This window comes from Bradyrhizobium sp. BWA-3-5 (genome assembly GCF_032917985.1).
Taxonomy (GTDB): Bacteria; Pseudomonadota; Alphaproteobacteria; order Rhizobiales; family Xanthobacteraceae; genus Bradyrhizobium.
Genome location: NZ_CP136626.1, coordinates 7525006 through 7582676, shown reverse-complemented (window position 1 = coordinate 7582676; position 57671 = coordinate 7525006). Strand labels below are relative to the sequence as shown.

General features: G+C 64.4%; 50 protein-coding genes, 1 other RNA gene and 1 pseudogene (2 of these 52 only partly in view). 23 read left to right on the top strand and 29 right to left on the bottom strand.

Annotated elements, in window-relative coordinates; all coding sequences use genetic code 11:
• Together RX331_RS36395 and RX331_RS36390 are read left to right on the top strand one after the other, a co-directional pair.
• Positions 1-126: the 3' end of an FAD-dependent monooxygenase gene (locus RX331_RS36395; RefSeq protein WP_317254375.1), read on the top strand. It extends 1086 nt beyond the left edge of the window; 126 of the gene's 1212 nt are visible here — the last part of the coding sequence; its start codon lies beyond the left edge, outside the window; it ends in the stop codon at positions 124-126.
• 296 nt (positions 127-422) lie between these two features.
• Entirely contained in the window at positions 423-2255 is a 1833-nt protein-coding gene (locus RX331_RS36390) for a putative bifunctional diguanylate cyclase/phosphodiesterase (RefSeq protein WP_317254374.1), read from the top strand.
• Positions 2256-2463: 208 nt separating this feature from the next.
• Here the strand turns inward: RX331_RS36390 and RX331_RS36385 are convergent, their stop codons facing one another.
• The 4 genes from RX331_RS36385 to RX331_RS36370 all read right to left on the bottom strand — a co-directional run bounded on the left by RX331_RS36385 (position 2464) and on the right by RX331_RS36370 (position 7496).
• Positions 2464-2859: a hypothetical protein gene (locus RX331_RS36385; protein ID WP_317254373.1), complete on the bottom strand. Its 396-nt coding sequence runs from the start codon at positions 2857-2859 to the stop codon at positions 2464-2466.
• A 68-nt stretch (positions 2860-2927) separates the two neighbouring features.
• Positions 2928-4895, bottom strand: a complete 1968-nt coding sequence (locus RX331_RS36380; protein ID WP_317254372.1) for a methyl-accepting chemotaxis protein — start codon at positions 4893-4895, stop codon at positions 2928-2930.
• 101 nt (positions 4896-4996) lie between these two features.
• Positions 4997-6169 (bottom strand): acyl-CoA dehydrogenase family protein, encoded by a 1173-nt coding sequence (locus RX331_RS36375; protein ID WP_317254371.1) that lies wholly within the window; start codon positions 6167-6169, stop codon positions 4997-4999.
• A gap of 91 nt (positions 6170-6260) precedes the next feature.
• On the bottom strand, positions 6261-7496 hold the full coding sequence (locus RX331_RS36370; RefSeq protein WP_317254370.1) for an MFS transporter: 1236 nt from the start codon (positions 7494-7496) through the stop codon (positions 6261-6263).
• Between the two features lie 210 nt (positions 7497-7706).
• Between RX331_RS36370 and RX331_RS36365 the strand changes: the two genes are divergently transcribed.
• Entirely contained in the window at positions 7707-8198 is a 492-nt protein-coding gene (locus RX331_RS36365; protein ID WP_317254369.1) for a GNAT family N-acetyltransferase, read from the top strand.
• Positions 8199-8337: 139 nt separating this feature from the next.
• Here RX331_RS36365 and lepA read toward each other — a convergent pair whose 3' ends face one another.
• Entirely contained in the window at positions 8338-10149 is a 1812-nt protein-coding gene (gene lepA / locus RX331_RS36360) for a translation elongation factor 4 (protein WP_317254368.1), read from the bottom strand.
• A 115-nt stretch (positions 10150-10264) separates the two neighbouring features.
• On the opposite strand from lepA, the gene RX331_RS36355 reads away from it, so the two are divergent.
• Together RX331_RS36355 and RX331_RS36350 are read left to right on the top strand one after the other, a co-directional pair.
• Positions 10265-11875: a glycosyltransferase family 39 protein gene (locus tag RX331_RS36355; protein ID WP_317254367.1), complete on the top strand. Its 1611-nt coding sequence runs from the start codon at positions 10265-10267 to the stop codon at positions 11873-11875.
• 33 nt (positions 11876-11908) lie between these two features.
• A complete protein-coding gene (locus tag RX331_RS36350; RefSeq protein ID WP_317254366.1) occupies positions 11909-12706 on the top strand; it encodes an SDR family oxidoreductase in 798 nt (265 codons plus the stop codon).
• A 70-nt stretch (positions 12707-12776) separates the two neighbouring features.
• Here the strand turns inward: RX331_RS36350 and RX331_RS36345 are convergent, their stop codons facing one another.
• The 5 genes from RX331_RS36345 to RX331_RS36325 all read right to left on the bottom strand — a co-directional run bounded on the left by RX331_RS36345 (position 12777) and on the right by RX331_RS36325 (position 16770).
• Positions 12777-13103 (bottom strand): HPr family phosphocarrier protein, encoded by a 327-nt coding sequence (locus RX331_RS36345; RefSeq protein ID WP_317254365.1) that lies wholly within the window; start codon positions 13101-13103, stop codon positions 12777-12779.
• Positions 13100-13501 carry a PTS sugar transporter subunit IIA gene (locus RX331_RS36340; protein ID WP_317258330.1) on the bottom strand — a complete coding sequence of 134 codons (402 nt, stop codon included), beginning with the start codon at positions 13499-13501 and terminating at the stop codon, positions 13100-13102. Before RX331_RS36340 ends, RX331_RS36345 begins: the two co-directional genes overlap by 4 nt.
• A gap of 132 nt (positions 13502-13633) precedes the next feature.
• On the bottom strand, positions 13634-14158 hold the full coding sequence (locus RX331_RS36335) for an HPr kinase/phosphatase C-terminal domain-containing protein (protein ID WP_317254364.1): 525 nt from the start codon (positions 14156-14158) through the stop codon (positions 13634-13636).
• Positions 14155-15972 (bottom strand): sensor histidine kinase, encoded by a 1818-nt coding sequence (locus tag RX331_RS36330; protein WP_317254363.1) that lies wholly within the window; start codon positions 15970-15972, stop codon positions 14155-14157. Before RX331_RS36330 ends, RX331_RS36335 begins: the two co-directional genes overlap by 4 nt.
• 96 nt (positions 15973-16068) lie before the next feature.
• The gene (locus tag RX331_RS36325; RefSeq protein ID WP_027541437.1) at positions 16069-16770 is read right to left on the bottom strand and encodes a response regulator transcription factor; all 702 of its coding nucleotides are present in this window, start codon (positions 16768-16770) and stop codon (positions 16069-16071) included.
• Positions 16771-16986: 216 nt separating this feature from the next.
• On the opposite strand from RX331_RS36325, the gene RX331_RS36320 reads away from it, so the two are divergent.
• Together RX331_RS36320 and RX331_RS36315 are read left to right on the top strand one after the other, a co-directional pair.
• On the top strand, positions 16987-17733 hold the full coding sequence (locus RX331_RS36320; protein ID WP_317254362.1) for a HugZ family protein: 747 nt from the start codon (positions 16987-16989) through the stop codon (positions 17731-17733).
• A 485-nt stretch (positions 17734-18218) separates the two neighbouring features.
• A complete protein-coding gene (locus RX331_RS36315) occupies positions 18219-19835 on the top strand; it encodes a phosphoenolpyruvate carboxykinase (protein WP_317254361.1) in 1617 nt (538 codons plus the stop codon).
• An 88-nt stretch (positions 19836-19923) separates the two neighbouring features.
• Here the strand turns inward: RX331_RS36315 and rocF are convergent, their stop codons facing one another.
• The 3 genes from rocF to RX331_RS36300 form a co-directional block, all read right to left on the bottom strand.
• Complete coding sequence (rocF, locus tag RX331_RS36310; RefSeq protein WP_317254360.1) at positions 19924-20895, bottom strand: arginase; 972 nt, start codon at positions 20893-20895, stop codon at positions 19924-19926.
• 116 nt (positions 20896-21011) lie between these two features.
• Complete coding sequence (locus RX331_RS36305) at positions 21012-21830, bottom strand: thioesterase family protein (RefSeq protein ID WP_317254359.1); 819 nt, start codon at positions 21828-21830, stop codon at positions 21012-21014.
• Positions 21831-22051: 221 nt separating this feature from the next.
• Entirely contained in the window at positions 22052-24577 is a 2526-nt protein-coding gene (locus RX331_RS36300; RefSeq protein ID WP_410708347.1) for a glycogen/starch/alpha-glucan phosphorylase, read from the bottom strand.
• A gap of 227 nt (positions 24578-24804) precedes the next feature.
• Between RX331_RS36300 and RX331_RS36295 the strand changes: the two genes are divergently transcribed.
• Both RX331_RS36295 and RX331_RS36290 read left to right on the top strand, forming a co-directional pair.
• On the top strand, positions 24805-25035 hold the full coding sequence (locus RX331_RS36295) for a hypothetical protein (protein WP_317254357.1): 231 nt from the start codon (positions 24805-24807) through the stop codon (positions 25033-25035).
• Positions 25036-25216: 181 nt separating this feature from the next.
• The gene (locus RX331_RS36290; protein WP_317254356.1) at positions 25217-25648 is read left to right on the top strand and encodes a hypothetical protein; all 432 of its coding nucleotides are present in this window, start codon (positions 25217-25219) and stop codon (positions 25646-25648) included.
• 93 nt (positions 25649-25741) lie between these two features.
• Here RX331_RS36290 and RX331_RS36285 read toward each other — a convergent pair whose 3' ends face one another.
• Together RX331_RS36285 and pyrE are read right to left on the bottom strand one after the other, a co-directional pair.
• Positions 25742-26548, bottom strand: a complete 807-nt coding sequence (locus tag RX331_RS36285; RefSeq protein ID WP_410708047.1) for a DUF2865 domain-containing protein — start codon at positions 26546-26548, stop codon at positions 25742-25744.
• Between the two features lie 233 nt (positions 26549-26781).
• A complete protein-coding gene (pyrE, locus tag RX331_RS36280) occupies positions 26782-27345 on the bottom strand; it encodes an orotate phosphoribosyltransferase (RefSeq protein ID WP_317254355.1) in 564 nt (187 codons plus the stop codon).
• Between the two features lie 201 nt (positions 27346-27546).
• Between pyrE and RX331_RS36275 the strand changes: the two genes are divergently transcribed.
• On the top strand, positions 27547-28173 hold the full coding sequence (locus RX331_RS36275) for a glutathione S-transferase family protein (protein WP_317254354.1): 627 nt from the start codon (positions 27547-27549) through the stop codon (positions 28171-28173).
• A gap of 147 nt (positions 28174-28320) precedes the next feature.
• Here RX331_RS36275 and RX331_RS36270 read toward each other — a convergent pair whose 3' ends face one another.
• Complete coding sequence (locus RX331_RS36270; protein ID WP_317254353.1) at positions 28321-28956, bottom strand: LysE family translocator; 636 nt, start codon at positions 28954-28956, stop codon at positions 28321-28323.
• Between the two features lie 228 nt (positions 28957-29184).
• Between RX331_RS36270 and RX331_RS36265 the strand changes: the two genes are divergently transcribed.
• Positions 29185-30186 (top strand): D-cysteine desulfhydrase family protein, encoded by a 1002-nt coding sequence (locus RX331_RS36265; protein ID WP_317254352.1) that lies wholly within the window; start codon positions 29185-29187, stop codon positions 30184-30186.
• A 15-nt stretch (positions 30187-30201) separates the two neighbouring features.
• On the opposite strand, the gene polA is transcribed toward RX331_RS36265, so the two are convergent.
• Together polA and RX331_RS36255 are read right to left on the bottom strand one after the other, a co-directional pair.
• On the bottom strand, positions 30202-33282 hold the full coding sequence (gene polA / locus RX331_RS36260; RefSeq protein ID WP_317254351.1) for a DNA polymerase I: 3081 nt from the start codon (positions 33280-33282) through the stop codon (positions 30202-30204).
• Between the two features lie 229 nt (positions 33283-33511).
• Positions 33512-34564: an acyltransferase family protein gene (locus RX331_RS36255; protein ID WP_317254350.1), complete on the bottom strand. Its 1053-nt coding sequence runs from the start codon at positions 34562-34564 to the stop codon at positions 33512-33514.
• Positions 34565-34744: 180 nt separating this feature from the next.
• Here RX331_RS36255 and RX331_RS36250 point away from each other — a divergent pair, with 180 nt between their 5' ends.
• The 4 genes from RX331_RS36250 to RX331_RS36235 all read left to right on the top strand — a co-directional run bounded on the left by RX331_RS36250 (position 34745) and on the right by RX331_RS36235 (position 41095).
• The gene (locus RX331_RS36250) at positions 34745-36061 is read left to right on the top strand and encodes a UDP-glucose/GDP-mannose dehydrogenase family protein (protein ID WP_317254349.1); all 1317 of its coding nucleotides are present in this window, start codon (positions 34745-34747) and stop codon (positions 36059-36061) included.
• Positions 36062-36200: 139 nt separating this feature from the next.
• A complete protein-coding gene (gene hrpB / locus RX331_RS36245) occupies positions 36201-38678 on the top strand; it encodes an ATP-dependent helicase HrpB (RefSeq protein ID WP_317254348.1) in 2478 nt (825 codons plus the stop codon).
• Positions 38679-38968: 290 nt separating this feature from the next.
• Positions 38969-39472 carry a TIGR02281 family clan AA aspartic protease gene (locus RX331_RS36240; protein ID WP_317258328.1) on the top strand — a complete coding sequence of 168 codons (504 nt, stop codon included), beginning with the start codon at positions 38969-38971 and terminating at the stop codon, positions 39470-39472.
• A gap of 123 nt (positions 39473-39595) precedes the next feature.
• Positions 39596-41095, top strand: coding sequence for a phosphomannomutase/phosphoglucomutase (locus tag RX331_RS36235; RefSeq protein WP_317254347.1), 1500 nt, complete (start codon positions 39596-39598; stop codon positions 41093-41095).
• Positions 41096-41248: 153 nt separating this feature from the next.
• On the opposite strand, the gene RX331_RS36230 is transcribed toward RX331_RS36235, so the two are convergent.
• The 4 genes from RX331_RS36230 to RX331_RS36215 form a co-directional block, all read right to left on the bottom strand.
• Positions 41249-41749, bottom strand: a complete 501-nt coding sequence (locus tag RX331_RS36230; RefSeq protein ID WP_317254346.1) for an Lrp/AsnC family transcriptional regulator — start codon at positions 41747-41749, stop codon at positions 41249-41251.
• 68 nt (positions 41750-41817) lie between these two features.
• The gene (locus RX331_RS36225; RefSeq protein WP_317254345.1) at positions 41818-42780 is read right to left on the bottom strand and encodes a sugar kinase; all 963 of its coding nucleotides are present in this window, start codon (positions 42778-42780) and stop codon (positions 41818-41820) included.
• A gap of 90 nt (positions 42781-42870) precedes the next feature.
• Positions 42871-43821, bottom strand: coding sequence for an NAD(+) diphosphatase (gene nudC, locus RX331_RS36220; protein ID WP_317254344.1), 951 nt, complete (start codon positions 43819-43821; stop codon positions 42871-42873).
• A gap of 4 nt (positions 43822-43825) precedes the next feature.
• Positions 43826-44245 carry an HIT family protein gene (locus tag RX331_RS36215; protein ID WP_317254343.1) on the bottom strand — a complete coding sequence of 140 codons (420 nt, stop codon included), beginning with the start codon at positions 44243-44245 and terminating at the stop codon, positions 43826-43828.
• Positions 44246-44516: 271 nt separating this feature from the next.
• Here RX331_RS36215 and ffs point away from each other — a divergent pair.
• The 5 genes from ffs to RX331_RS36190 all read left to right on the top strand — a co-directional run bounded on the left by ffs (position 44517) and on the right by RX331_RS36190 (position 47947).
• An RNA gene (gene ffs / locus RX331_RS36210) (signal recognition particle sRNA small type) lies at positions 44517-44613 on the top strand.
• Between the two features lie 109 nt (positions 44614-44722).
• Positions 44723-46543 (top strand): DNA polymerase III subunit gamma/tau, encoded by a 1821-nt coding sequence (locus tag RX331_RS36205; protein WP_317254342.1) that lies wholly within the window; start codon positions 44723-44725, stop codon positions 46541-46543.
• 24 nt (positions 46544-46567) lie between these two features.
• Entirely contained in the window at positions 46568-46891 is a 324-nt protein-coding gene (locus RX331_RS36200; protein WP_283030646.1) for a YbaB/EbfC family nucleoid-associated protein, read from the top strand.
• A gap of 1 nt (position 46892) precedes the next feature.
• Positions 46893-47498 (top strand): recombination mediator RecR, encoded by a 606-nt coding sequence (gene recR / locus RX331_RS36195; RefSeq protein WP_317254341.1) that lies wholly within the window; start codon positions 46893-46895, stop codon positions 47496-47498.
• 26 nt (positions 47499-47524) lie between these two features.
• Positions 47525-47947, top strand: a complete 423-nt coding sequence (locus RX331_RS36190; RefSeq protein ID WP_317254340.1) for a hypothetical protein — start codon at positions 47525-47527, stop codon at positions 47945-47947.
• A gap of 176 nt (positions 47948-48123) precedes the next feature.
• Here RX331_RS36190 and RX331_RS36185 read toward each other — a convergent pair whose 3' ends face one another.
• From RX331_RS36185 to RX331_RS36175, 3 genes and pseudogenes are all read right to left on the bottom strand, one after another.
• Positions 48124-49488 (bottom strand): AmpG family muropeptide MFS transporter, encoded by a 1365-nt coding sequence (locus RX331_RS36185; protein WP_317254339.1) that lies wholly within the window; start codon positions 49486-49488, stop codon positions 48124-48126.
• 189 nt (positions 49489-49677) lie between these two features.
• A pseudogene (locus RX331_RS36180) lies at positions 49678-49976 on the bottom strand (GIY-YIG nuclease family protein).
• Between the two features lie 101 nt (positions 49977-50077).
• Positions 50078-51286: a DNA recombination protein RmuC gene (locus tag RX331_RS36175; protein ID WP_317254338.1), complete on the bottom strand. Its 1209-nt coding sequence runs from the start codon at positions 51284-51286 to the stop codon at positions 50078-50080.
• Between the two features lie 183 nt (positions 51287-51469).
• Here RX331_RS36175 and def point away from each other — a divergent pair, with 183 nt between their 5' ends.
• From def to truA, 3 genes are all read left to right on the top strand, one after another.
• Positions 51470-51997, top strand: a complete 528-nt coding sequence (gene def / locus RX331_RS36170) for a peptide deformylase (RefSeq protein WP_317254337.1) — start codon at positions 51470-51472, stop codon at positions 51995-51997.
• Positions 51998-52173: 176 nt separating this feature from the next.
• The gene (gene fmt / locus RX331_RS36165) at positions 52174-53106 is read left to right on the top strand and encodes a methionyl-tRNA formyltransferase (RefSeq protein WP_317254336.1); all 933 of its coding nucleotides are present in this window, start codon (positions 52174-52176) and stop codon (positions 53104-53106) included.
• A 151-nt stretch (positions 53107-53257) separates the two neighbouring features.
• A complete protein-coding gene (truA, locus tag RX331_RS36160) occupies positions 53258-53995 on the top strand; it encodes a tRNA pseudouridine(38-40) synthase TruA (RefSeq protein WP_317254335.1) in 738 nt (245 codons plus the stop codon).
• A 127-nt stretch (positions 53996-54122) separates the two neighbouring features.
• Here truA and dapE read toward each other — a convergent pair whose 3' ends face one another.
• The 4 genes from dapE to RX331_RS36140 form a co-directional block, all read right to left on the bottom strand.
• Entirely contained in the window at positions 54123-55283 is a 1161-nt protein-coding gene (gene dapE, locus RX331_RS36155) for a succinyl-diaminopimelate desuccinylase (RefSeq protein ID WP_317254334.1), read from the bottom strand.
• A gap of 123 nt (positions 55284-55406) precedes the next feature.
• Positions 55407-56252 (bottom strand): 2,3,4,5-tetrahydropyridine-2,6-dicarboxylate N-succinyltransferase, encoded by an 846-nt coding sequence (dapD, locus tag RX331_RS36150; protein ID WP_317254333.1) that lies wholly within the window; start codon positions 56250-56252, stop codon positions 55407-55409.
• A 218-nt stretch (positions 56253-56470) separates the two neighbouring features.
• Complete coding sequence (locus RX331_RS36145; protein ID WP_317254332.1) at positions 56471-57166, bottom strand: pyrimidine 5'-nucleotidase; 696 nt, start codon at positions 57164-57166, stop codon at positions 56471-56473.
• Between the two features lie 70 nt (positions 57167-57236).
• Positions 57237-57671: the 3' end of a DUF1036 domain-containing protein gene (locus tag RX331_RS36140; protein ID WP_317258327.1), read on the bottom strand. 552 nt of this gene lie beyond the right edge of the window; the window shows 435 of its 987 coding nt (coding positions 553-987); its start codon lies off the right edge, out of view; the stop codon is at positions 57237-57239.

The following is a 57671-nucleotide window of genomic DNA, read 5'->3' as shown; positions in this document are numbered from 1 at the left end:
CGCGATGCCGAGATATCGGCCCATGCGTCATTCCGCCGGCGACTATATGATTACGATGTCGTGCCGGAAGCAGAGGCCGCGGCGGCTTCCTTGCGCCAAGGGGCGGTGAGTCCGCGATTGCGTTAACGAGGTAATAACCCTGTTGATTATCGATAGACATTTACACGAACACGCGACGTTTCGCGCATTCCTTGTGCAGCCAACGTGCGTGTCGTTTGCTCCGCTATATTGAAGCGGCGATTTCGTTCGCGAATTTGCGATTTGCACCGCAGCTTCGAATGGCGATACACGCAAAACGGGTGGTTGTATTTTTGGCAGACACGCGTGGTCGCGCCGATACGCCAGTTTCATCGACAAGAGAAAGCATTTTTTCAGAGACTTATTCGAAAACTTTGCACGCAGAGTGCGAGTAGAGCGGAGCGATGCCGAAGAAGCCTAGAACGAGCCGAAAGCCGAAGCAGGCGGCGATTACCCGCTTCCCCGGCCGGCCAGCAAAGCCCGCACCGAAACTGTCGATCAACCGACGACAAACGACCGAAGAGGTTACGAGCAAGCGAGCCGACATCGCCGAATTGAAGCAGCGCGAGGCGTCGTTTCGCCTGCTGTTCGATACCAATCCGGTGCCGATGATTGTCTGCGCGCTGGGTGACGAACGCATTCTCGCCGTCAACGACGCCGCGGTCGAGCATTACGGTTACAGCCGCGGCGAATTCGAGAAGCTCACGATCCGCAACCTGCAGGCCTTCGACATCGAGCCGCCATGGGCGACTGAGCATGCCGGCGAGGAACACGCGGCGCGGGCGTGGAAGCATGTCAGGGCCGACGGTGCGCTGATTGATCTGGCGATCTACTCCCGCCAGCTCGTTTACAGCGACCGGCCGGCGGTCCTGCTGGCGCTGATGGACACCACCGAACGCAAGCGCGCCGAGGCGCGGCTGACCTTCATGGCCCAGCACGACGCCCTCACCGGGCTGCCGAACCGCAACCTGTTGCGCCAGCAGATGGACGATATCCTGCTGCGCTCCCGCCGCAGCGCGGAGAAGGCGGCCGTGCTGGTGCTCGGCCTCGACCATTTCAAGGCGGTCAACGATACGCTCGGCCATGGCGTCGGCGACAAGCTGCTGCGCGGCGTAGGCAAGCGATTGCAGTCGATGCTGCGCGAGGACGATGCGCTGGCCCGCCTCAACTCGGATGAGTTCGCCATTGTCCAGAGCGGGGTGACACGGCCCGAGGATGCGGCGTTCCTGGCGCGGCGTCTCCTCGACGCGATCGGCGATCCCCATCTCATCGACGGGCATTCGGTCGTGGTCGGGGCCAGCATCGGCATTGCGATCTCGCCCGGCGACGGCGATGAATCCGAAAAGCTCCTCAAGCACGCCGACCTCGCACTGTCGCGCGCGAAAAACGATTCCCGCGGCACGTTCTCGTTCTTCGAAGCGGGAATGGATGCGCGGGCCCAGACCCGCCGCAAGATCGAAACCGAGCTGCGCGAGGCGGTCCGCGGCGACGCGCTGCGGCCCTACTACCAGCCGCTGGTCGACCTTTCGAGCGGCCGCATCACCGGCTTCGAGGCGCTGGTGCGCTGGCCTCATCCCGAACGCGGCATGATTTCGCCGGCCGAATTCATCCCCGTTGCCGAGGAGACCGGACTGATCAACGCAGTCGGCGGGTTGATGCTGCGGCGCGCCTGCACCGACGCCGCGCAATGGCCGGACGACGTCCGCGTCGCGGTCAATCTGTCACCGCTGCAGTTCCGCGTCGGCAATTTATTGTCGCTGGTAATGGAGACGCTGAAGCAATCCGGCCTGCCGGCTAAGCGACTGGAACTGGAAATCACCGAGACGCTGCTGTTGGAAAAGAGCAGCGAGGTGCTGGCGACGCTGCATGCGCTGCGCGCGCTCGGCGTTCGCATCTCGATGGACGATTTCGGCACCGGCTATTCCAGCCTGAGCTATCTGCGCAGCTTCCCGTTCGATAAGATCAAGATCGACCAGTCCTTTGTGCGCGATCTCGCGGCCAACCCTGACGCGCAGGCGATCGTGCGTTCGATCATCAGCCTCGGCAAGGGGCTCGGCGTCACCATCACGGCGGAAGGCGTCGAGACGGAAGCCGAGGTCGACTGCCTGCGCAACGAGGGCTGCCACGAGGGACAGGGATTCCTGTTCAGCCGGGCGCGGCCCAATGCGGAGATCATGGGCCTGTTGAAGACCCAGGGCAATTGGAGCACGCCATCGGGTGCGGCGTTGGTGGCGTGAGGCTGGCGCCACCTTCGCAGCCGTCATTGCGAGCCAACGGGTCGCCCCCGACCGCGCCCGGTGGCTCGCAGTGAAGGCGGCTAGCCGCTTCGCGGCGATGCGCCTTACCGCCTTTTTCGCCGATATTGCCATTGAAGGTCCGCCCATCCCGCCAGGATTGTCACAGACAACCGAAGGCAGGATGCAATCCGGCGGAAGCAAAAACCAGCTACCTTCGACGCGCGGTCTTGCGTGCGCCCGTGCGAGAGGTCTTCGTGCTGGATCGCGTGGTCTTGCGGGCGCTGGACCTTGCTGCTGCCTTGCGCTTGCGCGTCGCCGCCGCCTTCTTCGCGGAGCGGGATCGCGCCGCTGCCGGCCGGCGTGCCGCGGCCTTGCCGCCGCGCGGGCCGCCGATACGGCCGCCCTTTTTCGCCGCGACATTGGTGTCCTTCACGCCGCGGCCGGAGCCGCTCTTGTTGCCGCCGCCGGTTTCCTTGTTGACGGTCGCCCAGGCGCGCCGTTCGGCTTCCTTCTTGCCGATACCACGCTCCTCATAACCTTCCTCGATATGCTCGGCCTTGCGCTTCTGCTTGTCAGTGTAGCTCGATTTGTCACCGCGGGGCATGTTGAATCTCCCTCGTTGCTGCGGTTACCGAAAAAGCAACGCATGCTCGGCGAGGGGGTTCCGTTCGATTAGGCGGCGTCGCGAAGCCCCGCGAGGAACGTATCGACGCTTCTGTACAGCGCATCGGCCTGCCGGCTGAGCTGGCCGGTGGCCGCTGCGACGTTCTCGGCCAGCGCACGCGACTGGTCGGCGGACTGGCTAGCGCCGCTCACGTTCGTTGAGACCTCGCCGGTGCCGGTGGCCGCCTGCTGGACGCTGCGGGCGATTTCCCGCGTCGCCGAATCCTGCTCTTCCACTGCCGCCGCGATGGTGGTGGCGATGCCGCTGATCTCGCGGATGGTGTCGCTGATGCCGCCGATCGCCGCGACGCAGTCTCCGGTGGCCGATTGGATCGCGGCGACCTGGCCGGCGATCTCTTCGGTGGCCTTCGCTGTCTGGCTGGCGAGCTCCTTGACCTCGGACGCGACGACGGCAAAGCCGCGGCCGGCCTCGCCGGCGCGCGCGGCCTCGATGGTCGCGTTGAGCGCCAAGAGGTTGGTCTGGCTTGCAATCGCCCCGATCAGGCGCAGCACGTCGCCGATCTTTTCCGCCGCCGAGGCGAGGCTGCCCACCATTTCGGTGGTCTGTCCGGCCTTGACCACGGCATTGTCGGCGACCTGGCTGGAATGGGTCACCTGGCGGCCAATCTCGGTCACCGAGGACGCCAGCTCCTCGGTCGCGGCCGCAACGGCGCTGACGCTGGCGGACGCCGCGTCGGAAGCTGCCGCAGCAGCGGCAGCGCGCTGCGAGGTACCGTTCACGCTGGTGGCGATCTCGCCGGCCACGCGCTGCATGTCTGACGTCGCTTGCGCGACCGCGGCGACGACGCTCTTGACGTCGCTTTCGAAACGGTCGGCCATCTGGCGCTGCAGGGCCTTCTTCTCGATCTCGGCCTGCTGCTTGGTGGCCTCCTGGGCCTCGCGCATATCGCGCGATTCGATCATGCTGCGGCGGAACACGTCGACCGCGCTTGCCATGGTGCCGAGCTCGTCGCGGCGCTCGCGGCCGGGGATCGTGACGTCGATCTCGCCGCCGGAAAGCCGATTCATGACCGCCGTGATCGCGGCGAGGGGACGTGACAGGCCGCGGCCGAGGAGGAATGCAAGGGCAATCGCGCCGGCCAGGATGGCGATGGTGCCGAGGATCAAATTGCGCTGCGAGCTCGCCGCCGCCGCTTCATACTCGGTCGTATCCTTGATGATCTCAAGAATGCCGACCGGCTGGCCGGCGTAGTTCCTGATCTGTCCGAGATAGAGCGCGGCGGGCCGGCCATTGATCGTGGCATCGCGGCGCAGCGGCTGGCCGTCGAACACGCCCTTGAGTTCGTCACCGGAGGTGATCGCTTCCTCGCCATAGGTCGCGGACAGTTTCTTGAACGCCTTGCCGTCGTAGGAATAGACCGCAAGGTCGATGCCAAAGCGCTTCTTGGCGCGGTCGACGAATTCCTTGCCGAAGGCGGCGCCGACGTCGACATTGGCCAGCGTCTTGCCGTCGCGCACGATCGGCGTCATGCCGAAGATCGAGAGCGCCTCGCGGCCGGGCTCAACGCCGACAATGGTCTTGCCGGTCTTGATCGCTTCCACCACGGTGGAACGCCGCGCGGAGGCGTCGTCGTCGAACACTTTTGGCGCATGGACGCGGTAGAACGATATCGCCGGCGCCCGCCAGAACGAAATCAGCGGGATGCCCTGCGCCTTCATCGGCTCCAGGGCGTCGCCGAGCAGCTTGCCCAATCCGTCGCGGTCGGTCTTTGCAATGGCGTCGGCGACCGGCGGCAGGGCAGCGATCACGGATGAGACGGCGAGCGCGGCGCGGCCCTCATAGTCGATCGCGGCGATGACGCTGTCATATTGCAGCTTGAGCTGCTGATCGAGCGCGAGCTGCGTCAGCGCGCGTTGCTGGACGATCGAAAAGGTCCCAAGGACGGCGCAGGCGACGGCGACCGTCAGCGAAATGGCAAGGATCAGCCGGGCGGCAATCGAACGAATTTCGAACATGAGTTTTACGCAAGCTCCCGAAGGCGAGGCCTTCCAAGAGATTTCATGAATTGTTTAACAACGAGGGGTGCCGGCTTGTCCGTAGAAATACGGACCATCGATCACCGCGCGGTGGGCGACACGTCGAGATTGCCCGACAGGATCACCTTGCCGACATCCTCATAATGCGCATCGCGGCCCTGGATCTGCTGCGCGATGGCGTGCATGTCGCGGAAACGGCGCTCGAATTTGTTGGCGTTGAACACCGCGGTGGCGCCGGCCATGCGATAGGCGGTGTCGACCACGGCGGCCGATTGGTGGATGGTCCACGTCGCAGCCATGCGCAGGGCGATGCGGTGGGCTTCCGAAACTGCATCGCCGCGCGAGAGGTCGCGCCACACCTCCGCGGCCGTGGCATAGAGATAGGCGCGGGTGGCGCGTAGCTGCGCCTCGGTGCGGCCGATCACGCCCTGCACGGCATTGTTGTCGCGCATCGCCTTGAGCGCCTGCGGGGTCTTGGCGCGGGCAAGGTCGATCGCCGCATCCAGCGTGGCGCGAGCAACGCCGACCGAGGTCGCCGCAAAGCCCATGCCGAACACCATGTTGGTGGAGAGCTTGTACAGCGGGCCGTCCTCGCGCCGCGCCTCCGGCTCGTCGCGAAGGGCGGCAAATTTTTCGGGAATGAAGAGATTCTCAACCGAATAGGAATCGGTGCCGGTGCCGCGCAGGCCGATCACGTCCCAGACGTCGTAGAGCGTGGCGCTACTGATGGGAAACAGGATGGTGCGGATCTCCGGCGCGCCATCTTTCTTGCGCCGCGGCGTGCCGTCGGCCTCGACAACGCGGACATGGGCGCCGAGCCAGCTTGCCTGCCGCATACCGGAGGCGAAGTCCCAGCGTGCGCTGGCCATGTAGCCGCCGGGCACCGCCTGCACTTCATGGTTGATGGCGCCCCAGGCGAGAATACCGGGTGCGACGTTGAAGATCTCGTTGGCAGCGTCGGGATCGAGATAGGCCGCGGTCATCGCGCAGACGCTGCACTGGCCGAGGCACCAGGCGGTCGAGGCGTCGGCTTTCGCGATTTCCTCCTGCATCTGCATGAAGGTTTCGAGCGGCACCTCGGCGCCGCCAAAGCGCTTCGGCAATAGCGCGCGGTAGAGCCCGTTCTCGATCAGCGCCGATGTCACCGCTGGCGTCAGCCGCCGGGTCCGCTCGATCTCGTCGGCCTCGCGCATGATCAGCGGCGCTAGCGCGCGGGCGCGCTCCGCGAGGTCGACGCCCGGATGCCTGGTCATGCGCTTCCTCGCATTCTCTTGTTCTTGGCTTATTCCTGCGATGGTGACGCATCCGCCGCCCGCGATCAAGGCGGCGGAGACTGCTGGCCGCTCACGCCGCCGCTCGCTCGAGATCGAGCGAGGGCTGCTGTGGCCGTCTGGCCGAAGGGAAGCTCAGCGCCACCGCAACAGCCGCAAGGCCGATCGCGAAGGAGCCGACATAGAGCCAGTTGTAGGCGTGGAAGGTGTCGAACACCCATCCGCCGGCCAATGGTCCGAGCGCCATGCCGAGGCTGGCGAAGGCGGAGACGGCGCCGAACACGCTGCCCATGATGCGCACGCCGAAATATTCGCGCACCAGCACGGCGTAGAGCGGCATCACGCCGCCGTAGGCGAGGCCGAAGACGACCGACAGCGCATAGAATTCGCCGAGCTGGCCGACCGCGAGGTAGGTCGCGATCGCCAGCGCCTGCACGAACAGGCCGCCGACCAGGACGTGCTTGCCGCCGAAGCGATCGGCGAGCACGCCGAGCACTAGCCGGCCGCCGAGGCCGGAAAACCCGGCAAGGCTGTAGACGGTGACGGCGGTGAGCGGCGCGATGCCGCAGACCACCGCGTAGCTGACCAAATGGAAGATCGGCCCGGAATGCGCGGCGCAGCAGGCGAAATGGGCCAGTGCCAGCGTGATGAATTGCGGTGTCCTGAGCGCCTGCGCGACGGTCCATTGCCCGGCAGGCGCATCGGTCCCACCGGCGTCTGCGGACGCTGCGGCCGCGGGCGGCGGGCGCACCAGAAAAGAGGCCGGAATCAGCAGCGCCAGCGCGACGGTGCCGATGACGAGCATCGCCGTGCGCCAATCATAGTTCGCGATCAGCCAGCTTGCGAACGGGGCCACCGTCATCGGCGACACGCCCATGCCGGCCGAGACCAGCGCGACCGCAAGGCTGCGCCGGTGTTCGATCCAGGCGCTCGCCGCTGCGACCATCGGCGCGTAGAAGCTGCCGGCCGAAATTCCGATCAACACCCCGAACGCGAACTGGAACTGCCACAGGCTGGTCGCCTGGCTCGCGCCGATCAGGCCGGCGCCGAGCAGCATCGTGCCCGACAGTACGACGATCCGGGTGCCGTAGCGGTCGGACAGCGCGCCCCAGAAGAATGCCGCCAGCCCCATCGCAAGAAAGTCGATCGTCGCCGCCGCCGAGACGCCGCTGCGTGACCAGCCCATCGCCTCCGAAATCGGCTGCAAAAATACCGCCAGCGACAGCATCGAGCCGAATGCCACGCAGGTCATCAGCGCGCCCACGGCGACCACGACCCATCCGTAGGAAGACCCGGACGTCTTGCTCATGCGTTTCCTCGCGCGTGTGCTGTTGTTTGTATGCGCGGGATGATGGTGGCCTATTCGACGCCCTTGCGCAATGCGCTGCAGGGCAACCCTCTCATTCCGGAGATCATGTGATGTTGCGTTGATCCCGTGCGGGCTTGCCGATCGTGCCCGTTGCGGCCAGATATCGGCCTGCACTTGAGACGCGAGCAGATGGAAATGACAGGGGCGTTGATGCAGAAAATCATAGTAGCGCCGTATTCCGATGCCGATCGCCAGGGTGTCCTCGATGTCATCCTGCCGATCCAGCAGCAGGAATTTGGCATCCAGATCACGGCGGCCGACCAGCCTGATCTCATGCAGATCTCCGAATTCTATCAGTCGGGAGCCGGCGGCTTCTGGGTGGCGCGATCGAACGGCAACGTCGTCGGCACGATCGGATTGAAGGACATTGGCGCAAAGCAAACCGCGCTGCGGAAGATGTTCGTGGCCGCGCCGTTTCGCGGCCGGGAGCTGGGCGTGGCGGCAACGCTCCTCGACGAGCTCTTGGCGCATGCGCGCGCCAAGGCAGTTGCCGAAATCTTTCTCGGCACGACCGACAAATTCCTCGCGGCGCATCGCTTCTATGAGAAGAAGGGCTTCAGGGAATTGCCGATGGCCGAACTGCCGAAAGCGTTTCCGGTGATGGCGGTGGATTCGAAATTTTACGCGCTGCGCGTCGCGTGAAGCACAGCCGCGTAGGGTGGGCAAAGCGACTTGTCCGCCGTAGCTCGAAGAGCGAAGGCGGAAGCGTGCCCACCATCGATCTCCCACGCGGGATGAATGGTGGGCACGTCGCTTTGCCCACCCTCCCAATTCCGATGCCTCAGCTATCCACCTTCAGCGCCGCAATAAACGCTTCCTGCGGGATGTCGACCTTGCCGAACTGCCGCATCTTCTTCTTGCCTTCCTTCTGCTTCTCCAGAAGCTTGCGTTTGCGCGTGATGTCGCCGCCGTAGCATTTGGCGGTGACGTCCTTGCGCAGCGCGCGGACGGTTTCGCGGGCGATCACCTTGCCGCCGATCGCCGCCTGGATCGGAATCTGGAACATGTGCGGCGGAATCAGCTCCTTCATCTTCTCGACCATGGCGCGGCCGCGGCCTTCGGCGCGGGTCCGGTGCACCAACATCGACAGCGCATCGACGGGCTCGGCATTGACGAGGATCTGCATCTTGACGAGATCCGCCGGCTTGTAGTCGGTCAGGTGATAGTCGAACGAGGCGTAGCCCTTGGAGACCGATTTCAGGCGGTCGTAGAAGTCGAACACGACTTCGTTGAGCGGCAGGTCGTATTTCACCATCGCGCGGGAACCGACGTAAGTCAGCTCCTTCTGCGAGCCGCGACGGTCCTGGCACAGCTTCAGGACGCTGCCGAGATATTCGTCCGGCGTGAGGATCGTCGCCTCGATCCACGGCTCCTCGATCTCGGCGATCTTGACCACATCGGGCATGTCGACCGGATTGTGAATCTCGATCTCCTGACCGTCGGTCAGGTGCATCTTGTAGATCACGCTCGGCGCCGTCGCGATCAGGTTGAGATCGAACTCGCGCGACAGCCGCTCCTGGATGATCTCGAGATGCAACAGGCCGAGGAAGCCGCAGCGGAAGCCGAAACCGAGCGCGGCGGATGTTTCCATCTCGAAGGAGAAGCTGGCGTCGTTGAGCCGTAATTTGCCCATCGCGGCGCGCAGCGTTTCGAAATCGTCGGCGTCGACCGGAAACAGGCCGCAGAACACCACCGGTATTGCCGGCTTGAAGCCCGGCAGCATTTCCGAGACCGGCTTCTTGTCGTCGGTGATGGTGTCGCCCACACGTGTATCGGCGACTTCCTTGATCGCGGCGGTGATGAAGCCGATCTCGCCGGGGCCGAGCTCCTCCACCTGCTCCATCTTCGGCGTGAAGAAGCCGACGCGCTCGATGTCGTAGGCCGCATTGGTGCCCATCATGCGGATGCGCTGGCCCTTCTTCATCACGCCGTTGACAATGCGCACCAGCACGACGACGCCGAGATAGACGTCGTACCAGCTATCGACCAGCAGCGCCTTTAATGTCGCATCGCGGTCGCCCTTCGGCGGCGGCAGGCGGGTGACGATGGCTTCCAGCACGTCGGGAACGCCGAGGCCGGTCTTGGCCGAGATCATCACCGCGTCGGAGGCGTCGATACCGATCACGTCCTCGATCTGCTGCTTGACCTTGTCGGGCTCTGCGGCCGGCAGGTCGACCTTGTTGAGAACGGGCACGATCTCGTGATTGTTGTCGAGCGCCTGATAGACGTTGGCGAGCGTCTGGGCTTCCACGCCCTGGCTGGCGTCGACCACCAGCAGCGATCCCTCGCAGGCCGCCAGCGACCGCGAGACTTCGTAGGCGAAGTCGACATGGCCGGGCGTGTCCATCAAATTGAAGACGTAATCCTTGCCGTCCTTGGCGCGGTAGTTCAGCCGCACCGTCTGCGCCTTGATGGTGATGCCGCGCTCGCGCTCGATATCCATGGAGTCGAGCACCTGCTCCTTGCCCGCCATTTCGCGGTCCGACAGCCCGCCGGTCATCTGGATCAGGCGGTCGGCCAGCGTCGATTTGCCATGGTCGATATGGGCGACGATGGAGAAGTTGCGGATGTTGGAAATCGGCGTCGTTGTCATGGGGCGCGGGATAGCATCCGCGTCCCCGTGCGGCAACCATCTTGCTGAATTTCAAGGGGGTTTCTTCACGCCAAGCTGATTCCACTTGCGCTCAAAACACGCTACGGAATGGGCCATGTCGACTGCATCCATTTTGCCCACTTCCGCGCGCCGCAAGCGTTTCCTCTCGATCCGGCGACCGGCGGCGTGGCTGGCCGCGCTGGCCAGCGGTCCCAAAGCGGCCCCGATTCCCGGCCTGTGGCTGGTGACCGGTTTTGCCGTGGTTCATGCCGTGCTGTGGACGCTGATCCTGGTCAATCTGAAGACCGGGCAGGACGTCCACATGGATGTCGCCGAAGCCTTTGCTTGGGGGCAGAAGTTCCTGCTCGGCTATGGCAAGCATCCGCCGCTATCAGGATGGGTCGCCGGTGTCTGGTTCAGGCTGTTTCCGGTCACCGACTGGGCGAGCTATGCGCTAGCGATGGCAACGGTGAGTTGCGGGCTCGTGATCTGCTGGCTGGTGGCGCTGCGCGTGGTCGATCATCGCCGCGCGTTCTTCGTCGTGGTGTTGCTGGCGCTCTATCCGATCTTCAACTTCAAAGGCTTCAAGTACAATCCGGACCTGCTGCAGCTTGTCACGCTGCCGCTGATGGTGCTGGCCTATCTCGACGCGTTCGAGCAACGCAGTGTCAGGTCCGGCGTCTGGCTCGGGCTCGCCGGTGCGCTGGCGCTGATGACCAAATACTGGGCCGTCACGATGATCGGCGCCATCGGCCTTGCCGCGCTGATCCATCCTGAGCGGCTTAAATTCCTGCGCTCGCCGGCACCGTGGGTGGCCATCGGCGTGCTCGCCATCGCGATGCTGCCGCATCTGGTGTGGCTGAAGCAGGTCGATTTTGTCCCCTTCACCTATGCCGGCGATACCTATTCCCTGACCGACCGCGCGATGATCAATGACCTCGCGCTGGGTTACGTCGCGCATAATCTCGCATTGCTAGCCGCGCCGGTGGTCCTCGGCGCTATCGCGCTGGTGTGGCGCCCGTTCCGCCTGGCGCCATTTCCGGCGCTGGCGCGCGGCGGCAATGCCAGCGTGAACGTCTCGCAAGCGATCCATGTCTGGATCATCCAGGCGGTGGTCGCGGTCGGTCCGCCGCTCGGTGCGTTGCTGCTCCATTTCTACATCAAGACCGACTGGGGCATCCCGATGTTCTTCCTGGTGCCGCTCGCGCTGATCGCGATCCCGGCGGTGCGGGTCCGCAAGGTAGCTCTGGCAAACCTGACGGTAAGCTGGCTGGTGATCACGCTCGTGGTGCTGGCGGTCTCGCCAAGGATCGTCGCTTACGAACTCAGCGAAAAGCGCACGGCCGGCGCCACCTACCGGGCGCGCTCTGAACTCGCCCGCGAACTGACGCAAGTCTGGCACCTGCGCTTCAATTCGCGCTGGCCGGTCGTGGCGGCCTATACCGATACCGGCCAGCCCGTCACGTTCTATAGCCCCGATCATCCGGCGCCGCTGACGCCGCACGAGCCGTGGTCGTCGGGCCTGACCTCGCTCGAGGAGGCCAAGCGGTCCGGCTTCATCGGCATCTGCGAAACCGGCGACTGGAAACTGGAAAAATGCGAGGCGTGGATGAAGACCCATGCCGCCAATGCCGAGCGCATCGTGATGACGACGCGGCGGTTCTTCCTGGGCCATCCCGGCCCCGCGACGGCCTGGAACATCTTCATCGTGCCGCCGGCCAGATAGAAGCCGACATAAGAAAATCAAAGGGAGTGACGAATGGATCTCGACCTCACAGGCAAGACGGCGCTGGTCACCGGCTCGACGCGCGGCATCGGGCTCGCCACCGCGGTCGGCCTGGCGCAGATGGGCGCTGACGTCATCGTCAACGGCCGCGAGGCGGTGGCGGTCGGCGAGGCCGTGACGAAAGTTCAGCAGGCGGCGCCCGCGGCCAAGGTGCATGCGGGAGCGTTTGACCTCGGCAACGCGGCAGGCTGTGCCGCCTTGATCGCGCAATTCCCCGACGTCGACATCCTCGTCAACAATCTCGGCATCTACGAGCCGAAAGGCTTCTTCGAGATCGAGGATGCCGACTGGTCGAGAATGTTCGAAGTCAATGTCATGAGCGGGGTGCGGCTGACGCGGCACTATCTGAAGCGGATGCTCGACGAGAAGGACTGGGGCCGCGTCGTGTTCGTCTCCAGCGAATCCGGCGTCTTCATCCCGAAGGAGATGGTGCATTACGGCTTTTCGAAATCGGCGCAGCTCGTGATCGCGCGCGGCGCGGCGGAGACCACCAAGGGCAGCAACGTCACCGTCAATTCGGTGATGCCCGGCCCGACCTGGGTCGAGATGGCGCCGGTGCGCCTCGCCGCGCGCGCCAAGGCGATGGGAACGAGCGTCGACGATCTGGTCTCGCGCACCTTCAGCGAGCGCCGCCCGGCCTCGCTGCTGCAGCGTTACGCCAAGCCGGAAGAAGTCGCCAATTTGATCTGCTACGTCTGCTCAAAAGCCTCCAGCGCCACCAACGGCGCCGCGCTGCGCGCCGACGGCGGTATCGTGACGAATCCGTTCTAGTCGCGAGAATGGTCTTCTCCCTCGCCCCGCTGTTGCGGGGAGAGGTCGAGGAGCCATCACGCTCCTAAGCTCACACGCCTTCTTCGTTGAACTTGTCCGCCACCAGCGCGGCGATCGCATCGACCGCGGCTTGCGCCTCCGGGCCGATGGCGGACACCGTGACGCTGGTTCCAGGTCCAGCCGCCAGCATCATCAACCCCATGATCGAGGTGCCGCCGACGGTCTCGCTGCCGCGCGTCACCCAGACCTCGGCGTTGAACTTTTCGACCATCTGCACGAACTTCGCCGAGGCCCGCGCATGCAGGCCGCGCTTGTTGATGATCAGAAGTTCCCGCGAGATGGCGCCGGCAGGAACGCCGGACCCGAGTTCCTTTTCGGGCGCGGCGTCGTCGCTCATTTGCCGGCGAGCACGCGGCTGGCGATGGTGACGTATTTGCGCCCGGCTTCCTGCGCCATCGCGATGGCATCGGGAAGCGAGCGCTCGTCGCGCACCTTGGCAAGCTTGACCAGCATGGGAAGATTGATGCCTGCGAGCACTTCCACCTTGGGACGGCTCATGCAGGATATTGCGAGGTTGGAAGGGGTGCCGCCGAACATGTCCGTAAGGATGGCAACACCATCGCCGCTGTCAACGCGATTCACCGCTTCGATGATGTCGCTTCGACACAGATCAGAGTCGTCCTCGGCTCCAATCGTGATGGCTTCAATTTGTTTTTGCGGACCCATGACATGTTCGAGCGCCGCCTTGAACTCGTCGGCAAGGCGCCCATGGGTCACAAGCACTAGACCAATCATTGGAAACTCCTCGCGGGTGCTTTTTGGTGCACCGCACGAACGCGCCACTTTGACCATCCAGAGGCCCCGCGCAAGAGGGCATCTTGGCTATTGTTCCGGAATTTGCCGGTAAGAAGTGAGGCCCGCGCCGGATTAATCGGTGGCGATATTGGGGCTTATATGGTTACCAATCCCCTGCGAACAATCATCCAAAGGTTGGACCGGACCTGTACCGTCGGTTGTTGTCAGGGCAGCTACAATCAACGGGAGGGGGTCGTATCCCTCTCCGACGGGGATTCGCGGTATTGATACACCATTAAGGCTGACGGCAAGCGCTTCTGGCGGCGGCATCCGCGCCGCATCGCTCGCCGCAAGGTCCGCAATCAAGCCAACCACGGCCTCGCTGGCGAAGTCGCAGCGGCGGATCCCAAGGCCGCGGATTTCGATCAGGCCGGCCAGTTCCGGCACCGGGCGAACCCACAATTGTCCGTCCACTGTGTCGAGATGGACACGGTCGTCCCCGACCAGACTGACCGCTGGGAGCTGCCCGGCACGGCCGGCGAGGATGAGATCGAAGGCGAGGCGGGACTTGCCGGCGCCTGACGGTCCGCGAATCAACACGGCGCGGTCGCCCACGCGCACGGCGGAGGCGTGGACGCTCGCGACCTGGGTCATCATAGTGCGGGCAGCCGGACCACGAAGCGCGCGCCGGCCACGCTCGGCTTGCCGTCGGCATCGGCCGGGCCATGGCGGTTCTCCGCCCAGATCCGCCCGTTATGCGCTTCGATGATCTGCTTGGAGATCGAGAGCCCGAGCCCTGAGTTCTGGCCGAAGCCCTGATGGGGACGGTCGGTGTAGAAGCGCTCGAAGATGCGCTCCAGCGCGTCCTCGCCGATGCCGGGACCATCGTCATCGACGACGATTTCGATCTCCAGCCGGGCGCGGCGGCAGGTTACGCGCACCTTTCCGCCAGGGGTGGAGAAAGATTGCGCATTGGACAAGAGGTTCGAGATCACCTGTCCAAGCCGCGAATCGTGGCCGGGCACCGAGAACGTGTCGGTCGCGCCGCGGCCCTCGAAGCGGCATTCGACTGCGACGTCATGCCCCAGCCTGGTTTCGTTGGCGACGGAGGTCAGCGTCGTCAGCAGGCGGCGCAGATCGACCGGCGCCATGTCCTGGCGCTGCAGTTCGGCGTCGAGGCGGCTGGCGTCCGAGATATCCGAGATCAGGCGATCGAGCCGCTTGACGTCATGCTCGATCACCTCGAGCAGGCGGGCCCGGCTGGTGTCGTTGCGCGCCAGCGGCAGCGTCTCCACCGCCGAGCGCAGCGAGGTCAGCGGGTTCTTCAGTTCATGGGCGACGTCGGCGGCGAACATCTCGATCGCCTCGATGCGGCTGTAGAGCGCATTGGTCATGTCGCGCAGCGCGCCCGAGAGATGGCCGATCTCGTCGCGGCGGCGGGTGAAATCGGGAATCTCGACGCGGGTCTGGATGCGGCGGCGGACGCGCTCGGCGCCGTCGGCGAGCCGCCGCACCGGACCCGCGATCGTGCTCGCCAGCAATAGCGACAGCACGATCATGACCGCGGAGGCGACGCCGCCGACCTTGAGGATGGCGAGGCGCTCGGCCGTCACCATCTGGTCGATGTCGTCGCCCTGGGTGGAGAGCATCAAGGCACCATGCACGGCGCGGAAGCGCTGCACCGGCACCGCGACCGAGACGATCACCTCGCCGCGATCGTTGACGCGCACCACGCTGCTTTTGACGCCGTCGAGCGCCTGTACGATCTCCTGATAGCCCTTGCCGTTCTCGGGGCCGAGCTCGCGATAGAGCGGCAGGTCGCCGCGATTGAGCCAGGTGCGGATCGAGATGGTGGCGCGTTCGACGAAGCCCGGCTTCTCGGTCGAGGGCGGCGGCAGCTCGAAGCGCATCACGTCGCCGCGGCCATAGAGGCTGCGGCTGTCGAGGATCATGCCGCCGTCGCCGCCATAGATGCGCGCGCGCGTTTTCGTCGGCGAGATCAGCCGCCGCAGCACCGGCGCGACGCGTTCCGGATTGATCGGAAAATCGAGGCCTGAGGATTCATCCGGCGCGCCGTAGCTCTCGCCGGGCTTTAGGTCGAGCAGCCGGTCCGGATCGATGGTGATCGTGTTGGTTTCGACGGTGGCCGAAGCGGCGATCGCGCCGGCGATGATTTCGGCCTGCACCAGAAGGCTCTGCGCCCGCGCGTCGATCAGGCCGGCGCGGAACTGCGAGAGATAGAGGATGCTCGCCACCAGCGCGACGAGGCCGGCCAGGTTGAGCGAGACGATGCGGCGCGTGAGGCTCGAGAAGGAAAGCGCGAAGAAGAATTGCCCGGCCCGGCGCAACCAACCGAGCGGCCGCCGCCAGCCCGTCTCGCCTGCATTATCCTCGGCAACACGATCCCGTTCGAGGAGCTCGGAAGTGTCCTCGTGGGTCAGGGTAAGGTCGGACTGCGTTCGATCTAGCAATGGCTGAGCCGTCGGTTGTGATGCGCCGTTCTAGTTCTACGCTTTTACGCCGAACGGGCAGACGTGTCAGTCGCACGTCCGCCCGGAAAACGCAGATCAGGCTTCCTTGAAGCGATAACCGACGCCGTACAGCGTCTCGATCATCTCGAAATCGTCGTCGACCACCTTGAACTTCTTGCGCAGCCGCTTGATGTGGCTGTCGATGGTGCGGTCGTCGACATAGACCTGATCGTCATAGGCCGCGTCCATCAGCGCATTGCGGCTCTTCACCACGCCGGGGCGCGTCGCCAGCGCCTGCAGGATCAAAAATTCCGTCACCGTCAGCGTCACCGGCTCGTTCTTCCAGGTGCAGGTGTGACGCTCGGGATCCATCCGCAGCAGGCCGCGGTCCAGCGCCCGCGCATCCGGCTCCTTCGGCACGGCGGTCGGATCCTTGGGCTGGCCGCGGCGGAGCACGGCCTTGACGCGCTCGACCAGGAGGCGCTGCGAGAACGGCTTGCGGATGAAATCGTCGGCGCCCATCTTCAGGCCGAACAATTCATCGATCTCTTCATCCTTGGAGGTCAGGAAGATCACCGGCAGATCGGATTTCTGTCGCAGCCGGCGCAGCGTTTCCATGCCGTCCATGCGCGGCATCTTGATATCGAGGATCGCGAGGTCGGGCGGCGAAGTGCGGAAGCCGTCCAGCGCCGAAGCACCGTCCGTGTAGGTCATGATGCGATAGCCTTCGGCTTCAAGTGCGATCGACACGGAAGTAAGAATGTTGCGGTCATCATCGACCAGGGCGATTGTGGGCATGAGCCTCTGCTTTCGAATAAGAGTGGCTTAAACGGCGGGCACTTCAGCTAGACGCCGCATAAATGGGCTTCGTACACGGTCAACGAGCAATGCAAGCTGGGCTGAACTATGACCGAGTTCCGCAAAACGCTCCCGAGGAGACGTGCCGCCCCCCATATAGCACCCCCTCAGGCGGAGAAAACCCCTTTTTTGCAATAAGATGGCCGGAAGGAAAACATGCAGCCAACCGCAGATTTTGATGCCTCCAGGCTCGCCCGCTCGCTGCTGCGACGAAGTCGGCAGGGCGCATTGGCCACGCTTATGCCTGAAAGTGGCGACCCCTACTGCTCACTGGTGAACGTAGCGAGCCATCCCGACGCCTCGCCGATCCTGCTGCTTTCGCGCCTCGCGCTGCATACGAAAAACATCCTCGTCGATACCAGAGTATCGCTGATGCTGGACGAACGCGCCGCCGGCGATCCCTTGGAAGGCGCTCGAATCATGCTGGCGGGACGCGCCGAGGAGGCGACGGGCGAAGCTGCAAACATCTTGCGCCGACGCTACCTCAACGCGCATCCGTCGGCGGAAGCGTTCGTCGATTTCAAGGATTTTTCGTTCTTTCGAATAGCGCCCTCGGGCCTGCATCTGGTCGCCGGATTCGGCCGCATCATCGATCTCAAGCCCGAGCAATTCCTGACCGAGATTGGCGATGCCGCTGATCTCATCGAGGCCGAGCAGGGCGCCGTCGGGCACATGAACGAGGATCATCGCGAGGCGATGAATCTCTACGCGACGAGATTGCTTGACGCCGAGTCCGCCGATTGGCGCTGCGCCGGCTGCGACCCCGACGGTATGGACATGCAGGCCGGCGCCGCGACGCTGCGGCTGGATTTTCCGGAGCGGGTCACCAGTGCCATCGCGCTACGCAAAATGCTGGTGCGGCTGGCGGGCGAGGCGCGCGCGCCAAGGGCTGACAAGAGCTAACGGTTGGCGTCAGCGAGCAACTGCACCGTGCTGTCGAATCCATCGCCGATGACAGTGAAGGAGATTCAGTCGCTGCTATTGGAAACGAGCGATGACGCTGCGTCAGGCCATGCTGGCCGATCTCAACGATACGTCGTCGCCGCGTAATGCCCATACTGCATTTTGGGCTCCGTTCGAACCGATCGGAGAGGAGCAAATGATATGATTGTGCGGCGCAACAATTGCCGCTTAGCCAACCCACGACGGATGGTCGCGCAACCAAAGGGCAAAGCAGTGCGAAGCGCCGCAGCAAGTGATTGATTCACATCGATCGCGCCCGCTTGAATAAACCAAATCGGCGGGATCGGCTTGGCAAGCACCGCGTTCATCAGTATTAGGTCGCCGGACCGAGGCCGGAAGGCTATATTCAGGGGTCACCGCGACAGGGCGCGTCAAGCGGTGTGCGCGCGATCTACAGTAACGCGGGTTCGAGGAGGATTTTCTTCGTGCAAGAGACGGGTCTACGCAACGGTGCCTTCGGCGCCGACAAATTCGGCCTAAAGAATCTCAAGACGGTGCATTGGAATCTCGGTGCGCCACAGCTCTATCAATATTCGCTTGCGGCAGGCGAGGCCGTATTATCGGCCGACGGCGCGCTATGTGCCGATACCGGTGAGTTCACCGGACGCAGCCCCAAGGACAAGTTCACGGTCCGTGATGCGACCACTGACAAGAACATGTGGTGGGCCGGCAACCAGTCGATTACATCAGAGCAGTTCGCCGCGCTCCATGCCGACTTCCTCAAGCACGCCGAAGGCATGACGCTGTTCGCGCAGGACCTCTATGGCGGCGCCGATCCGAACTTCCAGATCAAGACCCGCGTCTTCACCGAGCTCGCCTGGCATTCGCTGTTCATCCGCACGCTTTTGATCCGTCCCGAAGCGTCGGCACTGCGCGATTTCGTGCCCGAGCTCACCATCATCGACCTGCCGAGCTTCCGCGCCGATCCGAAACGTCACGGTGTGCGCTCGGAAAACGTTGTCGCGATCGATTTCGCCCGCAAGATCGTCCTGATCGGCGGGTCTTATTATGCCGGCGAGATGAAGAAGTCGGTCTTCACCACGCTGAACTATTACCTGCCCGCCAAGGGCGTGATGCCGATGCACTGCTCGGCCAATGTCGGCCCGAAGGGCGACACCGCGATCTTCTTCGGTCTCTCCGGCACCGGCAAGACCACGCTGTCGGCCGATCCGAACCGCACGCTGATCGGCGACGACGAGCACGGCTGGGGCAATGACGGCGTCTTCAACTTCGAAGGCGGCTGTTATGCCAAGTGCATCAAGCTGTCGAAGGAAGCCGAGCCGCAGATTTTTGCGGCCTCCAGCCGCTTCGGCGCGGTGCTCGAGAATTGCGTGCTCGACGAAGACACCCGCGTGGTCGATTTCGATGACGGCTCGAAGACCGAGAATACCCGCTCGGCCTATCCGCTCGACTTCATCCCGAACGCCTCGCGCACCGGCCGCGCCGGCCAGCCGAAGAACGTGGTGATGCTGGCGGCCGATGCCTTCGGCGTGCTGCCGCCGATCGCAAAGCTCTCGCCGGCGCAGGCGATGTATCACTTCCTGTCCGGCTACACCGCCAAGGTCGCCGGCACCGAGCGCGGTCTCGGTAATGAGCCGCAGCCGGAATTCTCGACCTGCTTCGGCTCGCCGTTCCTGCCGCTCGATCCGTCGGTCTACGGCAACATGCTGCGTGAGCTGATTGCCAAGCACAATGTCGATTGCTGGCTGGTCAACACCGGCTGGACCGGCGGCAAGTACGGCGTAGGCTCCCGCATGCCGATCAAGGTGACGCGCGCGCTGCTGACGGCCGCGCTCGACGGCTCGCTCCGCAACGTCGAATTCCGCACCGACAAGTATTTCGGCTTTGCGGTACCAACCGCGCTGCCGGGCGTGCCGAGCGAGATCCTCGATCCCGTCAACACCTGGAAGGACAAGGCCGAGTTCGACAAGACGGCGCGCGCCCTCGTCGGCATGTTCCAGAAGAACTTTGCCAAGTTCGAAGCCCAGGTCGACGCCGAAGTCCGCGCCGCCGCGCCGGATACCAAGCTGGCGGCAGAGTAACCGCACCGGTCGAGCGAGACACTATTGAGAACGCTGAGGGCGGCCGCGAGGCCGCCCTTTCGTTTTCGGTGCTCTGCGTTTTGAGCCTCTAGCTGCCGTTCCCCGCCAGCACCGCGTTGCTCGGCGTTCGCCGGTCGGTGATCTGGAGGCCGAACAGGCTGCCGATCAGCTCGACGGCAACGCGCGCGGTGCGGCCGCGTTCGTCGAGGAACGGGTTGAGCTCGACGACATCGACCGAGCGCACCAGGCCGGAATCGTGCAGCAGCTCCATGATGAGATGCGCCTCGCGATAGGTCGCGCCGCCCGGCACCGTGGTGCCGACGCCGGGCGCGACCGTGGGATCGAGAAAATCGACGTCGAACGAGACATGCAGCACGCCGTTCCGCGCCCGCACGCGCTCGATGACTTTTCGGATCAGCACGCCGACGCCGAACTCGTCGATCGCGCGCATGTCGGCGATCGCGACGCGGCGTTCGAACACCAGCTTCTTCTCCTCGGGATCGATCGAGCGGATGCCAAACAGGTCGAGTTGGTCGGGTCCGATCGACGCACGCGGCGCGCCGCCGAGCAGGTTATCGAGGCCGCCCTCGCCGCACAGGAAGGCGGCCGACATGCCGTGCATGTTGCCGGTCTCCGTGGTGTGCGGCGTGTTGTAGTCGGCATGGGCATCGACCCAGAGCACGAACAGCGGCCGGCCCTGCTCCTGCCAGTAGCGCGCCACGCCGTTGACCGATCCCATCGAGAGCGAGTGATCGCCGCCCATGAAGATCGGCACCGCGCCGGAGCGCGCCAGCGCGTAGGAGCGTTCGCTGAGCACGCGGATCCAGCCCTTGATGGTGTCGTAATATTTGGCGTTTTGCGGCGGCGGGCCCTCGTCCATGGCGGGGTCGGGCCTCGCCATGTTGCCGTGATCTTCGACCGCGAAGCCGAGCTGATGAAGAATGCGGCCGATGCCGGCGGTGCGCAGCGCATCCGGCCCCATCAAGGTGCCGAGCTGTGACGCGCCGACTTCGATGGGAACGCCGATCAGGGCGATGCGGGGAGCGTTGGCGTCGGACATCAGCCGGTGCCTCCGAAATTGTAGGGTGGGCAAAGCGCAGCGTGCCCACCATCAGGAGTCGGATAGGTGGTGGGCACGGCGCTGCGCGCCTTTGTCCACCCTACGCCACCTAGGCTTCACGCCTTGAAATAAGCGATTTGCGTCGTGGTTGCGAGCAGGCGCCCCGAGGGTGACCACAATTCGCCGTGCTGGTCGCCATAACTCCTGTGGAAAATCCGCGCGTCGGCCACAGCAAGCACATGGGTGATGTTCTCGGCTGCGAGTTCCTCCGAGGAAGCATGGAAATAGGTCGTAATCGACACCGTGCCGAACGGCACGAGTTCCCGACGCGCCAGGAATACCCGGCCGAAGAAGGCATCCGACATCGACATCAGCGACAGCATGTCGATCGGGCGCGGCACGTGATCGCCGATCCACTGCTTTGAATAGGCATCGAGCGGCGAGGCCGCGGGCGAGCCATAAAAGCTCGGTTCGCCCTCGACAAAGCGGAAATCATACTGGTGCGTCCAGGTCATCGGCGTGTTCGGAAACCGGCGCGCCTGCTCGAATGGTGCCGCGTCTGGAAACGCCAACTGCTGATGCGACCAGGAGGGTCGGCGCTCGGCGAACACCGCGGTCCCCAGCGTCGCGACCTCGCTGCCGCCCTGGGTCATCTTCACCGCCCAGTGCTGGCTCGAGCGGTTGGCCTTGACCAGGCGGACGTCGAGATCGAACGCGCCTTCCGCGACGGGCGCGCAGAAATTCACGGTCATTGCCAGCGGATCGCCCGCGCGCTGCGGATGGTCGATCAGGGCACGCAGGATGGTGGCGGCGGTGCAGCCGCCGAACGGGCCGACAAAGGCCCAGTAGTCCGGGCTGGTTTTGCCCTGCCAGCAGCTATCGCCGGCGGTAACCCGCGTGGCGTCGTCGAACAGGTGCGGGGCTTTGGTGAGCATGAATATTCTTTGTTTGGGAGACTCGGGCTGCCAATTCCGTCATTGCGAGCGCAGCGAAGCAATCCATGCTTCGACTCGGGGATAGATGGATTGTTTCGCAGAGCCTGTCATCCGGCGGCGCTGCGCGACGACCGGGTGGCTCGCAATGACGCTGAGGCAGTATCGCGACTATTTTGCCGGATTCAATAACGCCTGAGGTAATGAGTTCCGCTTCCCGAAAATTACCGTGCCGCCCCGCGGGCGCTGGCTTCCGCTACCTGTGCAGCCGCCCGCACCGGCACGTGCCAGATATCCTCGGCGTATTCGCGGATGGTGCGGTCGGAAGAAAACCACGGCATCCGCGCCACGTTGAGGACAGAGGCGCGGGTCCAGGCCGGCACCACCTGCCAGCGCGCATCGATGCCGCGCTGGGCGTCGTAATAGGAATCGAAATCGGCCGAGACCATGTAGTGGTCGAGATAGCGCAGCGCATGGCCGATCGAGGCGAAGCGGGCGGGATCGTCGGGCGAGAACACGCCGCTCTCGATCGCGGTGATGGCGCGGCCCAGCCGAGGCGAACGGCTGATCACATCGGTCGCATCCAGCCCCTGCTTGCGCCGGATCATGACGTCGCCGGCCTCCATGCCGAAAATCGCGATGTTTTCGGCGCCGACCTGGTCGCGGATTTCGATATTGGCGCCGTCGAGCGTGCCGATGGTGAGCGCGCCATTGAGCGCCAGCTTCATGTTGCCGGTGCCGGAGGCCTCCATGCCGGCGGTCGAAATCTGCTCGGAGAGATCGGCGGCCGGAATGATCACTTCGGCAAGGCTGACATTGTAGTCGGCGAGGAAGACCACCTTCAGCCTTCCGGCGACGTCGGGATCGTTGTTGACGATCTCGGCGACATCGTTGATCAGCTTGATGATCAGCTTGGCGTAGCGATAGCTCGCGGCCGCCTTGCCGGCAAAGATTTTGACGCGCGGCACCCAGTCGCACTGCGGCTCGTCCTTGATGGCTTGGTAGAGTGCGATGGTCTCGACGATGTTGAGCAATTGCCGCTTGTATTCATGAATGCGCTTGATCTGGACGTCGAACAGCGCCGACGGGTCGGCCTTGATGCCGAGGCGCTCGCCGATCAGCCGCGCCAGCGCGATCTTGTTGTGATGCTTGACCTCGCGAAAGCGCTGCTGGAATGCGTTGTCGCTGGCACGGGCCTCGAGGCGCTCGAACAGCGAGAAATCGTCGAGCACGGCGTCGCCGCAGACCTCGCGCATCAGCGCGGTCAGTTTTGGATTGGCCAGCATCAGCCAGCGCCGAAAGGTGATGCCATTGGTCTTGTTGACGATGCGGCCGGGATAGAGATGGTTGAGATCGCTGAACACGGTCTCCTTCATCAGGTCCGAATGCATCGCCGAGACGCCGTTGATGCGGTGAGAGCCGACGAAAGCGAGCTGGCCCATCCGCACCCGCCGGCCGGATTTTTCGTCGATCAGCGAAACCGAAGCGCGGTATTCGATGTCGCCCGGGAAGCGCTGGTCCGCCAGCGCGAGATGCGCTTCATTGATACGGTAGATGATCTCGAGATGGCGCGGCAAAAGCCGCTCGAACAGTTCGACCGGCCAGGTCTCCAGCGCTTCCGGCAGTAGCGTGTGGTTGGTGTAGGACAGCGTCGCCACCGTGATCTTCCACGCCTCGTCCCAGCGGAAATTGTGCAGGTCGACCAAAATGCGCATCAGCTCGGTGACGGCGAGGCTTGGATGGGTGTCGTTGAGCTGAACTGCGGCCTTCGTAGCAAGGCTGCGCAATTGCCCGTCGGAGGCGAGGTGGCGCTTGACCAGATCCTGCAGCGAGGCTGAGACGAAGAAATATTCCTGCCGCAGCCGCAGCTCGCGGCCCGCCGGGCTCTCGTCGTTGGGATAGAGGAACTTGCAGATCGATTCGGCGCGTGCCTCCTCGGCGACGGCGCCGAGATAGTCGCCGGTGTTGAAGACGTCGAGCCGCAGCGGGTCGGGCGAGCGCGCCGACCATAGCCGCAGCGCGTTGACATGCTGGCCGCGCCAGCCGACGATCGGCGTGTCGTAGGCGACCGCCTGGACGGTTTCCGCCGGCCGCCACGTCGCGCGGTCGCGCCCGCGGTCGTCGACATGGTCAACATGGCCGCCGAAATGAATGTGATAGACCACCTCGGCCCGCTGGAATTCCCAGGGGTTGCCGAAGCTCAGCCATTCGTCCGGATATTCCTGCTGCCAGCCCTGTGCGACGATCTGGCGGAACAGGCCAAAATCGTAGCGGATGCCGTAGCCAATCGCGGGAATCGCCAGCGTCGCCATGCTCTCCATGAAGCATGCCGCGAGCCGGCCGAGGCCGCCATTGCCGAGCGCTGCATCCGGCTCGCATTTGCGCAAGTCGTCGAGGCCGACGCCGAGATCGCCGAGTGCCGTCTCGAACAGCGGCAGCAGCCCCATATTGTTCAGCCCATCGGTGAACAGGCGGCCGATCAGGAATTCGAGCGAGAGGTAATAGACGCGCTTGCTGCCGGCGTCGTAGCTCTCCTTCTCGGCCGTCAGCCAGCGGTGCACGATGCGGTCGCGCAGCGTCAGCGCCGCGGCCTTGTACCAGTCCCGCCTGGTCGCCATGGCGGCGTCCTTGCCGATCGCCAGCCGCAGCTTGGTAAGGATCGCGCCCTTGATCTCGGCCAGCGCCAGCTCGTCGATCGGCTGGCCGGGGGCCGGATAGTTCCCGGGAAATTGTTCCTGCAACACGTCGATCCCTGCGGTTGAGACTCATACGAAGATACGCGCCTTATCCGGTAATCGAAACGCCGGAGAACGCCGGAGTATCTTGTGCACTGCGCTGATGTGAATTTATGCAAGGACCGGGCCGATTTCGCGGCACGGCACGGCCGCTTTTGGTGCTACAATTCGATTAAAACCGGAACCTGGCCGGAGGCCGGTTTGCGTGAGGCAGACATTCTCGAACCAGCGGGAGGCCTGTGATGAGATTGATGATCGAGATCGCCGCCGCTGCGCTGTTGGTGGTCTGCATCAGCGCGACCAGTGCGGCCTTTGCCGCTGGCAAGGCCGTCAGGAGCGCCGACGGCCTGAGTTGCTCCTTCAGCGTCCCGCAGGGCGCATCGCCCGCAGCGCGCTGTGCCGCGATCAAGCGGCAATGCGGCGGGAAGTTTTTCGCGAATTATTGCGGCGACAGGCTGCTCTCGGCGATGTGAGCCGATGTCGTCCCCGGCCCTCGCCGGGACGACGTAAAAATTGGCGACATCTGGCAACAACTTCAGATTTAATTGCCGCCAGAACAAATTAAGAACAATTTAGCAAGTACTTGATATATCATTGTGATTCGGCGCCTTGCCGACACCACATCTAGGGTCCATCCGAGTTTGCGAGGACTACATGTCCACCATCGCCTTCGATCAGTTCGCTCTCACCCGCATCGCCGATTTCGCGCGCTCGCTGTCGCGCCTGCACCAGGCCTCGCGCCGCCAGGTCATTGACGACGATGCGATCGACCGCGAATTCAACGCCGTCTGCATGTCGGTGTGGGGCTACACGACAGATGATTTCAGCGACGAATTGTTCTCGATCGAGGACCACGCCTTTCTCGATGGCCTGGATGAAGCGCAGGCGCGCATCTTCGCCGCCGAGCAGGGCTACGACCTCGTCGACGATCAGGGCATGCTGACGGACTGGTGGGGCTATTGCTGGATGATCCTGGCCGAGAAGCGCGGCTTGCTGACGCCGGAAAACCGCGCCGCGGCACGCGCGGCGATCGAGGAAAAATACCTGTCGGCGCCGAACGTGATCGGGGTGATCGTCGGGCGGTGAGTCAGGCGAGGCGAGGTCTCGTAGCCTGGCCCCATTCTACTTTGCATGGGGTTGTTTTCGCAGTTTTGCGTTTGGCCCTGGCGGTGCGCGGTCTTATCGCGCCTCCGCCCGTTTCGCCGCCTTCGGCGCAGCCGCCTTGGGGATCGAGCCGGTCGGCAGGTCGTCGTCGCGCCGTGTTTCTGGCAGCGGCGCGGTGCCGGCGACCGTCTCGGCGCTGACAGGCGCGACCTTCATCTCGCCGAGCCGGGCGCGAACGTCCGCCGTGAGGCCGGGATAGGACGCCACGGGCGTGAACTCGGCGCTCTGGTCGGTGCCGAGGCGCACGCCGGTATAGGCCACCAGGCCGTCGGTGGTGGCGATGACGTCGCCGGAGCGCAGCGAGCTATCGAGCGCGAGATCGACCGGCGCAAGGCCTGACGGGTTTCTGCCGTTGCAGGTGCAATCGGCGCGCAGCGCCTTGCGGTAGGCGTAGGCGTTCTCGCTGTCGGCGTAGCGTTCGCCATTGCTCGCGGCCGCGCTGTCGATGCTGCTGCCGTAAAACACCTTGGTGACGCTGGCCGGGCAGAACGCCTGGCACATCTGCACCGGCGACGCATTGCCGCGCGTGGTCAGCGGAAAATACTTGCCATCGCAGCTTCGCACGCAAAAAGCAGGTCCGGAGCCGGCGACGCGCGGTACCGGCGCGGGATGGGACTGCTGGTTGGTGCCGAACGGATCTGCGAAGAAATTGGCCGGTGATGGGGATTGCCGGGCCTGCTGCTTCTGCAGGCCGCCGAACAGGAAATCGAACAGGCCTTCGGCAGAGACGCTGGCGGGCGTCAGTGTGAGGGCGCAGGCAAAGGTCGCTGCGGCCAGAAACGCCGCGCGGCGCACGCGTGAACAACCCAACTGTGTACGCAACCCCAACTCCACCCAACGCAACAAACGCGCTGAAACGCGACAGGCTTCAGTCCAGCGTAACCTTAACGGGCGACGGTAAATGACCTTTTACCTTGAACGCAAAGCTGAAAAAGAAATACGCGGAAACCGTGGCAGGCCCACTATACCTTATGGCATAGCCTGGCTCGCGCCACGCGTCTTCGTTCCAACACCGGATGGTTCGCCACGACACCGCGTGCGACGAGCGCGAGCGCTCACCCCTTCAAGAATTCACCCGCCTTGTACAGCGAGCGGAACTCGAGCCCGGCCTCGGCAAAGGCCTCGGTGGCGCCTTCCTCGCGGTCGACCATGGTCAGCACCAGCACGATCTCGCCGCCGGCCTCGCGCACCGCCTCGACCGCCTTCAAGGCCGAGCCGCCGGTCGTCGTGACGTCTTCGACGATCACGATGCGCTTGCCCTTAAGGCTCTCGCCCTTGGCGAGCCCCTCCACCGCCAGGCGGGCGCCATGCTCCTTCGGCTTCTTGCGCACGAAGAAGGCGGCGATCGGATGCCCCTTCAGCCAGGAGAGCTGCGCGATCGCCCCCGCCAGTGGGACCGCGCCCATCTCCAGCCCGCCGATGAAGTCGAGCCTGTCGTCCTTCAGCGCCTCATAGGTCAGTTCGGCCAAAAGCGCCGCGCCCTCGGGGTCGAGCATGGTCGGCTTGAGGTTGAAGTAGAAATCGCTCTTGCGGCCCGAGGCCAGCGTGATCTCGCCGCGGCCGAACGAGCGCTTGCGGATGATCTCGGCGAGGCGGGCACGGGAGGCTGATTTGGACAAGGCGGTTTTCCTAAGGCGCGTCTTCAGGCGGGGCGCAATCTATCGGCGCTCGCGGGCACATTCCAGCGCCGATCCGGCGCCGTCAACAGGGCACGGTGTCGTCATCCGCGAAAGCAGATGACCCCGTATTCCGCGGCGGCGGTTGTAACGCCCGCAAGTTCCGGGGTACTGGATACGCCGCTTCCGCGGGGTATAACAAAAATGACGATCGAACTGCACACCTGGAACACGCCGAACGGCCGCAAGATCTCGGTTGCGCTGGAGGAGATGGGGCTGCCCTACAAGGTCATCCCGGTGAACATCACCAAGGGCGAGCAGATGGCGCCCGACTTCCTCAAGCTCAGCCCGAACAACAAGATCCCGGCGATCGTCGATCCCGACGGCCCGGCGGGCAAGCCGGTCAGCATTTTCGAATCCGGCGCGATCCTGCTCTATCTCGGCGAAAAGACCGGCAAGTTCCTGCCCAAGCCGCTGGCCGAGCGCATCCCGGTCTATGAATGGCTGATGTGGCAGATGGGCGGCTTTGGCCCGATGCCCGGCCAGGTGCACCATTTCATCGCGCTGGAGAATGAAGCCGATCGCGCCTATGGCCTCAAGCGCTACATGGCCGAGACACGCCGGCTCTATGGCGTGCTGGACCGCCGGCTCGACGGGCGCGACTTCGTCGCCGGCGAACTCTCGGTCGCCGACTTCGCCATCCTCGGCTGGGCCTGGCGCCACCCGCGCCACAAGGTGGAGCTGAAGGATTTTCCGAACGTCGAGCGCTGGTACAACGCCCTGATGGCGCGTCCCGCGACCAAGCGCGGCATGGAAGCGAAGCTGGATTGATGCCTTATCCCTCGCCCCGCTCTTGCGGGGAGAGGGTCGGGTGAGGGGCTCTCGCCGCAAGAACGACTCGTGGAGAGTGCGGTACCCCGTCACCCGGATTGCTTCGCAATCCGACCTCTCCCCGCAAGCGGGGCGAGGTTAGAAAGGTCACCCCCGCTTCGCCTCGAACGCCAGCTTCACCGCAAGCCCCGCCAGCACCGTGCCCATCAGCCAGCGCTGTACGAGCAGCCAGGTCGGCCGCGTGCCGAGAAAGAGCGCGATCGAACCGGCGGCCAGTGCGATCATCGCGTTCACGGAAACGCTGATCACGGTCTGGATCGTCCCCAGCACCAGCGACTGCGTCAGCACGCTGCCCGCAGCGGGGTCGATGAATTGCGGCAGCAGCGCCAGATACAGCATCGCGATTTTCGGGTTCAAAAGATTGGTAACGAACCCCATCGCAAACAGTTTGCGCGGGCTATCGGCCGGCAGCTTCTTCACCTGGAACGGCGAGCGTCCATTGGGCTTGACCGCCTGCCAGGCCAGCCACAGCAGATAGGCGGCGCCGGCGAAGCGCAGCGCGTCATAGGCGTAGGGGACCGCGAACAACAGCGCCGTGATGCCGAACGCGGCGCACAGCATGTAGAACACGAAGCCGAGCGCGACCCCGCCGAGCGAAACGATCCCCGCCGCCGGGCCTTGCGTGATCGAGCGCGAGATCAGGTAGATCATGTTCGGCCCCGGCGTCAGCACGATGCCAAGCGAGACCAGGGCGAAACCGAGCAGCGTAGGCAGATGGGGCATGGAGACTCGCAGGAAAGGTATGCCTGCGTTCTTAACGTGCGTGGGCCCGCAATGTCATTTCGCAAATTGCTCCGAGTGCAATTGCCGGTGCGATGGACCGCGCGGGCCTTCATCGTTCGCTTGGATGATGCACCGTCGTCGATGGCGGCTATAATAAGAGCCGGAAAGCTCTTGTTGGAAACTCCTTGCAAGTCAGGCGGCGGAACGATGCCAAATGATCGCAGGCCCTTGTCCGATCGGCTCAAAGCATTTCCCCGTCTGGGCCTGGCAAACCTGCCGACGCCGCTCGAGCCGATGAAGCGGCTGACGGCCCATCTCGGCGGGCCGCGGCTGTGGGTCAAGCGCGAGGATGCGACCGGGCTCGGCTTTGGCGGCAACAAGCTGCGCAAGCTCGACTACGTCCTGCACGAGGCGCTCACAAGTGGCGCCGATACGATCGTCTCCGGCGGCGTCGGGCAATCGAACAGCCAGCGGCAGGTGGCGGCGGTTGCCGCCAAGCTCGGCCTCGCATGTCATCTGGCGGTCTACCATGGCCGGCTCGAAGCCCCGACGGCGGAATACAAGACCTCGGGCAACGCGTTTCTCAACCGCCTGTTCGGCGCCCATCTGCATGACGTGCCGTGGACCGGCGACCGCAACGCCGCCATTCGCACGCTCGTCAGCGATCTTGAGGCGAAGGGACACAAGCCGTACTTCGTGCCGTACGGCGTGTCGAATGCGCTCGGCGCTGTCGGCTACGCCACGACGATTGCCGAGATCGAGCCGCAGGCCGCGCATTTGGGTTTCTCACCATCAGCCATCGTGCATTGCACGGGAAGCGCCGGCACGCAGGCCGGTCTCGTGGTTGGCGCGGCCGTGGCCATGCCGAACACGCGCATCGTCGGGATCGATATCGACGCCGAGCCTGCGCGGGTGCGCGCCGATGTCGTGGCGTTTGCGCGGGAAGCGTCCGACCTGCTCGATGTTCCCTTCGACGAAACAAGTGTAGAAGTCGTCGCCGGGCATGCGGGGCCTGGCTATGGCGTGCCGCACGAAGCCACCATCGAGGCGATCCGGCTCGCCGGCCGGCTCGAGGCGCTTCCGCTCGATCCGGTCTATTCGGGCAAAGGGCTCGCCGGCCTGATCGCTTTGATCCGCCAGGGGCGCTGGCGCAGGGACGAGGATGTCATTTTCCTGCACACCGGCGGCGCGCCGGCGCTGTTCGCCTATCAGAGCGCGCTTGGAATTTGAATCAGCATCCTGCCGTTAGTGCGCCTCGTCCCAATTATTCGCCGCGCGGGCATCGACCTGCAGCGGCAGCGATAGCACCACCGCCGGGAACGGCGCGTCCTGCATGACGTGCTGGACCACCGGCAGCGTCGCCGCCACTTCGTCGTCGGGCACTTCGAAGATCAGTTCGTCGTGCACCTGCAGCAGCATCTGCGCCGACAGCTTCTTCTCAGCCAACGCGTCCTCCATGCGGATCATGGCGCGGCGGATGATGTCGGCGGCGGTGCCTTGCAGGCGCGCGTTGATCGCGGCGCGCTCGTTGAAGGAACGGATCGAGGCGTTGGAGGCCTTGATGTCGGGGTAGTGGCACTTCCGGCCGAACAGCGTCGTGACATAGCCGTTGGTCCGGCAGAAGTCGCGCGTCTCGTCCATATAGGCGCGGATGCCGGGAAAACGCTCGAAATATTTCTTGATGTAGGCGGAAGCTTCCTCGCGGGCGATGCCGAGCTGGTTGGCGAGGCCGAAGGCGGAGATGCCGTAGATGATGCCGAAATTGATCGCTTTCGCCCGGCGGCGCACTTCGCCCGGCATGTCCTTGATCGGCACGCCGAACATTTCGGACGCCGTCATGGCGTGAATGTCGAGCCCGTCACGAAACGCCTGCTTCAGCACCGGGATATCGGCGATCTCGGCGAGCAGCCGAAGCTCGATCTGCGAATAGTCCGCGGACACCAGCTTGTGGCCGGGCGTCGCGATAAAGGCGCGGCGGATTTTCCGGCCGTCCTCGGTACGAACAGGGATGTTCTGCAGGTTAGGCTCGTTCGACGACAGCCGTCCCGTGGTGGTCGCCGCCAGCGCGTATGTCGTGTGCACGCGGTGGGTCTGCGGATGCACATAGGTCGGCAGCGCGTCGGTATAGGTCGATTTCAGCTTCGAGACCTGTCGCCATTCCAAGATCTTCTTGGGGAATTCGTGGCCCTGTTCGGCGAGGTCGTCGAGGATCTGCGCCGAGGTCGACCATGCGCCGGTCTTGGTCTTGGTGCCGCCGGGTATGCCCATCTTGCCGAAGATGATGTCGCCGATCTGCTTGGGGCTGCCGACATTGATCGGCTCGCCCGCAATCTCCTGAAGCTCGGCCTCGACGCGCGCCGCGGTCTGCGCGAAATCGCCCGACAGCCGCGACAGCACCTGCCGATCGATCGAGATGCCGCGCCGCTCCATCCGCGCCAGCACAGTGACCAGCGGCCGCTCCAGCGTCTCATAGACCGTCGTCATGTGCTCGGCCAAAAGCCGCGGCTTCAGCGCGCGGTGCAGCCGCAGGATCACGTCAGCGCTTTCGGCGGAATAGGTGGTCGCCTTGTCGATCGCGACCTGGTCGAAGGTCAGCTTGTTTTTGCCGCTGCCGACGAGGTCGCCGAAGCTGACGACGGCATGGCCGAACCAGCGCTCGGCGAGCTGCTCCAGCGCATGCGAGCCGCGGCCGGCATCGAGCGCATACGACATCAACTGCGCGTCGTCGATGTTGCGCAACGTGATGCCGTGCTGCGCCAGCACCACGGCGTTGAACTTGATGTTGAAGCCGATCTTGAGCAGCCCTGCGGATTCCAAGAGCGGCTTCAGCGCGGCCAACGCGTCGCCGGCCTTGATCTGGTCCGGCGCCAGCCCCGCGTCGAACAGGCCCGCGCCGCCGCCGGATTGCTTGTGGGTGAGGGGAACGTAGCAGGCATCGTTGGGGCTAAGGGCCAGCGCGATGCCGCAGATGTCGGCCTGCATCGGATCGTCGGAAGACGCCTTGACGTCAACAGCGAACGTGCCGGTGTCGTAAGCGCGCGCAATCCAGGCCTTCAGTTCATCGGGGGTGCGGATGGTCTGGTATTTGTTGCGGTCGACCGGAAGTTTACGCACCGCTTCGGCCCGCGCGGCGGCAAGGGAGATCGGCGTGCCCTTGGGGCTCGCGGCCTTGTCCTGCTTGTCAGATCCCTTGACCGGCGCGGCTCCCTTGCTCGACGGCGGAACGGTCGCGGCGCCCGGCGCATCAAACAGCGTCGCGTCTTCGGCGTAGCCTTCGGGTTTGTCGCCGGATGGCGGCACCGCGAAAACGCTGGCACCGCTCTTGTTGCCAGCATCCGGTTCGATCTCGGATGGATCGATCTGCGAATATTCGGCAACGCGGCGGGTGAGGGTGGAAAATTCCATTGCCTTGAGGAAAGCGATTAGCTTGCGGGCATCCGGCTCGTGCACCGCGAGGTCATCGAGCGGCACCTCGAGATCGACCTTGTCGTCAAGCAGCACCAGTTGCCGCGAGATCCGCGCCTTCTCGGCATGCTCGATCAGCGCCTCGCGCCGCTTCGGCTGCTTGATCTCGCCGGCGCGGAACAGCAATTGTTCGAGGTCGCCATATTCGATGATCAGTTGCGCTGCGGTCTTGACGCCAATGCCGGGCACGCCGGGCACATTGTCGGTAGAGTCGCCCGCCAGCGCCTGCACCTCGACGACCTTCTCAGGCGGCACGCCGAATTTCTCGATCACTTCTGATATGCCGATCCGGCGATCCTTCATGGTGTCGTACATGGTGACGCAATCGGTCACGAGCTGCATCAGGTCCTTGTCTGATGATACGATGGTGGCGGAAGCGCCGCGCTCGCAGGCGATGCGGACGTAGGTCGCGATCAGGTCGTCGGCCTCGAAGCCGACCTGCTCCAGGCAGGGCAGGTCGAAGGCGCGCACGGCTTCGCGGATCAGCGCAAATTGCGGGATCAGGTCGTCAGGCGCCGGCGGCCGGTGCGCCTTGTAGTCGGGATAGAGCTTGTTGCGAAACGTGATTTCCGACTTGTCGAATACGATCGCGAGATGCGTCGGCCGGTTATCCTCAGGCATGTCGCGGAGCAGCTTCCACAGCATGTTGCAGAAGCCGAGCACGGCATTGACCTGCAGCCCGTCGGATTTGCGGTTGAGCGGCGGCAGCGCGTGATAGGCGCGGAAAATGTAGGAGGACCCGTCCACCAGGAACACATGGTCGCCCTTGCCTGGTTGTTTGGCGGCGGGCTTTGCTGGGTCCTTGGCTGGAACTTTGGCGGGGGCGGGCTTGGCGGCGGCTTTGGGGGCTGTTTTCGGCATGGCCGAAATTTAGGGATTTTTGCAGGGAATGACAGCCTTGGGAGGGGGATTTTCAGCCCAATACACACTTGTCGTCCCGGCGCACTCCTGTCATCACCCGCACACACCTGTCATCACCCGCGAAGGCGGTGATCCAGTACGCCGAGACGGCCGCTTTCAATTGGGAGAGCCCGGCGTACTGGGTCGCCCGGTCGAGCCGGGCGATGACAGCCGAGATGTGGATATAAACCTACTCCGCCGGCTGCAGCGTCGGGGCAGCCTTTTTCGGTGCGATCCAGAAGGAGGCGGGGCGCTCGAACAGGAAATCGGCGCGAACCGCCAGCGCCAGCCGCCAGATCACGACGGCGCCAGCGACGCCGGCCAGTGTGACGATCAGCGAGATCGCGCCGATATCGGCGATCACGCCAGTCTTCAGCAGCAGCGTCCGCGTCACCGCCATCGGCAAGAAGAACGCGAGGTAGATGACGATCGAGTGCTCGCCACAATAGCGCAGGAAGTTCAGCCACTGCATCCGCGCCAGCAGCGTGCCCATCACGATGATGGCGCCGGCACCGGCGAAGCCGAGCGCCAGCGAGACGAGCGGCAAGTGGCTATAACCCGCGGTCACGAGGCCGCCATTGACGAGTGCCCACAGCACAAGGCCAATCAGCGCCAGCACGGGCTTCTCGCGCGAGCGGTCCGACAGCGCGAACACGTAGGAAGCAAACAGATAGCCGGAATAGAAATAGACGAAGCGCGCGCAGAATTCGTCGATCACCGTCCAGCCGGTCGCCGCATGCGCCATTTCCAATGCGGCGGCGACAACCCAGATCGCGAGCGGCAAGATGCCGCGTGACAGTTTTGTGACGACAAAGAAGATCGGCAGCAGATAGATGAACCAGAGGGTGCCGAACGGCTCGATGAAGGATTCGAGATACAGGGTGCCGACATGCCGCCAGCCATGTTCGGCGGCGAAGGACGGCGCCTTGAAGCCGAACTGGATTGTCATCCACAAGACGTAAAAATATGCGAAGTGCACGACCTTGCGGTCGAGATAGGTGCGCCAGTCGCGGTCGATCACGACGGCAAGGAACAGGCCCGAAATCAGGAAGAAGTCCGGCATCCGGAATGGCTGGGCGAACATGACGAACGCATGCATGAAACCGGTGTCGCCCGCCGCCTTTTCCACCCCCAGCACCGAATGCATCATCACCACCATGACGATGCAGATGCCCTTGGCATAGTCGACCCAGTCGATGCGGGTGGAACGTTCAGGGGCGGGAGGTGTGCCGTTTGAAGTCATCGGTGTCCCTTTTCAGCGCGAGGTGGCCGCATCTTCGGCCCGATCCGTTGCTTTCCCCTTTATCCATACAAATGACATGCCGGGGACCGCTCCGCTTTTCCGGTTTCCCCTTTGGTGAAAAATGCTCTAAGACGCCCGAAAATCGGGGTTGGCGTTAACCATTCAACACGGGTTGGTTTCATGCGGATCACCATGATTGGCACGGGCTATGTGGGGCTGGTATCCGGCGCCTGCTTTGCCGATTTCGGCCACCACGTCACCTGCGTGGACAAGGATGCCGGCAAGATCGAAGCCCTGCGCCGCGGCGAGATCCCGATCTTCGAACCGGGGTTGGACGCGCTGGTCGCCTCCAATGTCAAGGCCAAGCGGCTGGATTTCACCACCGACCTGGCGGCGCCGGTCGCGGACGCCGACGCGGTCTTCATCGCGGTTGGAACACCCTCGCGGCGTGGCGACGGCCATGCCGACCTCACTTACGTCTATAGCGCGGCGCGCGAGATCGCCGCCGCCCTGTCGGGCTTCACGGTGGTGGTGACGAAATCGACCGTGCCGGTCGGCACCGGCGACGAGGTCGAACGGCTGATCCGTGAAGCCAATCCCTCGGCCGACGTGGTGGTCGCCTCCAATCCGGAATTTTTGCGCGAGGGCGCCGCGATCCGCGATTTCAAATTCCCCGACCGTATCGTGATCGGCACCGCGGACGAGCGCGGACGAAAACTTCTCGGTGACGTCTACCGGCCGCTGTCGCTCAACCAGGGCCCCCTGATGTTCACCGCGCGGCGCACTGCCGAACTGATCAAATACGCGGCCAACGCGTTCCTCGCCACCAAGATCACCTTCATCAACGAGATTGCCGATCTCTCGGAGAAGGTCGGCGCCGACGTGCAGGAAGTCGCGCGCGGTATCGGGCTCGACAACCGTATTGGCTCAAAATTCCTGCATGCCGGCCCGGGTTTCGGCGGCTCATGCTTTCCGAAGGATACCCGCGCGCTGGTCAAGATTGCGCAGGACCACGACGTGCAACTGCGCATCGTCGAGGCCGTGCTCGGCGTCAACGACAACCGCAAACGCGCGATGGCGCGCAAGGTGTCGAATGCCGTCGGCAGTCTTCGCGGCAAGACCGTCGCCGTGCTCGGCCTCACCTTCAAGCCCGATACCGACGACATGCGCGAGGCGCCGTCGATTCCGCTGGTCACCGGCCTGCTCGACATGGGCGCGAAAGTGCGCGCGCATGATCCGGTCGGCATGGAGCAGGCCAAGAAGGAACTGCCTGATATCGAATATTGCGACGACCCCTATGAATGCGTGAGGGGGGCCGACGCCATGGTGATCGTCACCGAATGGGTGCAGTACCGCGCGCTCGACCTCGACCGGATCAAGGCCGCGATGGCGCAGCCCGTCGTGATCGATCTGCGCAACATCTACCGCGCCGATGACATGGCGGCCCAGGGCTTCGTTTACGAAAGCGTCGGACGGGCGGCTGAGCCTCGGAACTAGCCGCAACCGCGGTTGTCATACCCCGAGCAGGCGGGGTATCCAGTACGCGCGCTCTTCGTAATCAGTAACGGCTGGGTTTACTGGATCACCGCTCCAGTGCGCAATTGCGCACAAGGCGGGTGATGACGGATCCGAGATATTGCCCCGTAGCTTCGACACGCCCCTTCCGATCGACGCGGTGCTCGACGAGCTCGACCGCACGCTCGCGGCGAGCAACACCGCCGTGCTGGTGGCGCCTCCCGGCGCCGGCAAGACCACGCGGGTGCCGCTGGCGCTGCTCGATGCGCCCTGGCTGAAGGGCAAAAAGATCATCATGCTGGAGCCGCGGCGGATTGCGGCGCGGGCCAGCGCGGAGCGGATGGCACGGACGCTTGGCGAACGGGCGGGGGAGACCGTCGGCTATCGCGTCCGCTTCGGCTCCAAAATTTCGCGCGCGACGCGGATCGAGGTGGTCACCGAGGGAATTTTTCCCCGGCAGATTCTCGACGATCCCGAATTGAATGGTGTCGCCGCAGTGCTGTTCGACGAGTTTCACGAGCGTTCGCTCGACGCCGATCTGGGCCTGGCGCTGGCGCGTGACGCGCAGACGGGTTTGCGCGAGGATCTCCGCATCCTCGTGATGTCGGCGACGCTCGACGGTGCGCGCGTCGGCAAGCTTTTGGGCGATGCGCCCGTCATTGCCAGCGAAGGCCGCGCCTTTCCAGTGGAGACGCGCTATCTCGGCCGCAAGATGGATGCGCCGATCGAGCGTCAGATGGCGGATGCGATTGCGACGGCGCTGCGCGCTGATCCCGGCTCGGTGCTGGCGTTTCTGCCGGGCGCCGCCGAAATCCGCCGCACGCAGAATTTCCTCGCTGAGCGGGTGCATGACGCCAGCATCGAGATCGTGCCGCTGTTCGGTGCGCTCGAGGCGAGCGTGCAGGACCGCGCCATCGCCCCGGCGCCGAGGGGAAGCCGCAAGGTCGTGCTCGCGACCTCGATCGCCGAGACCTCGCTGACCATCGAGGGCGTTCGCATCGTCGTCGATTGCGGCTTGGCGCGGGTGCCGCGCTACGAGCCTGATATTGGGCTGACGCGGCTGGAGACCGTGCGGGCCTCGCGCGCTGCCGTCGATCAGCGTCGCGGCCGCGCCGGCCGCACCGAACCAGGCGTCTGCTACCGTCTATGGGACGAGCCGCAAACCGTTTCGCTCGCGGCTTACACGCAGCCCGAAATTCTCTCGGCCGATCTGTCCTCGCTGGTGCTCGATCTCGCGCAATGGGGCGTGCGCGATCCCTCCGCGCTGGCATTTCTCGATCCGCCGCCGGCGCCTGCGCTGAAGGAAGCCAATAGCCTGCTCCGCGAACTCGGCGCGCTTGATCCCGATGGCCGTATCACCGCCGAAGGCCAGAGCCTGCGTGCGCTGGCGCTGCCGCCGCGGCTGGCGCGCATGATCGTGGATTCGCACCGGCTGGGCGCGGGCGAGGAGGCGGCCGAGATCGCCGCCATCCTGACCGAGCGCGGCCTCGGTGGCGATAGCGTTGATCTCGATCACAGGCTGGACCAGTTCCGCCGCGACCGCTCGCCGCGCGCCAGTAGCGCCCGCAGCCTCGCGCAGCGCTGGGCGCAACAGGTTGCGACCGCGGAAGCCCCGTCGGTGGAATATACTTCGCCGTCCACCGGCATCATGCTGGCGCTGGCGTTCCCCGACCGCGTTGCCCGCAACCGCGGCAATGGCAGCTTCGTCCTGGCCAATGGCCGCGGCGCCGCCGTCGAGCAGACGTCGTCGTTGGCCCGTGCGCCCTATATCGCGGTCGGCGAACTGACCGGCACCGCTGCGCAGGGCCGCATCCTTTTGGCCGCGCCGATTGCGCAGGCCGATATCGAAACGCGCTTCGCCGATCAGATCGAGGACGCGGTAGAGATTTCGTTTGATCGCGGTGCGATGGCGCTGCGCGGGCGCCGCAAGCGGACGCTGCACGCGATCACGCTGTCGGAGGCGCCGGTCGCGCTGTCGCCATCGGCGGAGACCGCGCGCATCTTTGCCGCCGGCCTGGTGGCTGCAGGGCTGGACAAGCTGCCGTGGTCGAAAGCGCTGAAACAATGGCGCGACCGCGTGATGTTCCTGCGCAAGGCGGAAGGCGATAGCTGGCCCGACCTGTCGGATGCGGCGCTCGCCGCTGAGGCCGAGAACTGGCTGGTGCCTGCGCTCTACGACAAGACCGCGCTGAAGGAGCTCTCCGCCGGCGATCTTTCCGACGCGCTGATGGCACTGCTGCCCTGGGAGCTGCGCGCGCGGCTGGAGCGCGAGGCGCCGACGCATTTCGAGGCGCCGACCGGTACCATGCTTGCGATCGACTATGAGGCCGCGCAGGGCCCGACCATCGCCGTGCGGCTGCAGGAATTGTTCGGGCTCAACACCCATCCCTCGATCGCCAGGGGCGCGGTGCCGCTGGTGTTGGAATTGCTGTCGCCGGCACAGCGTCCGGTGCAGGTGACGCGCGATTTGCCGGGCTTCTGGCGCGGCAGCTATGCCGCCGTCCGCTCCGACCTACGCGGCCGCTATCCCCGCCACCCCTGGCCGGAAGATCCGGCCAGCGCGCTGCCGACGCGCCGCGTCAAGCCGCGCGGGACGTAATGCCCCTGGACTCCCTCTCCCCGCTCTTCGCGGGGAGAGGGTCGGGGTGAGGGCTCTCTGCGAAATGATTTCTGTTGATAGACCTGTACCCCCTCACCCGGATCGCATCTGCGATGCGATCCGACCTCTCCCCGCAGGCGGGGAGAGGTTGAAGAGACCACCGTTAACCCTTCACTCATCCTTTTCGCCAAAATGGCAGCCTCGGCCGCCGTAGTTAAGTCGCGGCTTGGCGGCGGGCGTGGTGATATCGGCGGTCTGGCAGTTAAGTGTGTGGCGTCATGCGTAACCTGATGATTCTTGCCGCCGTTCTGGTCGGCCTCGGCACCTACATGGCGCAACTGGCCAGCAGCATGTCGCCGGCCCCGGCGGCCGCCAAATCATCCCCGAAACTGATGCCCGCTCAGACCGTCGCGCAGGCCTCCGGCCGCAGCCTCGACATTCCCCGCGACGCGCGCGGTCATTTCGCGGCCGACGGCCGCATCGACGGCCAGCGCATCAACTTCATGGTCGACACCGGCGCTTCGCTGGTGGCGCTGAACGAAAAATCTGCCGCGCGGTTCGGCCTGCGTCCCCTGCGCAGCGACTACAACGCCACGGTTTCCACCGCCAATGGCAGCGTCAAAGCCGCGCGGACGCGGATCGCGATGATTGAGCTCGGCGGCCTCGTGGTGCGCGACGTCGACGCACTGGTGCTGCCCGATGAGGCACTGTCGGAGAACCTGCTCGGCCTGTCGTTCCTGTCGAAGCTGAAGCGCTTCGAATATGCCAATGGCCGGATGGTGCTGGAACAGTAAGGTTACCCTGCTACCAAACCGCCGCAATTAGCCCTGACAAGGCGCCGGTCCGCCTATCGCCCGGCCCGCGCACGCGCTATGGCTGCGGCGTTCCCATCCGCTTTTCATGACAAGGCCGATTTCATGTTTCCAAAGCCCAAATCCGTGCTGGTTCCGAATACTTATGCTTATGAATCCGGACCGATGGTGAAGGCAACCGGCTTTCGCGAGTATGACGCGCGCTGGCTGTTCGAGAAGGAAATCAACCTGATGGGCGTTCAGGCGCTGGGCATGGGGCTCGGCGCGCTGATTGCGGAACTTGGCGTCAAGCAGGAGATCGTCACTGGCCACGATTTCCGCGGCTATTCCGCCTCGATCAAATACGCGCTGATTTCCGGCCTGATGGCGGCGGGCTGCAAGGTGCACGACATCGGGCTCGCGGTAACGCCGATGGCCTATTTCGCGCAATTCGATCTCGACGTGCCCTGCGTTGCGATGGTCACCGCCTCGCACAACGACAATGGCTGGACCGGCGTCAAAATGGGCGCCAACCGTCCCCTGACCTTCGGCCCCGACGAGATGACGCGGCTGAAGGAAATCGTGCTCAACGCCGAGTTCAAGAACAGGGCCGGCGGCGCCTATCAATTCCACGAGAATTTTCCGGCGCGCTATATTGCCGATCTCACGGGCCGCCCAAAACTCAAGCGCAAGCTGAAGGTCGTGGCCGCCTGCGGCAACGGCACAGCGGGCGCCTTCGCGCCGCAGGTGCTGGAGGCGATCGGCTGCGAGGTGATCCCGCTCGACACCGAGCTCGACCACACTTTTCCGAAATACAATCCGAACCCCGAAGACATGGAGATGCTGCACGCGATCCGCGACGCCGTGCTCCAGCACAAAGCCGATGTCGGCCTCGGATTCGACGGCGACGGCGACCGCTGCGGCGTGGTCGACAATACCGGCGAGGAAATCTTCGCCGACAAGGTCGGCGTGATGCTGGCGCGCGACATGTCGGCGATCCACAAGGATGCCCAGTTCGTGGTCGACGTGAAGTCGACCGGCCTGTTCGTGACGGACCCGGTGCTGCAGAAGCAGGGCGCGAAAACCGCCTATTGGAAGACCGGCCATTCCTACATGAAGCGCCGCACCAACGAGATGGGCGCGCTGGCGGGGTTCGAAAAATCCGGCCACTTCTTCTTCAACAAGCCATTCGGCCGCGGCTATGACGATGGCCTCGTCTCGGCGATCGCGATCTGCGAGATGCTCGATCGCGCGCCCGATAAGTCGATGGCCGACCTGAAGAACGCTATACCGAAGACCTGGTCGTCGCCAACGATGTCGCCGCATTGCGCCGACGAGGTGAAATACGGCGTTGCCGACGCCGTGGTGAAGCACTTCGAGAAGCTGCAGAAGAAGGGCGAGAAGGTCGCCGGCCAAAAGATCCGTGACCTCGTCACCGTCAACGGCGTGCGCGTCACGGTGGAAGACGGCAGCTGGGGCCTGGTGCGGGCGTCATCGAACAAGCCGGAGCTGGTGGTCGTCGTCGAGAGCCCGGTCTCCGAACAGCGCATGCGCGACATGTTCGAGGCGATGGATGGCGTGCTGCGCACGCATCCGGAAGTCGGCGAGTATAATCAGAAGATTTGAAGGAAGGGCACGCAGCCGCCTCACCCACAACTGTCGTCCTCCGCGAAAGCGGGGGACCCAGTACACCGCGGCTTCTCGGCCCTGGCGCTGACGTCTCTGGAATACTGGATCGCCCGCTTTCGCCGGCGATGACAGCGAATGTGTGGATGCGAGCTACGCCGCCGGCACGGGCAGCGCGGTCACCGACTTGATCTTCTCCATCGCAAAGCGCGAGGTGACGTTCTTCAGCGGCACGGCGCTGATCAATTTCTTGTAGAAGACATCATAGCTCGCCATGTCGGCGACCACGACGCGCAGCATATAATCGACGTCGCCGGCCATCCGATAGAATTCCATCACCTCGGGCATGGCGCTGACGGCGTCGGCGAATTTGCGCAGCCAGGCGTCGGAATGGTCGTTGCTCTCGACCGAGACGAACACGGAAATGCCGAGCCCGATCTTGTTCTGGTCGACCAGCGCCACCCGGCGCAGGATCACGCCGTCGGCCTCCAGCCGCTGGATGCGCTTCCAGCACGGCGTCGAGGACAGTCCGACCCGGTCGCCGATCTCGGCGACCGACAGGGAGGCGTCCTCCTGCAGGACGGTCAGGATCTTGCGATCGATGGCGTCCAGGCGGCGGTTGGCTTCAGGGAGCTGAACGGCTAGGTCGGTCATGAGAAGAATGTTCCATAGAGGAGGTTTGATATCCTCATATATAGAAAATTCTTCTATAGCAAGCCCTGCTAGCGTCCCGCGGAGGCCTGGCCAGCAACCTTGCCGTGGCTCAAAAGCTCTTCAACTTCAGCACGTTGCGGGGCTGCGAAGGCGCCTCCGAAGCGGGTACATTTCAGCGCCGCGGCGGCCGAGGCGAAACGGAGCGCCTGCCGCAGCTCCTGCTTTTCGGTGATGGCGAGCGCAAAGGCGCCATGGAAGACGTCGCCGGCGCCGAGCGTATCCACCGTATGGACCGGGAAGGCCGGGGTCTCCTGAATCTCCCCCTTCTCGTCGAGCCAGATCGTCCCCCGCGGACCGCGGGTCCCGGCCAGGAAGGAGGGGGTCAATTTGGCGATCTTCTTCAGCGCCTGGGCGTCGTCGGTGACGTCTGCGGTCTCCTGCAGCGGCTCGCTGGAGAACACCAAATGCGTGGAAGCGTTGAGCAGGCCCTCGCGCAGCGACATCGCCCGGTCGACGTCGACGATGACAGGGATGCCGCGCCGGACGGCCTCGGCGCACAACTCGGTGCAGAATTCCGCGCAGCGGCTCTCGGTGAGGATGGCGGCGCAATCGTTCAGCAGCATGTCGAAATCGGGCAGTTTCACATGCCACAGTTTTGGATCGCGGAAGGTCACGATGGTGCGCTCGCCGGAAGGATCGATCATGACCGCCGAGATCGGCGTCACCAGCCCAGGCATGTGAATGAGATGCCTGGTCTCGATGCCCTCATGCGCCATCTGGTCGAAGATGAAGCGGCTCGAAGTCTCCTTGGCGTCGCCCATCGGTCCGCAGATCGACGCACGGCCGCCGAGCCGCGCGATGCCGATCGCGCCGTTGAGCGCGTTGCCGCCGCAGATTTCGTCGAAGGCGGTGGCGTTCTCCTTGGAACCACGCCCGGGAACGCCCGGGGTATGAAAGGTCAGGTCGCGCACCGGCATGCCGATGCAGAGGATGCGGGGAGGTGTTTTCGGCGCTTTGTCTTGAAAATTCATGCGTGGACCCGTCATGTCCGTTGAAAGCCCCAAGCCCATCGAGCAAGCCAATCGAACAGGGTAATCGGGCAAGCCGATGTCGGTTCCCTGCTAGCCGCCCTTATTGCCGCCGCCGTGCAGCCACTGGCCGATCAGATGATGCGCGATGGCAAAGGGATGCGCGGCGAACAGGCCATCGGGATGCTGGCGCTTGTGCATGAGCGCCAGTTCAGCGCGGTCGAACCAGCGTGCATCCTCGAGCTCGACGCGGTCGACGACGATCTCCTCGCTGATCGCGCGCGCCGTGCAGCCGATCATCAGGGATGACGGATAGGGCCAGGGCTGCGTCATGTAGTAGTTCACGTCGGTGACGCGGATGCCGGATTCCTCGAAAATCTCGCGGCGCACGGCGTCCTCGATCGTCTCCGCGGCTTCGACGAAGCCGGCGAGGCAGGAATACATGCCGGGCATGAACTGCTTCTGGCGGCCGAGCAGCGCCTTGTCGCCCAGGCTGACGAACATGATCACGACCGGATCGGTGCGCGGGAAATGCTCGGCCTTGCAGCTGGCGCATTCGCGCTTCCAGCCGCCTTCCTTCATCGCGGTGCGCGCGCCGCAGTTGGCGCAGAAGCCGTGGCGCTGGTGCCAGCCCACCAGCGATTTCGCCATCGCGATGGCCGACAACTGCTCCAGCGGCAGCACGCCCTGCATCGCCATGCCGCGCAATTCCGTTATCGCGACATCGCTGCGGCCGATCAGCTTTTCCGCAGCAGCCGGCGACATGCCCATGCCGAACACCGGCGCGCCATCGCGCAGGCCTAAGAAGATCGTGCCGGCATTGGCGCCGTAGTCGAGCGCTTCCTTGATCGAGAGCAGCGCGCGGGGACCGCTCTCCTCCTGCTTGATGACCAGCGAGTCGCGGTAGACCACATAGGCCCGCGCATTGCTCTGGCCTTCCAGCGCAAACAGTTTTTCGTCATTGGTGCGGAAATGCGCGGCGCGATCGAGCGTGTGGGTAACGAAAGCGGGCTTGCCTAATGGATATTTGTCGAATGCGGACATCTGTTCAATCCAACCAGATCTTGCGGCGAAGCGCGTTGATGAAATTCTGAACTTCCTCGGCGTCATGCGCCAGCGGCGGCATCACGCCCCAGACTGGGCGCGGCCAGGCCGCGTCGCTGGTGCGCCGCGCGATGATATGGACGTGCAACTGCGGCACCAGATTGCCGAGCGCCGCGACATTGAGCTTGTCGCATTTGGTGATCTCTTTGAGCGCCCGCGACACCCGGGAAATTTCGGTCATCAGCTGCGCCTGCGCGACTTCGTCGAGGTCGATGATTTCCACCGCCCCTTCCCGGCGCGGCACCAGCAAGAGCCAGGGGTAATGCGCGTCCTTGATGACCAGCACCTTGCTCAGCGGCAGGTCGCCGATATCGATCGTGTCTTTCTTGAGCTGGGAGTGCAGCGACCAGGCGTCAGAGGGCATCAAGGGTTCCCGTGCCCGACGCATGTCGGGCCTACCAAAGTGCCGTCCGTAGGGCACTCGCGCAATTTCATATCAAGGTGTCATCATCCGCGAAAGCGGATGATCCAGTACGCCGCGGCCGTTCCGTTTTACTGATAGGTCGCCGCGTACTGGATACCCCGCCTTCACGGGGTATGACAGGGAAACACGGGGTATGACAGGGAAACGCGAGGGGCATGACAGGGGAAAGCCCCGCTTGCTTTCCGGGCCTTTTGGCCCCAAATAGGGACCGGGAGATTGGCGGTGGACGAGCCACTCGCCAACCGGGTCAGGTCCGGAAGGAAGCAGCCCTAACGAGGTCCGGATCGGGTCGCTCGTCAGTCTCCTACCTGTTTTTCGAGCAAATCGCGCATGAAAGCGGCCGGGTCCGCCGCCATGCGCTCGATTGCGTCCTATCCGCAAGCCGGCCCCGAGAGACAATCAATTGCGGATCGACCGATGAGTGATGCTGGCGCTCCCCCCGACAAGTCAGACGGTGGCTTGGGTCTCGGCAACGAGGCTGCCAAGCCGTACCGGGTGCTGGCACGCAAATACCGCCCCTCCAGCTTCGAAGACCTGATCGGCCAGGAGGCCATGGTCCGCACCGTTTCGAATGCATTCGAAACCGGGCGCATTCCGCAGGCCTGGATCCTGACCGGCGTCCGCGGCGTCGGCAAAACCACCACGGCGCGAATCCTCGCCCGCGCGCTCAACTATGAGAAGGCGGATGGTTCGGTGAAGGGGCCGACCATCCACATGCCCGACCTCGGCGTGCACTGCCAGGCGATCATGGAAAGCCGGCACATGGACATCCTGGAAATGGACGCCGCGTCCCATACCGGCGTCGACGATGTCCGCCAGATCAATGACAGCGTGCGCTATGCGCCGGCCAGTGCCCGCTACAAGGTCTACATCATCGACGAAGTCCACATGCTGTCGACGGCGGCCTTCAACGCCTTCCTGAAGACGCTGGAGGAGCCGCCCGAGCACGCCAAATTCGTATTCGCCACCACGGAAATCCGCAAAGTCCCGGTCACCGTGCTGTCGCGCTGCCAAAGGTTCGACCTGCGCCGGGTCGAGGCGGACGTGCTGATGGGGCACCTGTCGAATATCGCGAAGAAGGAATGCGTCGAGGTCGAGCCAGAGGCGCTTGGCATCATTGCCCGCGCCGCGGAAGGCTCGGTGCGTGATTCGCTGTCCTTGTTCGACCAGGCGATTGCCCACGCCGCAGGCACCGTGCGCGCCGACGCGGTGCGGCAGATGCTGGGGCTGGCCGACCGCACCCGGGTGATCGACCTGTTCGAGCACCTGGCGCGCGGCGATATCGCCAGCGCCTTCGGTGAATTCCGCTCGCAATATGACGTCGGCGCCGATCCGGTCGTGGTGCTGTCCGACCTCGCCGAATTCGTCAATTTCGTCACCCGGGTGAAGATCGTCCCGGCGACCGCCGACAATGTGGCGTTCGGCGAGACCGAACGGGTGCGTGCCCGGGAATTTGCCGCGAAACTGTCGATGCGGGTGCTGTCGCGGATGTGGCAGATGCTGCTCAAGGGCATCGCCGAGGTGCAGACCGCGACGCGGCCGGCGGCGGCGGCTGAAATGGTGCTGGTCCGCATCGCCTATGTCGCCGACCTGCCGACCCCGGACGAAGCGATCCGGATGCTCGATCAGAACGGCGGGGGCGCACCGATCGCTTCCGCCGGCGCGGCGCCGTCACGGGCTGCCCCGGCTGCTCCGGTCGCTTCGATGTCCGTTTCGCCGATGCGGACGCCGGCTTCGCCCCGTTCCGGTGCGGAGACCTCCGCACGCCCGCAGATGGCGCCGTCGGCCCAGGCCGAATCCGCGCCCGTGCTGCGGATCAACAGTTTTCCGCAACTGGTGGCGCTCGCCGCCGAGAAACGCGATGTCCTGACCAAGGCGGCGCTGGAGGCCGACATGCGCCTGGTCCGTTTCGAGGACGGGCGGCTGGAAGTGGCGCTGGAACGCGTCGCGGCGCGGGGGCTGGTCAACGACCTCTCCCGCAAGCTGGAACTGTGGACGGGCCGGCGCTGGACCGTGATCGTCTCCAACGAGCCCGGCCAGCCGACGCTGCGCTCGCAAAACGAGCAGGCGCGGAACGAGCATGCCCGCGCCGCGGAGGCCGACCCGCGGGTGCAGGAGGTGCTGACGCGGTTTCCCGGCGCCAAGGTCATCGAAGTGCGCCGGCTTGCCGCCGAGCCGCCGGAATCCAATATTAACGCTGAAGAGTTGAACGAGACTTCCGACGGCGACGACGATTGATCGGACTCTCGAGAGGACGGATGAATGGCTGATTTTCTCGGCATGATGAAGCAGGCGGCGCAACTGCAATCCAAGATGCAGGCGATGCAGGAAGAGCTCGGCAATGTCGAGGTCGAGGGCATTTCCGGCGGCGGACTGGTTGCCGTGCGCATGACCGCGAAGATGGAAGTGAAGGGCGTCAAGATCGATCCGTCGCTGATGAAGGCCGAAGAGCGCGAGGTGCTCGAGGACCTGCTGGTGACCGCGCATGGCGACGCCCGGCGCAAGGCGGAACTGGCGATGCAGGAGAAGATGCAGGCGCTGACCGGCGGCCTCGGCCTGCCGCCCGGGCTGCTTGGTCTCGGCTAAAATGGCAGCAAGCGTTGCCGGCCCTGAAATCGAACGCCTGATCCAGCTCCTGGCGCGCCTGCCGGGGCTCGGGCCGCGTTCGGCGCGGCGCGCGGCGCTGCACCTGATCAAGAAGCGCGAGGCGCTGATGACGCCGCTGGCCGGCGCGCTGCAGGTCGCGATCGAGCGCATCCAGGTCTGCAAGACCTGCGGCAATATCGACACGCAAAATCCCTGCACGGTGTGCACCGATCCCAGGCGCGATCCCTCCACCATCGTCGCGGTCGCCGACGTCGCCGATCTCTGGGCGCTGGAGCGGGCCAACGCGACAAACGGCCGCTATCACGTGCTCGGCGCCACATTGTCGCCACTTGACGGCGTCGGTCCGCAGGACCTGACCATCGACGCGCTGGTGGCCCGTGCGCATGAACCACAAGTCAGCGAAATCGTTCTGGCCCTTAATGCGACGGTTGATGGCCAAACGACGGCCCACTACATCACCGATCTTCTGCAAGATGCCAATGTCAAGGTAACGCGGCTTGCGCATGGCGTGCCGGTCGGTGGCGAGCTTGATTATCTCGATGAAGGTACGCTATCGGCAGCGATGCGGCAGCGAACGCTGTTCTAACCCATAAGATTACGGAACTGATCGACATGACGAAACGATTCGGCAGACGCTCCCGCTTTGCGCTCATCATCGCCGCAGCCCTGGTCGCGCCTTCCGCATGGGCGCAGCAAAGCGAGCCCGCGCCGAAGCCTGGCAAGCCGATCAATGCCGGCGACGTCTTGTCCGGCGAACTCACTTCCATGAAGGGCAGCAAGCGGACCAAGCGCCAGCAGACTTACCAGATCACCAGCCAGCCGCGCCGGCTGCCGCCGCCGAACGGCCTCTGCAATCTCGAAACCGGCCCCGAAACCTTCCAGCTCGTCACCACCAGCGACGCCCAGGCCGCGCAACTGAAGAATTTCATCGGCAAGGAAATCTCCGTCAAGGTCGACGAAGTCGCCTGCGCGCAGGATGCCGGGCAAATGAGCGAAGCCGTCATCACGAAGTGGAGCGTGGTGACCAAGCATTGAGTTGCTGCTGTGAGAGCGACCAAACACCGCTGTCATCGCCCGGCCCGACCGGGCGATCCAGTACGCCGCGCCCTTTCGCTTGCCACCACCGTCTCTGGAATACTGGACCCCCCGCCTTCGCGGGGGACGACATCTGCGTTTTTGCGGATGCCGGTGCGCAACTACACCTTCACCAACTACACCTTCACCGGTCCCAGCTCTTCGAAATGTCCGCGGCGCTGCAACCAGGCCAGCAGGATCAGGCTCGGGATCGCGACCAATACACAGATCACGAAAAACATCGGCCACCCCGTCGCCTTCGCCACATAGCCCGCACCGGAGGATAGGTAGGTCCGCCCGACCGCGGCGAGCGCCGTAAGTAGTGCATATTGGGTTGCGGTGTGTAGCGGGTTGCGGCACAGCGCCGACAGATACGCGACGAAGATCACCGTGCCGATGGCGCTGGTGAAATTCTCCGCGGTGATAGCGAACGCCAACGCCCACTGGTTGACGCCGACAAAGGCGAGCCACGAGAACGAGAGATTGGCGATCGCCTGCAGCACGCCGCCGATCCACAAGCTCGCCGCCAGCGAATAGCGCCGCGCCACGAACCCGCCCGCGAAGCCGCCGATCAGGGTGGCGGCAAGCCCAACGCCTTTGACGATCGCGGCATAATCGTTGCGCGTGAAGCCGAGGTCGATCACGAACGGCGCGGTCATGGTGCCGGAGAACGCATCGGTGAACTTGAACAAGACCACGAAGGCTAGCGCCGCGAAGGCATCGCGGCGGGTCAGGAATTCGGAGAACGCCCCGATCGCGGCATGCGACACGCGGGAGAATGCGCTTTCGCTGCGCGTCGCAGCTTCCGCGCGCGCGGATTGGTCGGGCTCAGTCGCGACCAGGGCGGTGATCGTGCCGATCAGCACCAGCGCGGCCATCGCCACATAGCCCCACATCCAGGCAGCGCCGCGCGTGATGCCCGTGCTCTCGAACCCCGTCACAATGAATAGGGCGCCCGCAGTCGAGACCAGCATTCCAATGCGATAGGCGGCGACATAGGACGCCATGCCCGCGGCCTGCTCGCTCTCGGGCAGGCTTTCGACGCGAAACGCATCGACCACGATGTCCTGAGTGGACGACATCGTCGCTACCAGCAGCGCGCCCAGCGCCACGAACAGCGGCGAGCGCGCAGGATCGGTCAGCGCCAGCAGCAGGATCGCGCCGATCAGCAGCAGTTGCGAGAACACCAGCCACCCACGGCGGCGGCCGAACGCACGCGTGAAGATCGGCACATGCAGCGCGTCCACCAGCGGCGCCCACAGGAACTTCAGCGTGTAGGGCGTTCCCACCAGCGCAAACAGGCCGATGGTGCCGAGGTCGACGCCGGACTCCCGCATCCACACCAAGAGCGTCGAGCCCGACAGCGCCAGCGGCAGCCCGGAGGAAAAGCCAAGCATCAGCACGACCAGCACGCGCGGCTGAAGGTACACGGCAAGGCTCTCGCGCCAGGTCGGGGCGGGGGCAGCGGCTTTTTCGGGAACGGTGGATTCGGGTGCAGTCATGCTGGGGTGTTAGCAGATTTTGTAACAAAAGGCTGTCGTCGCTCATCGCCAATCAATGACTGTCATCGTCCGCGAAGGCGGACGATCCAGTACTCCGCGAAATTAGTTGTCAATAATAAGGGTCACGGAGTACTGGATCCCCCGCCTTCGCGGGGGATGACAGCGGAGGGCTTTACTGCGTTCACGAGATCAAGGCCTGGCAATACTTGGATAGAGGTCGTCCCAATTGGGATTCAGTTCCTCGATCAACGGACTTTCCACGCTCGATTCCATTTCTTCAGCCGTTTCTCGCGGCTGATTGCATTCTCGATGTCCTCGAATTGCTCGAAATAGACCAGCTTGTGCACGTCATACTTCTTCGTGAAGCCCTTCATCAACTCAAGGCGATGCTCGCCAACACGTCGTACCAAATGATTCGTAACGCCGATGTAGAGTGTACCGCCGATGCGGTTGGCCAGAATGTAGACGTAGTAGCTGCGTGCCCTCATCTAACGCCTCTGGGATACTGGGTCGCCCGGTCCTAGTGCGCAAGTGCGCACAAGGCCGGGCGATGACAGCCAGTTATGTGGACAAAGCTGCGCGCCAAATACTACTCCCCCGCCTGCAGCTTGCGCGGGGCGGGGAATAACTCGGCCGTTGCGCCCTTGACGACACGTGGCGCTTCCGCCGGCGCGTCGGTCTTGCTGAAATCGAGCTCCTCGATCCGGCCCGCGCGCTTTTCGATCTTGTCGGCGGAGATCAGGATCTGGCGGACGTCCTCGTTGACGTCGCCAAAATGCTTCTGCAGTTTCAGCACGCGGTCGCGCAGGCGGCCGAGATCGTCGCCGAGGTTGAGCACTTCGGTGCGGATCTGGTCGGCGGCGTCGCGCATGCGCGCGTCTTTGAGGATCTGCTGCATCACCTGGATCGCCAGCATCAGGAGCGAGGGCGAGACCAGGACGACGCGGGCGCGGTAGGCCTTCTGGATCACGTCGTCAAAGCCGTCGTGAATTTCCGCATAGACCGATTCCGACGGCACGAACATCAGCGCGGTATCCTGGGTCTCGCCGGCGATCAGGTATTTCTCGGCGATGTCATTGACATGCTTCATCACGTCGCTGCGCAGGCGCTGGCTGGCGAATTTGCGCTCCTCGTCGGTGCGTGCATCGTGCAGCGCGGTCATCGCCTCCAGCGGAAATTTGGCGTCGATGCAGAGCGGCCGCTGGTCGGGCAGGAACACCACGCAATCCGGCCGCTTGCCCGATGACAGCGTGTACTGGAACTCGTAGGAGCCCTGCGGCATGCCATCCTGCACGATGGCCTCCATCCGGGCTTGGCCAAAGGCGCCGCGCGACTGCTTGTTGGCGAGCACGTCGCGCAGCGTCGTCACCTGCGAGGTCAGGTCAGTGAGGTTCTTGTGGGCGTTGTCGATGATGCCGAGCCGCTCGTGCAGCACGCGCAGGCTGTCCATGGTGTGGCGCGTGGTCGCTTCCATCGACTGCCCGACCCGGTGCGTCACCGAATCCAGCCGCTCGTTGACCGCACGCGCCATCTCGGCCTGGCGGCCGGACAGGGCCTGCGCCATCGCATCGACCCGCCCGGTCGATTCGCTCTGCGCCCGCAGCATCTCGCTGAGGCGCTCCTCGAGCTCGTCGGCGCGAATCGCCTGCGCCATCGCCAGTTCCGCGCCGCGGCGGCCCGAGCGGGCGATGATGACGGCGATCGCCAGCAGCAGCACCAGCGTGAGCGCGCCAAAGGCGGCCAGCGCCTCGCCAACGTGAATCGGCAGCTCGCCGACCTCCAGAAGAATTTCGTTCATGGCCCAACTTGTAGCCCGATTCGCCGCCGAGCGCGAACGAAGAGGGAACATTTATGGTAAATGACCGCTTAATTTTCGTGGTTAACGCCGCCTTAAAAATCATGGTTAAGGCCGCCTTAACGTGTTCCGCCGCGCATTGACCCCGGCAGATCAGCGGCTTAAATCCCGCGCCAGAGAAACATCATGGCCATCAGAGAAATCATCATCCTGCCGGACAAGCAGCTCCGGCTCGTCTCCAAGCCCGTCGAGAAGGTGACGACGGAGATCCGCAAGCTCGCCGACGACATGTTCGAGACCATGTACGATGCGCCCGGCATCGGGCTGGCGGCGATCCAGGTCGCGCAGCCGCTGCGGCTGATCACCATGGACCTCGCCAAGAAGGACGAGAATGGCGAGACCAATCCGAAGCCGCGGGTGTTCATCAATCCGGAGATCCTTTCCGCGTCCGAGGAACTGTCCGTCTATGAGGAAGGCTGCCTCTCGATTCCCGAATATTACGAGGAGGTCGAGCGCCCGGCGCGGGTGCGCATCCGCTTCACCGATCTCGACGGCAAGGTGCACGAGGAAGACGCCGACGGGCTGTTCGCCACCTGCATCCAGCACGAGATCGACCACCTCAATGGTGTGCTGTTCGTCGACTATCTGTCGAAGCTGAAACGCGACCGCGTGATGAAGAAGTTCACCAAGGCCGCCAAGCGCGCGACGGGGTAGGTCTGCCCTGCCTCAGCCGTCATGGCCGGGCTCGTCCCGGCCATCCACGTCTTTGGGACCGCGAGGAAGAAAGACGTGGATGCCCGGGAGCGCAGACAAGTGTACGTAGTCTGCGCAAGGCAGACTACTATGCCCGGGCATGACGGAGTATCAAATCGTCTTGGGAATTCCACCTCATGCCGCTTCGTCTCATCTTCATGGGCACGCCCGATTTTTCCGTGCCGACGCTGCTCGAACTGGTGGCCCATGGCCATGAGATCGTGGCCGTCTATACCCGCGCGCCAAAACCGGCCGGGCGAGGCATGAAGTTGCAGCCGACGCCGGTCGAGCAGGAGGCGCGGCGGCTCGGCATTCCCGTGCTGACGCCAGCGACGCTGAAGACATCAGAAGCGCTCGCCGAATTCCGCGCCCATAATGCGGACGCGGCTGTCGTGGTCGCCTACGGCATGATCCTGCCGCAGGCCATTCTCGATGCGCCGCGCTACGGCTGTTTCAATCTGCACGCTTCGCTGTTGCCGCGCTGGCGCGGCGCCGCGCCGATCAACCGTGCCATCATGGCCGGCGATGCCGAGAGCGGCGTGATGGTGATGAAGATGGACGTCGGCCTCGATACCGGCGACGTCGCGATGGCCGAGCGGCTGCCGATTACGGACGCCATGACCGCGGCCGATCTGCACGATGCGCTGGCGCCGCTCGGCGCCGACCTGATGGTGCGCGCGATGGGCGGGCTGGAGCGCGGCGGCTTGCAGCTCACCAAACAAAGCGAGGACGGCGTCACTTATGCTGCCAAGATCGAGAAGGCCGAGGCGCGGATCGACTGGAAGCGGCCGGCGCGCGAGGTGCTCAGGCACATTCACGGCCTGTCGCCGTTTCCCGGCGCCTGGTGCGAGATCGCAGGCGACGGTGAGCCGGCGCGGATCAAGGTTTTGCGATGCGAGCCGGCAAAAGGCTCTGGCACGTCGGGCGAAGTGCTCGATGATAACTTGACCATTGCCTGCGCCGAGGGCGCCATCCGGATTCTGGAGCTGCAACGCGAAGGCAAGGCCCGGATGAAGGCCGCCGACTTCCTGCGCGGCACGCCGTTGAAGGCCGGTGCGCGCCTCTCTTAACGCTGTCATACCCCGCGAAGGCGGGGTATCCAGTACGCCGCGGCCTTTGAGATTGAACCGAGACGTCACGGCGTGCTGGATCATCCGCTGGAGCCTGTCATCGGGCCGGCCAAAGGCCGGACCGGGTGGCGGACGATGACATCGAGTAAAAATGCCCCGTTACAAACTAACCATCGAATATGACGGCACGCCGTTCTCCGGCTGGCAGATCCAGGACAACGCGCCGACCGTGCAGGGCGCGCTGGAGGCCGCGGTGAAGGCGATTTGTGGCGAGGACGTGCGCGTGCACGGCTCCGGCCGCACCGACGCCGGCGTCCACGCGCTCGGGCAGGTCGCGCATTGCGATATCGAAAAACCGTTTCCGCCGGGCCGCCTGCGTGACGGGCTGAACGCTCATCTGCGCCCGCACCCCATCGGCGTGCTCTCGGCTGATATTGTGCCTGATGATTTCGAGGCGCGCTTCTCCGCCAAGCGGCGGCACTATCGCTATCGCATCGCCAACACCAGGGCCAACCTCGCGCTCGACATCAAGCGAAGCTGGCGGGTGCCGCGGCATCTCGACACCGATGCGATGGACGCCGCCGCGAAGCGGCTGCTCGGCAAGCACGATTTTACAACCTTCCGCGATACCGAGTGCCAGGCGAAATCGCCGGAGAAGACGCTCGATCAGCTGGACGTGATCAGGGAGGGCGACGCGATTTCCATCCTCACTTCGGCCCGATCGTTCCTGCACAGCCAGGTCCGCTCAATGGTCGGCTCGCTGGTCTGGGTCGGCGAAGGCCGCTGGAGTGCGGATGATCTCGCCGCGGCGCTGGCCGCCCGCAACCGCGCCGCCTGCGGCCCCGTCGCGCCGCCGGAGGGGCTATATCTGGTGCGGGTGGAGTATTAGCTGACGCTCCACATACTCATCGTCATACCCCGCGAAGGCGGGGTGTCCAGTACGCCGCAGCTTCAGTGATTGAGCCGAGACGTCTCGGCGTACTGGATCGTCCGCCTTCGCACGATGACCGCGAGGGCTAGGCTTGGGTAAAATACCTGTCCAGCACGCCGCGATAGATCTTCGTCAGCTTCTCCAAATCCGACACCGGCGTGCGCTCGTCGACCTGGTGCATGGTCTGGCCGACCAGGCCGAATTCGATCACCGGGCAATAGCTCGAAATGAAGCGCGCGTCCGAGGTCCCGCCTGACGTCGAGAGTTCGGGCTTGCGTCCCGTCACTTCTTCGATCGCACTCACCGCAAGGTCGGTGAAGGCGCCGGGCTTGGTCACGAACACGTTGGAGTTGGAATATTCCCAGGCGATGCGGGCGCGAATGCGGTTGCCGCAGGCTTTCGTCAGCCGGTCCTCGACCAGCGCACGCAGCGTCTCCTGGGTGTGGTTGTCGTTGTAGCGGATATTGAATTTTGCCCGCGCCTGGCCGGGGATCACATTGCTGGCCGTGTTGCCGACATCGACAGACGTGAATTCGAGGTTGGAGGCCTGGAACTGCGCGCTGCCGTGATCTAGCGGCTCGTCCGAGAGCGCCACGATCAGCCGCGAAATATCCGGCACCGGGTTTGACGCACGGTGCGGATAGGCGACGTGGCCCTGCACGCCGTCGACATAAAGCGTGCCGGATTGCGAGCCGCGGCGGCCGATCTTGATGCAGTCGCCGAGCACCTCGACATTAGAAGGCTCGCCGAGCACGCAATGATCGAATTTCTCGCCGCGCTCGGCGCACCACTTCAGAAGCTTGATGGTGCCGTTGACCGAAATGTCTTCTTCATCCCCGGTGATCAGAAACGAAATCGAGCCTTTCGGCTTGCCTCCGATGTCGGCGAGATATTGCAGCACGGCGGCGACGCTGCAGGCGATGCCGCCCTTCATGTCGACCGCGCCGCGGCCGAAGAGGAAGCCGTCCTTGATGTCGCCGGAGAACGCGCCGTGGCTCCACGCGGCCTCGTCGCCGGCTGGCACCACGTCGGTGTGGCCGGCAAAGGTGATGTGCGGCGCGCTGTCGCCAATGCGCGCATAGAGGTTGTCGATATCGGCAGTGCCGGGCTCGCCGAAGGTGACGCGGTGCACCTCGAAGCCGGCGTCTTTCAAAAGCCGCTCAAGCACGCCGAGCGCACCGGCATCGGCAGGGGTTACGGAAGGGCAGCGGACGAGGTCGCGGGTGATGGAAACGGCGTCATTCATAGCCCGGCTTAACACGCCAAAGCGGCGGCGGGCCAGCCTTATGGCGCGCCGTTTCGACCTCGCGCTGCGGGACCCAGCGCGGTCGCGCGTCGCCCTGGGGGGCTTGAGCGCCCGCGGGTTCGATCAATCCCGCAGCAGCTCGTTGATGCTGGTCTTGGCGCGGGTGCGCTCGTCGACGCGCTTGACGATCACGGCGCAGGCGGTGGACGGGCCGATCTGGCCGTTCTTCATGGGCTTGCCGGGCAGCGCGCCGGGCACCACGACGGCGTACTCGGGAACTTCCCCAATGAACGTCTCGCCGGTCTCGCGGTCGACGATCTTGGTGGAGGCGCCGAGGAACACGCCCATCGACAGCACCGCGCCCTTGCGCACGATAACGCCTTCCGCCACCTCGCTTCGCGCGCCGATGAAACAATCGTCCTCGACGATGACGGGCTCGGCCTGCAGCGGCTCCAGCACGCCGCCGATGCCGACGCCGCCGGAAATGTGCACGCGCTTGCCGATCTGCGCGCAGCTTCCGACCGTCGACCAGGTGTCGATCATGGTTGACTCATCGACATAGGCGCCGAGATTGACGAAAGACGGCATCAGCACGACGTTGCGCGCGATGAAGGCCGAGCGGCGCACGATCGCGCCGGGCACCGCGCGAAAGCCGGCGTCGCGAAAGCGGTTCTCGCCCCAGCCGTCGAACTTCGAGGGCACCTTGTCCCACCACGACGCCTTGCCGGGGCCGCCTGAGATCTGGCCCATGTCGTTGAGGCGGAACGACAGCAGCACCGCCTTCTTCAGCCATTGATTGACCTTCCACTTGCCGCTGGCCTCGCGCTCGGCGACGCGGGCCTCGCCCTTGTCGAGCAGTTCGAGCGCGGAATCCACGGCGTCGCGAACCTCGCCCTTGGTCGACGTCGAAATGCCGTCGCGGGCGTCGAAGGCGGAATTGACGGTGGATTCGAGCGCGGACATGGACATCGGAATTTCCTTGGGCTTTTCGGGCGGAGGTGAAGGGCTTTTTCGGGATTTGGGCAGGAGGAGTCAAGGCGGGATGTCGTCGTTAGGCTCGGCCGTCATCAGCCGCGAAGGCGGGTGATCCAGTACTCCGAGACGTCGGAGGGACATTTCGAAGGCCGCGGCGTACTGGGTGCCCCGCCTTCGCGGGGCATGACAGTTGAGATAGCGCTGCCACGTACCTAGCCGCTCGCCAACCGCTGCAAAAACGCCGTCAGATCATCCGTGACATGATCGACATAGGCGGCATCGCGGCCTTCGAGCTCCCAATCCTCGCGCACCACCTCCTTGGCGCCGTCGGGCACGACAAGTACGGTGGTCATGCCGAGCTGATGCGGCACCACGAGGTTGCGGGCGAGGTCTTCGAAGATCGCGGACCTCAACGGATCCACGCCGTGGATACGCAAGAATCTGTCATAGGTCTGCGGCGCGGGCTTCGGCTCCAGTTCGGCGGCGATGATATCGAACACCGCTTCGAAATGATGGGAAATGCCGAGCCGGGCCAGCACCGCGCCGGCATGCTCGGTCGAGCCGTTGGTCAGGATCAGCTTGCGTCCCGGAAGCTTTGCAATCGCCGCACCCATCGCCGGGTTCGGCTCCAGCGGCGAGTGATCGATCTGGTGTACATAGGCCAGATAATCGTCGGCGCGCACGCCGTGCTCGGTCATCATGCCGCGCATGCTGGTGCCGTAGCGGCGGTAGTAGTCCTTCTGGATCACGCGGGCTTCTTCCGCCGATACCTTCAGGAACGCGCTGATGAACTCGCCGATCCGCGCGTCCACCTGCTGCCAGAGATTGACGTGGTGTGGGTACAGCGTGTTGTCGAGGTCGAACACCCAGGTGTCGATGTGGCTGAAGGGGCGGGGGGAATTCATCATACCTCCTCGCGATCATCACCCGCCTTTGCGGGGCATGACGGACAGAGTTTGAGGCGAGATTGCATCATCATCACGGCATCGCAAATCGCAGCGTCTTGCCGCCGCTCGACATATCGACCGGCGCAAAACCGATCGGCGCAAGTCCGCGGCTGGCGCAATCGCCCTGTTCGGAGACCTCGAACTTGCTCTCGCGCGTGCAGAGCACCTTCGCCCCGCCCCAGTTGAGCGGCTTGTCGCGGTATCTGACGGCGCGGTTTTCGCCGTCGACGGCTTCGGCGAAGCTGTAGACCTGTTTCGGCTGGCCGGTCACGTCGGGATGCAGGCATTTTCCGGGATCGATGCGGTACCAGCCGCGGCTGGTCACCACCTTGCCGTCGTCGCTGGCGACCGCCGCCATGATCTTGTGCGGCGTGTCGTTGCACCAGGTCAGCCCGGTGGAGGACGGCTTCTGCACCGCCTCGATCATGGTGGCGAAGAAGTTTTGCGACTGCACGATGTCGGCTGA

Bases quoted from the DNA above. Each gene is read 5' to 3' on its own strand.
- rocF (WP_317254360.1), bottom strand. From the start codon at position 20,895: ATGTCCGACGCCAACGCTCCCCGCATCGCCCTGATCGGCGTTCCCATC.
- RX331_RS36365 (WP_317254369.1), top strand. From the start codon at position 7,707: ATGCAGAAAATCATAGTAGCGCCGTATTCCGATGCCGATCGCCAGGGT.
- RX331_RS36145 (WP_317254332.1), bottom strand. From the start codon at position 57,166: ATGATGAATTCCCCCCGCCCCTTCAGCCACATCGACACCTGGGTGTTC.
- lepA (WP_317254368.1), bottom strand. From the start codon at position 10,149: ATGACAACGACGCCGATTTCCAACATCCGCAACTTCTCCATCGTCGCC.
- RX331_RS36375 (WP_317254371.1), bottom strand. From the start codon at position 6,169: ATGACCAGGCATCCGGGCGTCGACCTCGCGGAGCGCGCCCGCGCGCTA.
- RX331_RS36320 (WP_317254362.1), top strand. From the start codon at position 16,987: ATGCAGCCAACCGCAGATTTTGATGCCTCCAGGCTCGCCCGCTCGCTG.
- RX331_RS36200 (WP_283030646.1), top strand. From the start codon at position 46,568: ATGGCTGATTTTCTCGGCATGATGAAGCAGGCGGCGCAACTGCAATCC.
- RX331_RS36290 (WP_317254356.1), top strand. From the start codon at position 25,217: ATGTCCACCATCGCCTTCGATCAGTTCGCTCTCACCCGCATCGCCGAT.
- RX331_RS36185 (WP_317254339.1), bottom strand. From the start codon at position 49,488: ATGACTGCACCCGAATCCACCGTTCCCGAAAAAGCCGCTGCCCCCGCC.
- RX331_RS36240 (WP_317258328.1), top strand. From the start codon at position 38,969: ATGATTCTTGCCGCCGTTCTGGTCGGCCTCGGCACCTACATGGCGCAA.
- RX331_RS36255 (WP_317254350.1), bottom strand. From the start codon at position 34,564: ATGACTTCAAACGGCACACCTCCCGCCCCTGAACGTTCCACCCGCATC.
- RX331_RS36250 (WP_317254349.1), top strand. From the start codon at position 34,745: ATGCGGATCACCATGATTGGCACGGGCTATGTGGGGCTGGTATCCGGC.
- dapE (WP_317254334.1), bottom strand. From the start codon at position 55,283: ATGAATGACGCCGTTTCCATCACCCGCGACCTCGTCCGCTGCCCTTCC.
- RX331_RS36275 (WP_317254354.1), top strand. From the start codon at position 27,547: ATGACGATCGAACTGCACACCTGGAACACGCCGAACGGCCGCAAGATC.
- RX331_RS36215 (WP_317254343.1), bottom strand. From the start codon at position 44,245: ATGCCCTCTGACGCCTGGTCGCTGCACTCCCAGCTCAAGAAAGACACG.
- RX331_RS36305 (WP_317254359.1), bottom strand. From the start codon at position 21,830: ATGCTCACCAAAGCCCCGCACCTGTTCGACGACGCCACGCGGGTTACC.
- RX331_RS36350 (WP_317254366.1), top strand. From the start codon at position 11,909: ATGGATCTCGACCTCACAGGCAAGACGGCGCTGGTCACCGGCTCGACG.
- RX331_RS36385 (WP_317254373.1), bottom strand. From the start codon at position 2,859: ATGCCCCGCGGTGACAAATCGAGCTACACTGACAAGCAGAAGCGCAAG.
- def (WP_317254337.1), top strand. From the start codon at position 51,470: ATGGCCATCAGAGAAATCATCATCCTGCCGGACAAGCAGCTCCGGCTC.
- RX331_RS36235 (WP_317254347.1), top strand. From the start codon at position 39,596: ATGTTTCCAAAGCCCAAATCCGTGCTGGTTCCGAATACTTATGCTTAT.
- RX331_RS36175 (WP_317254338.1), bottom strand. From the start codon at position 51,286: ATGAACGAAATTCTTCTGGAGGTCGGCGAGCTGCCGATTCACGTTGGC.
- fmt (WP_317254336.1), top strand. From the start codon at position 52,174: ATGCCGCTTCGTCTCATCTTCATGGGCACGCCCGATTTTTCCGTGCCG.
- RX331_RS36340 (WP_317258330.1), bottom strand. From the start codon at position 13,501: ATGATTGGTCTAGTGCTTGTGACCCATGGGCGCCTTGCCGACGAGTTC.
- RX331_RS36345 (WP_317254365.1), bottom strand. From the start codon at position 13,103: ATGAGCGACGACGCCGCGCCCGAAAAGGAACTCGGGTCCGGCGTTCCT.
- RX331_RS36230 (WP_317254346.1), bottom strand. From the start codon at position 41,749: ATGACCGACCTAGCCGTTCAGCTCCCTGAAGCCAACCGCCGCCTGGAC.
- RX331_RS36380 (WP_317254372.1), bottom strand. From the start codon at position 4,895: ATGTTCGAAATTCGTTCGATTGCCGCCCGGCTGATCCTTGCCATTTCG.
- RX331_RS36270 (WP_317254353.1), bottom strand. From the start codon at position 28,956: ATGCCCCATCTGCCTACGCTGCTCGGTTTCGCCCTGGTCTCGCTTGGC.
- RX331_RS36190 (WP_317254340.1), top strand. From the start codon at position 47,525: ATGACGAAACGATTCGGCAGACGCTCCCGCTTTGCGCTCATCATCGCC.
- recR (WP_317254341.1), top strand. From the start codon at position 46,893: ATGGCAGCAAGCGTTGCCGGCCCTGAAATCGAACGCCTGATCCAGCTC.
- truA (WP_317254335.1), top strand. From the start codon at position 53,258: ATGCCCCGTTACAAACTAACCATCGAATATGACGGCACGCCGTTCTCC.
- RX331_RS36295 (WP_317254357.1), top strand. From the start codon at position 24,805: ATGAGATTGATGATCGAGATCGCCGCCGCTGCGCTGTTGGTGGTCTGC.
- RX331_RS36370 (WP_317254370.1), bottom strand. From the start codon at position 7,496: ATGAGCAAGACGTCCGGGTCTTCCTACGGATGGGTCGTGGTCGCCGTG.
- RX331_RS36205 (WP_317254342.1), top strand. From the start codon at position 44,723: ATGAGTGATGCTGGCGCTCCCCCCGACAAGTCAGACGGTGGCTTGGGT.
- RX331_RS36225 (WP_317254345.1), bottom strand. From the start codon at position 42,780: ATGAATTTTCAAGACAAAGCGCCGAAAACACCTCCCCGCATCCTCTGC.
- RX331_RS36325 (WP_027541437.1), bottom strand. From the start codon at position 16,770: ATGCCCACAATCGCCCTGGTCGATGATGACCGCAACATTCTTACTTCC.
- RX331_RS36355 (WP_317254367.1), top strand. From the start codon at position 10,265: ATGTCGACTGCATCCATTTTGCCCACTTCCGCGCGCCGCAAGCGTTTC.
- RX331_RS36390 (WP_317254374.1), top strand. From the start codon at position 423: ATGCCGAAGAAGCCTAGAACGAGCCGAAAGCCGAAGCAGGCGGCGATT.
- polA (WP_317254351.1), bottom strand. From the start codon at position 33,282: ATGCCGAAAACAGCCCCCAAAGCCGCCGCCAAGCCCGCCCCCGCCAAA.
- nudC (WP_317254344.1), bottom strand. From the start codon at position 43,821: ATGTCCGCATTCGACAAATATCCATTAGGCAAGCCCGCTTTCGTTACC.
- RX331_RS36335 (WP_317254364.1), bottom strand. From the start codon at position 14,158: ATGATGACCCAGGTCGCGAGCGTCCACGCCTCCGCCGTGCGCGTGGGC.
- dapD (WP_317254333.1), bottom strand. From the start codon at position 56,252: ATGTCCATGTCCGCGCTCGAATCCACCGTCAATTCCGCCTTCGACGCC.